Genomic DNA, 57671 nt, shown 5'->3' on the forward strand with positions numbered 1-57671 from the left:
TTAAACAAAAAATTGATATAATTTTGTCTTTACAAAGCATTGGTGAGGTTTATTGGTTCGCAAAACAAATTTACTAAACCTCTGCTTTGTTTTTTATAGGATAGAAACTAGCAACTTGAATTAATTATGAAAGACTTGTGAATAGTTTTAATGAAGCGGAACAAAATATTTATATTGGTGAAGTATCTTATTATAATGACGAAAAACCAACATATATGACTGGGAATTTTTTCTATTCATTTCTTGTAAAACATAATTACTATGAGTTTGAGTCAGAAGTGAGATGCATCCATCAACTTCCAGAAGGTAAAAATTTACCAGAGGATACTCATAGAATACCTGTGAATTTGGGAACTTTGATTGAAGAAGTCTATATTTCTCCTTTTGCATCCAAAACAGGTTTCTTAAAAATTATTGAATATTTACGTGATCAAGCTGGCCTGGATTTCAAAATATCTGTTTCAGGTGTAAATGATAGATGGATTTGATGTCATAAATATTATTCCCATACCCACCCTAAAACAAATAAAAGAACAAAAAAACCTATGAAGCAATTAACCCACATAATTTTCGGACTAGCTTTACTTCTTTTCACATCATATGGGCATGGACAAATCAAAACGCACGAAAAAGTAATGACAAAATTTGAAGAGTTTAAAAACAAAGAAAAACTCATAAAAGACGACAAACTATTTTATCCTGGAATAGGCAACACATCATTAAAACCAATATTGACTGAAAAAATCAACATTGCAACTGACGACTTCAAAAAACTTGCAAGTAAAGGACATGCAACTGATAAAGAATATCAAGATGCTATTAAAAACGGACTTGACCGTTTTGCTGAATTGTATCTTGAGCTTGACACAGCAGATAGGGAAAGAGTATGCCTCTATTTTGAAGAACTGATGGACATTGTAGGTCTTGAAAGTTCAGGAGGGCATTTGAATAATTTTATGTATGGTTTTGATCCGAATAAAAAGTAGAGCATTAATGATTAGAATCCCCGGAAAATAAAAAGGGTCGGCTATAAAACCGACCCTCTTCTTTCAACTTATAATTACTATCTAATTAATTATAATCTTTTTCCATGATTTCTCAGATGCATTCTGAAGCTCTACCAAATAAACACCTTGCGATAATCCTTCGGCATTCACTTCCACTTCCGTAGCGCCAGCGTTAACTTCAACAGTCTTTACAAAAGCCCCTGTTTGGGTATAAATATTGATCTTATCCAACGTAGTCTTAGACTTCACTGTAAAATTCCCCTTAGAAGGATTCGGGTAAACCGCCGAAGCATTCAAAGAAAAATCTTCAACACCTAGAACCGTAAAAGGAACATTTATAGAATAACCCCAGTTTGTTCCATGGGTTCCTATTACAAAACTCGCATTAGATCTTCTAGCCCATGCAAAATCTATAGAAGTATCTGCATAATTAAAAGTATAATCATTATTGCCATCTCCAGTACTAAATGGTCTTGTAAAAACAATTGTTCTCAAACCTGCTGAAGGTGAATTATTGGTACTAGAACTCAATGTCCAGTTGTTAGTATCGACTTCAGGAACCTCACCTACCCCTTGCTGCACCGCATCTACCAAAGTAGTATTGTTCCAGTACACAACATCCTGTCCAAGAGCCATTCCTTGTCCATTAGCAAACGATCCAAACTGCAATCCAAACCATCTATCGTTTGGCCCAACCATTGTAAGCTTTGCGGTTGTAGTTGTATTGTTCAATTCCAATGTAGCTTTTAAATTGGAGGATAACGTTATCTCTCCCGTTGATTTTGTCTGTGCAAAACCAGCCAAAGAGATCAATGTCATTAATAAAAGAGTAGTTTTTTTCATAGTTGTTTTATTTTAAAAGGTTAATGATTTCTTGATTGTTCGAAAAAACAGCATATTCAAAAGCCGTTTTCCCTGTTTTGTCTAATTTGGTTTTATCTGCTTTATTATCAAGGAGAAGTTTCGTTAGAGGAGCATTCTTAAATTGAATTGCATACATTAGGGCTGTAGTACCATTTGCATCTGCAATATTAACGTCTGCCTTCTTATTAATAAGTAATTCCGAAATTTCTGAATTTCCTTTTACGATCGCCGCCATCAATGGTGTTCCCATACTGCTGGTTCCATTAACGTCGCTTCCCGTTTCAATAAGAAATTTGGCCACCTCGTTATTGCCTCGGTAGCAAGCTAATATCAAAGGAGAATATCCGGCATCGTTAACCGTATTGAAAATTTTAGGATCTTGTTTATACAATGCTTTTGCCTGATCTAATGTTCCCCTTCGGGCAACATCAAAAACATTCAATGCTTCTTGAGAAAAGGCTGATTGGAAAAACAAAAAGGAAATAAACAGAATGTAGTTTTTTATCATAATTATTAAATATCTTAAAGCAAATATATTAATTTTAACATATCATTAAGCAGATGCACGGAAATAAAAAAGGTTGCGTGAAATTTTAAATTATTTCGCGCAACCTTTCAAAACTTATTTAAAAACTGTTAGAGTTTTCTTGTAGATTCCCGTTGTCTTAATTCGGTTTTTACAACTGTAGTTTTAAATCCATACTCTTCCTCCTCCTTGCTTTCAAGCTTGTCGATAAGCAATTTGGCAGCCGCTTCTCCAATTTCTGGACCATGCTGGCTAACGGTAGAGAGGCTTGGCGTTAACCTTTTTGACCAAACACCATCGGCAAACCCAATTATCGATAGATTCTCAGGTATCTTATAACCGTGCTTCAAGCCCAATTTGATTCCGGCTACAGAAGTAGGCTCGTCCAAAGCGAAGATTCCATCAAACTTATGCTTTTCAAACAAAGCCGCCACCTTGATGTCAAAATCCTCAACAGAATCCGTCAGGATAATCAAATCCTTATCAACCTCTATATCATTATGCTGTAAAGCTTTGATATATCCTTTGGCCCTCAATTTCCCAACGCTCAAATTATCAATCGTAGAAAACAACGCAATTTTTTTGCAACCTATATTAATAAGGTGCTGGGTTGCATCAATAGCCGAATCAAAATCATCCACAATCACCTTGTCGCACGAAACTTCATCCGTTATCCTGTCAAACATCACAATTGGAGTTCCGTCGTTGATGATTTCTGTAAAATGTTGAAAATAATTCTCCTTTTGAGACTCTTCAGAAATCGACAGGATAAAACCATCAATGGTTCCGTTGCTCAACATCTGCAACGTATGAATTTCCTTTTCAAGCGATTCATTCGAAATACAAGTAATCACATGATAACCTTTTTCATCGGCCACTTTCTCAATACCCGTAAAAACTTTTGCAAAAAACGAATTCAATATATTAGGTATGATCACACCAATTGTTTTCGTCTTCCTGTTTTTCAAGTTAAGAGCCGTAATATTCGGTTTATAATTCTTGAGCTTTGCAAACTCCTGAATCTTGATTTTTGTAGGCTCACTAATTTCGGGGCTGTCGTTTAGTGCTTTAGAAACCGTAGATACCGATACTCCAAGTTCCTTAGCAATTTGTTTTAGTGTCGCTTTTTCTTTCATAATACATCAATTGAAGTGTAAAAATAAGAAAACAAACCATATAAATGTTGTTATGAGAAAAAAGGTTACTGTATTTTTACACCAAAATTCATACTTCACGAGCGATTATTTAGCTTGTATCAGCTTAATTTCTAAAAAAGTAAACCCTTAAAACAAAACTCGTAAAATAATCTTTTACAGCAGTTTGTATAATAAATAAATAATTGTACTTTTGCACTCCCTTTATTGGGAATGGAATGTTTAATTAAAAATTTATTATGGACGCATTAAGCTACAAGACACAATCAGCAAGCAAAGCCACTGTTACAAAAGAGTGGATCGTTGTTGATGCTGAAGGTCACAACTTAGGACGTCTTGCTTCAAAAGTCGCAATGATTTTGAGAGGTAAGTACAAACCAAGTTACACACCACACGTGGACTGCGGAGATAACGTAATTGTTATCAACTCAGAGAAAATCAACCTTACAGGTACTAAAATGGACGACAAAATTTACATGCGTCACACAGGTTACCCAGGAGGACAAAGAACTTTGACTGCTAAAGTATTACAGGCGAAAAACCCTGCTACATTGGTAGAAAAAGCTGTAAAAGGAATGTTACCTAAAAACAAATTAGGAGCAGAACTTTTCAGAAATTTAAATGTTGTTGTAGGTTCAGAGCACAAACAAGGGGCTCAAAAACCTAAAACTGTTAACCTAAACGATCTTAAGTAATGGGAGTTATTCACAAAATCGGTAGAAGAAAAACCGCTGTTGCACGTGTTTATGTTTCGGAAGGAACAGGAAAAATCACTGTAAACAAAAAAGAATTTGCAACTTATTTCCCAACTGCTACTTTACAGTACAAAGTTATGCAACCAATGTCTATGACAGAAAATGCAACTAACTTTGACGTTAAAGTAAACGTTTATGGAGGTGGTTCAACAGGTCAAGCAGAAGCTGTGAGAATGGCTTTGGCAAGAGCAATGTGTGAAGTTGGCGAAGGAAACAGAGCCATCTTGAAACCAGAAGGTTTATTGACAAGAGATCCAAGAATGGTTGAACGTAAGAAATTCGGTCAGAAGAAAGCTCGTAAGAGATTCCAGTTCTCTAAACGTTAATATTACCGTCTTGTTCAAATGGGGCAAGACCTCGTTCATTTATTATTTAAAAACAAAATTGTTGTTCCTGTCGAGGCAGGAAATTAGTTTAGCATCTAAATGAAACCGGGATTAAACGATTAAAAGATTGAATAATTAAAAGATTACATATTAATTTTAAATCTTTGAATTTTTAAATCATTACATCCAAAACGGGACATTGCTAATTCAACAGAACGTAAACTATTATTAAAATGGCAAACAAAGTAGAAGTTAAAGAATTACTAGAAGCAGGTGTTCACTTCGGACACATGACTAGAAAATGGGATCCAAACATGGCTCCTTACATCTATATGGAACGTAATGGAATCCACATTATCAATCTATATAAAACTGCAGCTAAAATCGAAGAGGCTAACGAAGCTTTGAAGAAAATCGCTGCATCAGGTAGAAAAATTTTATTCGTAGCTACCAAAAAACAAGCAAAAGATATCGTAGCTGAAAAAGCAGCTGCAGCAAACATGCCTTACATCACTGAAAGATGGCCAGGTGGAATGTTGACTAACTTTGTAACTATCCGTAAAGCTGTTAAGAAAATGGCTTCTATTGATAGAATGAAGAAAGACGGTACTTTCATGACTTTATCTAAAAAAGAACGTTTACAGGTTGATCGTCTTCGTGCAAAATTAGAGAAGAACTTAGGTTCTATCGCTGATATGTCAAGACTTCCTGCAGCATTGTTCGTAGTAGATATTAAAGCTGAACACATCGCAATTAAAGAAGCTCAAAAATTAAACATTCCAGTTTTCGCAATGGTGGATACAAATTCTGACCCAAGAGAGGTTGATTATGTAATCCCTGCAAATGATGACGCTTCTAAATCAATCGATAAGATTTTATCTTTAGTAACTGCTGCTGTTATCGATGGTCTTTCAAACAGAACATCTGATAAAGAAACAGAACAACCAGCTGGTGAAGAAGTTGCCGCTGCCGCTCCAACAGAAGCTGTAGAAACTGCAACTCCTGCAACTGAAGAATAAATAATATTAAAATTCCAAAAATAAAATTCCAAATTCCAAAAAATCTAAACTAATGTTGATGATTTAATAAAGTTGGAATTTGGGATTTTATCCTTGGAATTTCTTTTTTTACATTAAATTTAATCTTAAAATAAAAAACAAAATGGCAACAATTACTGCTGCAGACGTAAATAAATTAAGACAACTTACAGGTGCCGGAATGATGGACTGTAAAAAAGCTTTAGTTGAAGCTGATGGAGATTTCGATAAAGCTATACAAAACCTTAGAGAAAAAGGACAAAAAGTTGCTGCAAACCGTTCTGACCGTGAGTCTTCTGAAGGGGCTGCTGTTTCTTTTGTTAATGCTGACAAAACTAAAGGAGCAATCATTACCTTGAACTGTGAAACAGATTTCGTTGGTAAAAACGAATCTTTCGTAACTTTAGCTAAAGAATTGGTTGAAAAAGCAATCAACTTCTCTTCTAAAGAAGATTTCTTAGCTTCAGATTTCAACGGAATTACTGTTGCTGAAAAATTAATTGAGCAAACTGGTGTTATCGGTGAAAAAATTGAAATCGGTGGTTTTGAAATTTTAGAAGGTGCTTTCGTTGGATCTTATGTTCACGTTAACAAAATTGCTGCATTAACAGCTATTTCTGCACCAGTTGAAAACGCTGAAACACTAACTAAAGATGTTTCTATGCAAGTTGCTTCTATGGGAGCTGACACATTATCTTACAAAGATTTTGATCCTGCTTTTGTAGAATCTGAACTTGCCGCTCGTATTGCAGTAATCGAAAAAGACAATGAAGAGGCAAAACGTTTAGGAAAAACATTGAAAAACGTTCCTAAATATATTTCTTTCTCTCAATTAACTGAAGAAGTTTTAAAACAAGCTGAAGAAGATGCTAAAGCGGAATTGAAAGCGGAAGGTAAACCAGAACAAATTTGGGATAAAATTATTCCAGGGAAAATTCAACGTTTCATCTCTGACAATACTACTTTAGACCAAGAGAAAGCTTTATTGGATCAAAACTTCATCAAAGACGACAGCAAAAAAGTTGGCGATTATGTTAAAGGATTCAATGTTGAAATTACAGGTTTCAAAAGAGTTGCTTTAGGTTAATATCATTTTAGAATAAGCATAAATTTCAAGCGTCCTCTTTTGGACGCTTTTTTTTGTTAAAAAATTTAATCACAATATATTTTCTATTTGTAATATTGTTCTATATTTGCAAACTTAAAATTTAAAAACAAACAAATGAAAAAGATTAGCATTCTATTAGTAGCTTTTGTTGCATTAACATTCAGTTCATGCGGTAGCGACGATAACGGAACAAATACAGCATCAATTATTGGAAAATGGGAGTATTCTCAAACAGGAGATGTAATTGAAGGTGTTGAATTTTTAGAAACATATGATCACACGACAGGTTGCAACAAAGATTATATAGAATTTAAATCGAATGGAACTTTTGATGACGTTTGGTATTCTAATGGAGCTTCAGGTTGCACCAGCGATAATGACTCTGGAACATGGGCACAAAACGGGGTGACAATAACGACAGCTTATGGAGAGCAAGACGCTGAAGAAGGAGAAATTTTAACACTAAATGAAACAACACTTAAAGTTAGATTCGTTGATACTTCAGAAGGAATGACCCAAACTTATGTCACTGTTCTTAAGAGACAATAAAACTACAAAACCTCATTCTTTCACAGCTTGAGGTTTTTTATTGCTTGAATGTCCAGCTAAAAGCAAGATAAAACAAGCAAAATACATTGGCAGAATGTGAGCGATGAATCGAAAAAACTGCAGAAAAAAATACTTGATATTTTAGAAGTATGGTTTTCAGAAATGCTATTTTATTTAACGATTGTTCTCCTCTCTAAAAAAAGATAAAGTACTAAATTTGACTGCCAAAAACTTTATATGTTCAAATCAAAGAAAGATTTAGTATTTATAATTCTAGCTGGGATTTTCATTACCAATGCCGTAACAGCCGAATTAATTGGAGGAAAACTCATCCAGATTGGTCCATTTGTAATGAGCATCGGCATTTTGCCTTGGCCAATTGTTTTCATCACAACCGATTTGATTAATGAATATTTCGGGAAAAAAGGTGTGAAAAAGCTTTCCTATATAACGGCTTGCTTGATTACTTATTCATTTGCAATCCTATTTCTGGCAATCAGCATTCCTGCTGCAAAAGGAATTAGTCCCGTAAACGACGAGCAGTTTACCGCTGTTTTCGGACAAAGCATGTGGATCATTGTGGGAAGTATAATTGCCTTTTTGGTTTCGCAATTGATAGATGTAACCGTTTTTTCCTTCTTTAAAAAGAAAACAGGCGACAAGATGATTTGGCTTCGAACTACAGGTTCAACCGTTATTTCGCAACTCTTTGATTCGTTTATTGTCTTGGGAATTGCCTTTTGGCTTCCCGGAAAAATAAATTCTGAAACATTTATATCTTCCGCATTAACAGGATACACCTTTAAATTAGGAACAGCGATCGCTTTGACGCCACTAATTTATTTGGGACATCACTTGATCAAAAAATATTTAGCCGAAGAAAACAAACTCTAAATCGTTATTGACGTTCAATAATTTTCATAAAATCATCCCGATAGATTTCGCGAGCTCCCAAACTTTCCAGATGGTCATTATATACTTGGCAATCCAAAAGCTTGTAGTTTTCTTCTTTTAATCTTTTTACCAAAGAGACAAAAGCAGCCTTTGAAGCATTTGAAACTTTAGAAAACATGCTTTCCCCACAAAAAACATCACCCAAATCAATTCCATACAAACCGCCAACCAAAACTTCATCCTGCCAAACCTCGATTGATTTTGCAAAACCCATTTCGTGCAATTTGCAATAGGCTTCAATCATATCATTAGAAATCCAGGTTCCGTTTTGTCCGTTTCGTTTGATGGAACTGCAATTGGAAATTACTTCCTTGAAATTTTGGTTAAATGTAATCTTGAATATATTCCGATTCAGAATATTCCGCATACTTTTTGAAACCACAAATTCCTCCGGAAAAACCACCATTCTATATTCAGGCGACCACCACAAAATAGGTTCATCTTCATCAAACCAAGGAAAAATGCCACTTCTGTAGGCCAAAAGCAAACGTTCAGGCGACAAATCTCCTCCAACGGCAAGAATTCCATCTTCGTCGGCTTCCTCAACTGGCGGAAAGAATAATGATTTTGTTACGAAATACATGTGGTTAAATTCCAATATTAAAAAAACAAATTCCAAATAAACTTCAAAAATCAAATTCAAAAATTTTCAAACAACAACAATGGTTTTGAAAATTAAGATTTGAAAAATTGAAACTTATTTGGAATTTATAATTTGTGATTTATAATTTTATTAGAAAGGCAAATCGTCGTGATCTTCTTCTTTAAAATTAGATGCTGGTTCAAAAGCTTCTGCCGTTGGAATTGGAGCTGTTTGCACTGGAGCTTCACTAGCTAATCTTTCGATTCTCCAACCTTGAATACTGTTGAAATATTTTGTCTCTCCTTGTGGATTCACCCATTCTCTACCTCTCAAATTGATTGAAACCTTTACAGCTTCTCCTTGTTTGTAGCTGTTCAGCAAATCACATTTATCTTGAGTAAACTCAATCATAATGTGTTGTGGATATTGCTCTTCGGTCGTGACAACCAATTCTCTTTTTCTAAATGTAGCACTAACTTGTTGTTCTGCATTAATTACTTTTACTTTTCCTGTAACTTCCATATCTATTTGATTTTGTGGCTTGTGGCGTATACAAACCTAATTATACTCTTTTTGCTAATAAAACTTTCCAAGCCGAAATCGCGTCTTGTTGTTCCAAATATTCCTTTGCTTTTTGGTGCACGTTTTCTTCATCTGCAGAACTCAAAACACCTTTCACGGCAAAATTCTCTTTTACAAATATATCAATTTCTTCGCTCGTTGGCAAAGATTCTACATTTCCCAACATTCCTAAATCATTTCCGTCAAAAACAGGACTTTCTCTAATGAAATTTGGAATCCTATCTACTCCAATTCCAAGTGTTGTCAATGGTTTTGGCACTTCAAACAAACCTCTATTGGCTCTCGAATACCAATTTCCACCCATTCTCGACACCAAATCAATCTTATATTGGTCAATTGCTCCACTATCATCCAAAATTTCTTCGCTGATGTGCATCTTTAAAACTTCGCAAATGATCAAATTTCCGGCTCCACCTTCATTTCCAAGACTGATAATTTCGTTTACCTTGCACTCAAATTGAACCGGAGATTCCGCCACACGATACGGCTTTACAAGATCCGACGGAACTTGTGTCAAACCCGATTTCAGAAATTCATTCACGCCATCTGCATATTCCGTGCTCGACAACGAAGCCTGTTGCACAATGTCAAAATTCACCACATTAATCACCACTTCGCGCGTTGCTTCGGCATTCAGCAAAGTATGCTTCACCGTATTGTCCCGAACCCTTCGCGAAGGCGAAAAAATCAAAATCGGCGGATTCGTACTAAACACATTAAAAAAACTAAAAGGCGACAAATTTGGGTTCCCATCCTTATCAACCGTACTTGCAAACGCTATAGGCCTTGGCCCAACAGAACTCTGCAAATAACCCTGCAATTTTACTGGCGAAACCTCTTTTGGTTCGATGCTAATCATTTGAATGTAATTTTATACAAAAATAGTGAAGTGAAAAGTACTATACTATTTATCGTTCTTAAAAAACTTCACGCTATCTAAAGAAATTTCTGGAAGAGGTGGTGGCGGAGGTAAAACCAATTCACTAGCAGATTGAAAGACCAAATGTTTTTTACTATTATGATAAATTTCAAATAAATAATTTCGAAGACTCGCTATTGGTATTTGATTCTTGCAATTAAGATAATATTGTTTTTCAGAATTTTCAGAATTTTGTAAAATGATACAAAAATCATCTTTTCTTGTAAGCCCTTCAGAATTTTTTTTACATTCTAAATCATAAACTGTTGTGATGAGCTTTTCAGTACTATCTTTTTCTTTTTTGTTCAAATTATAACTGTAAACTTTTGCAACTTCATCTCTTTTTTGAATCATAACAAATAAAGTTTTATTAGAAGGCATTGAAAATGAACATATGGAATCTAAACTTGCAATTGTTACATCAATATGGACAGAATCGTCAATTGATGTATGATGTTCTATACAACTCATACATATCATTAAAAAAGTTATCACTAATATTTTAGCTTTCATAACATATAAATTTTATTAACGTTATTATAAATCTACTGATTAAAACTATTTTGTCTTCAAATCAAAAATAATCTATTATATTTATAATTCTAAAATTTTAGCATGCAATTCTCCGACAGAAGAAATACAACCCGCTGGATCATAATTGCCATATCGTTTCTCATCATCCTCATGATTCTTTGGAACACCTATTCGTTTTTTCAAATCTTCAAAAAGGAAGAACAGCAAAAAATGGAAATCTGGGCTTCTTCCTACAACACCATCAACAAAGCCAATTTAGAAAACGACGATATAGAGTTGCCACGCGAAATAATGGACAAGAACACCACCATTCCCATCGTGCTTACGGATCAGAAAGGCAACATCATGGGAATGCGGAATATTCCCGACGAAATTGTCAACGATTCTATAAAAGCCAAGGCTTTTTTCAAGAAGTTTCAAAACCAAAACACCCCAATTATAATTGAATATTTGCCTGGCGAATTGCAATATGTCTATTACGGAAACTCCGATCTTTTAAACAAGCTGAAGTATTATCCTTTGGCTTTGGTTTCAATTATAGTTCTTTTCGGCGGATTGGTTTATAATTTCTACAAAAGCACAAAAATGGCGACCCAAAATAAGCTTTGGGCCGGAATGGCAAAGGAAACTGCTCATCAAATAGGAACTCCACTGTCTTCCCTAATTGGCTGGCTCGAAATCATGAAAGCCGATAATGTGGATGAAACCACGGTTTCGGAAATCGAAAAAGACATCGTCCGACTGCAAACCATAACCGACCGTTTCTCGAAAATCGGTTCGGAACCAATCTTGGAAAAGGTAAATATCATCAAGGAAACCGAAGAATCAATCGATTATTTAAAATCCAGATTTTCAAAACAGGTTGAATTTTCCTTTAATGCTCCAACCTATCCAATAGACATCAATTTGAATTCTGCTTTGCATAGTTGGACCATTGAAAATTTGGTTAAAAATGCCATCGATGCTATGAAAGGAAGAGGCAAACTAGATGTTGTAATTCTCGAAGATGCTCGATTCGTTAAAATTCGGGTTTCCGATACTGGAAAAGGAATTCCGAAAAATCAGTTTAGGCAAATTTTCGAACCTGGATTTACCACTAAAAAAAGAGGCTGGGGATTGGGGCTTTCGCTAACAAAAAGAATAGTCGAGGAATACCACAGCGGAAAAATCAGGGTTTTATCTTCGGAAGTTGGAAAGGGGACTTGCATTCAGGTTAGCTTTAAGAAATTGGATTAGGATTAAAAATATTTTGAAACAAAAAAGGAGTAACTTTCGCAACTCCCTTCTTTTCAAATATAAAACTGTTTAATTCTTGATTATTTTTTGACCTTTACTTATGTTATCGCCAGATACTACTAGGTTGTAAATACCGCTTGAGAGTTCGTTCAAAGAAATTACATTTTCAATCTGATTCAGACTTCCTTCTTTTAGTAACTTTCCAGTCATATCAAAAACGGTATACTCTTTAAAGCTATTTCCCTGACCTAATTTTACCCATACATCATTACTTGTTGGATTTGGAAATATGGAAACACTTTCTTTTTCAGCATTATCAAAACCAAGATCATCACATTCGTTGCTCCATTGAACCAGAATTGGCATTGTTGAATTAAAATAATCCGGACAAACCTCTGTTGCCGCAGACGCATAATATTCTCCTGGAGCAGTTATGGCATAAGTAGATTCGTTTGCACCAGGAATAGCAGATCCATCTTTAAACCATTGAATATTTTCCGAATAAGGAGGACTGTTGATTTCGTTAACAAATTGAGCTCCTTCGCAAATTTCAAAAGAAAAAGTTTCATCATTAAAAACAACTCCTTCGCTTTCGTGATGAATTACAAACATAGACATAAACATGTATCCATTAATAGAAACGGGTTCAGATTCGTATGTTTCTCCCTCGAAGGTAGCCACTACTTTCAAGCTTGCACCACCATAAGTTTCATAAGTATAACTAAAATAAGAGTTTATGGCTCCTTCAATGGGTTCATATTCATCACTTATAAACCAATAGTTAAAATACCATTGATAGCTATCATAAGCCTGATTAACTACTTCCAAAGTTCCTTCTTGTTCTGGACAAAGCATAAGCTCGCCTTCAAGAATTGGTGTTTGGGCATTCATTAGGGTTATACCTAAAAATGACAATAATAAAATGTGTAAAGTTTCAATCTTCATAAAGTATTAGTTTTTTTTGAGTTATTAAATATTTTTTGCTAAATAATAACATTAATTTAAAAAACTCAAAATCAGCTGACGACAACTTGCGACTTTCAGCGTGACATGTTGTGACTTATGGTGATGTGGGATAAATATTCAAGGAGATTTGTTTCCGCATCCAATCCTAATTTTTGAACGATACGCTCTTTTCTTTTTCTACAACTACTAGGATTTATATGTAATAAAGCGGCTATTTCTTTTGAAGTTAAATGAAGATAAACGAAAGAAAGAAACCGCACTTCGTTAGCATTTAGGTTCGGATGTTCTCTATATAAAGCTTGAATAAATTCATTGTTTACGTTTTCAAAATGAGAAAAAAACTCTTCCCACTTGGTATCTTCCTTCAAATGGTTTTTTAAATTACGAATAAAAGTGGTTAAGGTTTTGTTCTCAGCAATTGCTACATCTGAACTTATGGTCTGAATAATTTCTTCTATCAATTCATTTCTTGTTGACTGAAAAAGGATTTTATCTGAAAGTTGTTTGTTTTTTTGCTGTATTTCTCTTTGAAGCAGCTGCACTTTTTCTTTTCGCTGTTCTTTTTCCAAAAGTGTTTTTAGTTCTTTTTCTTCTAATTCTTTCGCCAGAAATTTACTATTGTTTAGAGCCTGTTCCAATTCTAAATCCTTAATTCGAAGTTCGTTTTCGGCAATTTTTTTCTTTTGAAGGGCAAATTTATTTTTCTTATAAAATACCGTAATCACAACTATTAATAGCAATAAAAGAAGAAGCGTGACCAAACCATACAACTTATTTTTATTTTCAGAAATTGTTTTGCTAAACTGTAATTCGTGTTTTGATTCTGATAGTTCAAATCGTAAAGTAGTGTTTTCTAATAATTCTTTGTTTTTGTTTTTGTTTATTGTGTTGGTTAGCTCTATGATACTGTCTTTTGCCGCTAATGCTTTTTTGGGCATCTCAAATCGTATGGCTGCCTTTGCTATTTCTCCAAAGAGCTCAACTTTGAATTCATTGTTAGCAAATTTCAATGCTTCTTCGGCTGTTGTTATGGCTTGTTCCCAATCTCGAACCGAATAATAGGCTTTTGAAAGCACCAATGAAAGACCAATTTCTTCTTCAATAAAATTATTTTTCTTGGCTAAAGCACTATATTCTTTACAGTTTTCAATAACTTTTTCAGGCTTTCCTTCTTTTAACAACAGAGTACTCTCTACAACACGTGCCGTTAAGATTTCCCTAGACTGGGGATCGAGTTTCGAAATTGCCAAGCTTACATATTCTTTTGATACTTTATAGTCTTGCATCGTTTCATAGAGAACGGCTAAATTTGTGGCATAATATCCCCTTTTGATTTCATATCCGTTATCGGTAGCTATTTGCAATGATTTCAAAAAATATTCTTTTGCCTGCTCATTTTTTTCTTCTTTCATATAAACAATTCCGATATTATTGAGAACTGTCATTTCTTTTGCCACATCATTTTCCTGTATTGCAAGCTCATAGGCTTTTAAAAAAAAAGTAACTGCCGTTCCATAATCCATCATTCTAAAATAGGTTAAACCTAAATTATTAAGAGACAAAAAATGCTCTTTTTTCCATTGGTTTTGGTCGGCAAGTTTTTCGGCTTTGGTTAGTTTTTCAATAGCAGTAGAATAATCTAGTTTTTCTCTATCCTGCATCCCGCTTTGAATTAAATTCTTGCAATCCTCCCTATTTTGGGCTTGAGCCGAAAACAAACAAAACAACAACATTATAATTAAGTGTATGTGAATAGGAACTATTTTCATTACTATCAATTTGAAAAAATTTTAGGTTTCTAAAGATAAATAAATATGTTGAGAGGATTATGAAAGTGTATTATTTAGTTGTAAATTGACCTATAAAAGCACCACCAATAGCAAAAAAAAGGAGCAACTTTCGCTACCCCCTTTACTTATAATAAAATTTAAAATCTTACAAATTATTTTTTATCGCCAAAGCCAATACCTCAAATTCCTCTTTTTCTAACTTCACTTTATTCACAAAACGCATTTCATCCATTTCATTCAACGGAATCAAATGAACGTGAGTGTGAGGCACTTCAAGACCGACAACTGCCATTCCTACTCTTTTGCAAGGAACGGTTTTCTCTAAAGCAATGGCTACTTTTCTGGAAAAAGCCATCAGCCCTAAATATAAATCTTCGTCAAGATCAAAAATCTTGTTGATTTCCTGTTTCGGGATGCAAAGCGTGTGTCCTTTAGCATTTGGATTTACATCCAAGAAAGCCAAGAAATTCTCGTCTTCGGTAATTTTATAGGCTGGAATTTCTCCGTTGATTATTTTGGTGAAAATAGAACTCATTTTTTATGTTTAAGAGTTTAATAATTTTAGAATCTTCATCCTGAAAGTGAAACTTAATCTCTGGATATTTCTAAAATTTCGAATTTCAAAACACCGTTTGGAACCGTAATTTCTGCAATTTCTCCAACAGATTTGCCCAGCAAACCTTTTCCAATTGGAGAAGTTACGGATATTTTTCCTGTTTTTAAATCGGCTTCACTTTCGGCAACTAACGTATATTTCATTTCCATTCCGTTGGATTGATTTTTGATTTTTACATTCGACAAAACCAGAACTTTAGTCAAGTCCAAATGGCTTTCGTCAATCAGTCTTGCATTAGAATAAACCTCTTCTAGCTTTGCAATTCGCATTTCCAACATTCCTTGTGCTTCCTTTGCAGCATCATATTCTGCATTTTCAGACAAGTCGCCTTTATCTCTTGCTTCTGCAATATCGGCGGATGCTTTTGGACGCATCACACTCTTTAAATGATCTAATTCTTCTTTCAGTTTTTTTAACCCTTCTGCTGTATAATACGATACGTTACTCATAATTTCCTCATTTATATAAATAGAAAAAATCCCATCAGGACGGGATTTCTTTCCACAAAGATAGTATTTTTTGTTTTAGTCTATAATTATATGTTAATCATATATCAATCAAAGTTAAATAATTTAAATTTGTTTGGACTAAAATTCTCAAAAATTTTACAAATGAAAAAATTCGTGTTTCTTTTTTCTATACTTTTCCTGATATTAGGCTGTTCAAGCGACAGGATTCGAAATGTAAATCCTTACATACCAAACTATAATTTCTCGATTACGATTGATGCTAATCTGCCACTTTACAGCGGATTGAGATCGGCTGTAAATCCGATTGCTATTCCAGATAGTGGCCCAAGTCCGAGATTAATTGTAATGAAAATTTCGGAAACCGATTACAGGGCTTGGGATGCTCATTGTCCGAATCAATATACTTCTTCTTGCACTCAAATGGTCATAAATGGGGTGAATGCAAAATGTCCTTGTGATGATATCGAATACAGCCTATTTACAGGAGTGAGTATCGACGGAAGTGGAGACTACACCATGAAACCGTATCGGGTTGAAGTCATAGGCACGAATTTGATTAGGATTTCAAACTAAAAAATCCTGACAGCAAAGCCATCAGGATTTAAAAAAACTAAATCAAACTATTAAAATTTCAAAGTCAAGCCGGCCAAGAAATTAATTCCTGCTTGAGGATAGTATCCTGCTCCTTCAATAGTGCTAACTTGTCCTGGACTACTCCAACTATCGTCATAAGTATAAAAGTATCCATTGCTTTCATATTGATAATCAAAAATATTATTCACAAGTCCGGAAAAAATGATTGATTTGAAAACAGAATTGGTTTTGATTTCATGCGAAATACTCAAATCACTCGTAGCATAACTGTCTAATTTGGACGCATTAGAATCGATATTTCCCATATATTGTTCGCCAACAAATTTGCTCAACAACGAAACTTGAAGATTTTTTATTGGCAAGAAGGTAATAGCATTTCCAACAATTACATTTGGTGAAAAGGCAATATTTGTATCGCCAAGATTTTGCAAGACACCATCCCTTTGAAAGACAAAGTCTTTGTTTTTGTTTGCACTTAAAGTCATATTCGGACGAAGAATCCATTTTTCTGAAAGATACAAAGCGGCGTCAATCTCTAAACCTAATCTATAGCTATCTCCACTGTTTTCACGAATTGGCGCTCCAACATCGTTTAACTCACCGGTTAAAACCAACTGATCTTTGTATTGCATGTAATATCCGTTGATGTTCAATCTTGCCTTCGGTGTATTGTATCTCCAGCCCAATTCAAAATCGTTCATCTTCTCTGGTCTCGGATTCCCTCCTTCGTAATCGTTTCGGTTTGGTTCGCGATTGGCTCTTGCATAGGAAAAATAAAGATCGTTTTTATTATTAATCGCATAAGTCAAACCTGCTTTTGGATTGAAGAAATCAAAACTATCGTCCACCAGTCCTGTATCATTTCCATTGGCTGTATAGTTTACATTTCTATATTGCAAATCTCCAAAAAGGCTGAATTTTTCGGTGATTTGATAATTCGCTTTAGCAAAAACATTGAAATCTGTTTTGGTTGAAAAATCATCGTAGTATTTGAAATTGTATTCCGGCAAGATGATGCTTCTGGTCCAAAGTACGTTTCCAAAATGCTTCCCTTCATATTTATTATAACCTCCACCCATAATGAAATCTAGTTTTTCATTCTTATAATTGGTAGAAAAAGTAGTTCCATAGAAATCATTGTCGAGCCATTTTTGTCGGATCAAATCGGTTTGATCAACCAGCACACCATCAATGTTTTGTGGTTCCAGAGCGTAATCTGAAACATCTTCGCCTGCTTTATAATTTTCATAAAAACCTTTTCCGATTGTATAATGAAAGGCAAGATTTGTACTCCAATTGGAATTCCATTTCTGGTTCCAATGCAATTGGTAATGGTCTTGGTCGTAATTGTCGGTTTCATTGTCGTAGAAACGTGTCACACCATTATCGTCAACATATTCTCCAGCCGTGTTGTAAGTCCTGTCGTTTATGAGTTTTTCTGGGTCTTCCAAACCATTCCATGATTGGTAAGTTTTTTCCTTTCCTCCAAAAACCAATGCCTTTATCAACGTGTTTTCGCTGGCATAAGTTCCTTGTAGAAAATAGGATCTCAAGTTGGATGAAGCCCTGTCGATATAACCATCCGATTGAATGTTCGAAACACGACCGGCCACTTCAAAATGGTCATTCATCAATCCGGTTCCGAATTTCACGGTGTGCTTTCTTGAATTGAAACTTCCGAAAGAATTTGAAATTTCTGCAGAAGATTCTTTTGAAGTTGCATCCGTTAAAAGATTTAAACTCGCTCCGAAAGCACCAGCTCCATTGGTGGAAGTCCCGACACCGCGTTGCAACTGGATACTTTCGACAGAGGAAGCAAAATCGGGCATGTTGACCCAAAAAGTTCCCTGACTTTCAGCATCATTGTATGGGATTCCGTTTATGGTCACGTTGACACGGCTTGCATCACTACCACGAACACGGATTCCTGAATAGCCGAAACCATTTCCAGCATCGGAAGTTGTAACCACAGAAGGCAGAAAATTCAGCAAAATTGGAATATCCTGACCCAGATTTCTCTTTTGAAGTTCTTCTTTAGAAATGTTGCTGAACGTTACGGGAGTTTTATCTGTAACCCTGACGGCGGAAACCAAAACTTCATCAAGTTGGTTCACTTTTGTACTGTCTTTTGGAGTTTCCTGCGAAAAAGAGCAGATTGAAGAAAAAAGTAAAGAAGAAAATAAAATCTTCTTTCGCTGTGAACCTTGAAGGTTCGGTAATTTGAATAAAGTTTTCATTCGTAAAAAATTACGAATAAAAGGGGTAATTATTCTGTTGTTAAAATTAAATTGATTGTTCTACGGCATTTTCTTGGTGTGCACTCCAAGAAAGTTGTCGTTTTTTCCCTTGGCAGCATTACCCGCCCAGGTTCTTTGGGTATAATCTCAGCTCGTTATTTTGAGCACCCCTTTGAGACGGGGCAAATATAGCAAAAGTATTAAGATGGAAGTATTAAGTATTAAGATTATTTTGTCTTGATACTTAATACTCCCATCTTAATATTAAAAATCTGGTCTTTTCCTATTCTGCTTAACTTCTGAATTGTTCTTTTTATCCTTCAATCTTTTTCTGATAACCGATTTTGGAATTTTGGTTGCCTTTCTAATTTTTGGAATGATAAGTCCTTGGGTAATTATCTGTAAGAATCTTTTCGTGACGATTTCCTTGTTTTTAAGTTGGCTCCTGTCTTCATCACAATTCAAAATAAGAATTCCTTCGTTTGTTAGTCTTGAAGAAAGTTTGCTTTCAAGAAGTGCTTTTTCTTCTTCAGAAAGCGAATCGGAGTTATTCAAATCAAAAGATAAAATCACTTTCGAAGAAACTTTATTCACGTTCTGACCACCAGCACCACTGCTTCGAACGGCCTTGAATTTTAACTCTGATATGATTTTTTCCTTATCCAAAATTATTGTGGCTGATGGGCTGGTTTTAATAAATCGTTTACTGTTTTTACGGGATTAAAGGTAATCAAAGGAACCTGAACAAAAATGGTAATCCACTTTGCCATTGCTCCATTCCATAAGCCTGGCAACTCATAGGCCTTCAAGGCACGACCGTCTTTATTCTTTTCAACAATAAACCCACTGTTATGGTCTACAAATTGAGTCAAATCGAATTTTTCTCCTTTGTAGTTTTTTATACCACAAATCAAATCAACAGGATTGAAATGTGTTGCGGTTTTTGAAATGGCAAGCTGTTCTGCATTGTTGAGATCCACTTGTGATGATTCTACGATTTGCAAAGACACATGTCCGTTATTGTGTTTGATCCAGAACGGCCCTCCTCCCGGTTCGCCTTCATTCTTTACCATTCCGCAAACACGAATCGGACGGTTTAGGATTTCCTTTATGTAGCTGATTTTATTTCCTAAAGTATATTTTTCAAAATCGGAAACAATGCCGTTATTGAGTTTATTCTTCACGAAAGAAACAATTTCTTCGATGTCATCTTCAGTTATTGTATCAGAATCTAATTTATTCGAATAACTGAAAATTTGCTGTTGTAGCGCTATTAAAACACCTGCCAAAGCTTTTTTATATAAAGCAATTTCTTCGATATGATTTTGAATGACATTGTCAATGTTTTTAATGAAAACAATATCTGCATCAAGATTATTAAGATTGTCTATCAAAGCTCCGTGACCTCCAGGACGAAAAACGAGTTCGCCATTTTGATCCCTAAACGGTTCATTGTTTACATCCACAGCAATCGTATCGGTCGCTTTGTTTTGATAGGAAAACTTAATAGTAATCTTTATTCCCGATTGCCTTTCTATTTTCTCCTTTACCTCACCAATAATTTTTTCAAAATCAATTTGATGTTCCTCGGAAATTGTAAAATGTAAAAAGGCAGTATTATTTGAACTTGAATAAAACGCACATTCCTTTAAATGCTCTTCAACGGGAGTTGTAATGTAGCCATCATCATATTTATGAAAAGGCAGAATTCCTTTTGGCTTGCCTGCAAAATTTAGATATTTAGGCGACAACAATGTCTTTATAAAATAGTAATCCTTTAGATCTTTGTTCCAATAATGGTAATTGGAATAATTCCTTTTAAGAGCGTCGTCAATTTCTTCATAAAAAGGATATTTTTCCAGTCCTGCCAAAAAAACAGTCAGAGCGTTGTCCTTTGTTCTATTTATGTAGGCATTTATAGATTCCTCATTGACTTTGAAATCATTGAGAAATTCAGATAGAAATTTAAACATTCTACTTGCCGCTCCAGATGCTGGAACAAATTTTTTGAGTTTTAATTTGTCTTTTTCAGAATCAAATAAACTTTCAAATAGCTTAAAATCCGTTTCGGACAATTTCGCAATTCCATCGCCAATAACCGCCGCTCGATCCAAAATTGTTTTGGGCATTCCTTTCTTGAAAATAGCAAGATGCTTTAATATAGTATCAGGATTCACCCCGTATTCGTATATCTTGACAAAATCCGAGGAGGAAAGTCCAATGTTTTTTGCCTTTTCTAAATCAGAAAGTATCTTCAGCCCTTTATTGAAACGTTCTTCTGGTGTTCCTGAAATGACTACAAAAGGCTTTTTGTTTTCTATTAAAGTTTTTTTAAATGTCTCGAAAGTTTTTTCTCTGTCCGAAGGCTTGTCTCTCAAGTCATCTTTTGTCCATGGGACATCAATATCTGTTAGAAAAAATAAATCGTATTTATGCTTTGTTGCTGCTTTCTCTAAAATAGGGTCGCAGAAATTATAATACAGCTCCGAAAATACTTTGGTTACCATCAAGTTAGTATCGCAAAAAAGATATTTGTTTGCCTTTTGCAACGAATCATTTTCTAATTTGACTTGTCCAATTGCAATGGGAAGCAAATCTTCGGGCTCACATACTTTTTGGGAAATATTCCATTTTTCCTGCAAATAGTCGCGTGCAAATTCTGGAGCCCAAACTGTCTGAAAGTGGTCTGCAAGTTGTTTTGCCAATGTTGTTTTGCCAGTACTTTCTGGTCCAAACATTGCAATCTTTATGATATTTGTTGGTTGTTGTTTAAAATTTTCCTCCATTCTAAATACGCTAAAATTGCCAGAATTGTAAATATTATATATTGAACCGACAAGATTCCTAATCCCCTATATCCGTAAAGTGGAATTGTTATTAAATCGCCAATGATCCACAAAGTCCAATTCTCGATTTTCTTCATTGCCATATACCACATTCCGGTAAAAAACAGTCCCGAAGTGAAAATATCGATATAATTTTCGGGCTGAATTTCTTGACCAAAAAGATGATAGACTACATAGGTAACTACAATAGTAAGGAAAAACAACACAACTCCAATGACTTTTTCACGAGTAGTAGTTCTGGATATATGAATCACGGGTTTTCCTTCTTTTTTTCTGGACCAATTGACCCAACCGTAAATGCTCATGATTGAAAAATAGAAATTAATGGTCATATCGGCAAAATATCCAGCTTTGTAGAGTAAATAAACCGTCAGAACTGTTGCAATTATTCCGGTAGGATAAACCAAGATATTTTCTTTTTTGGCGTAATAAACACTTATGATTCCGAAGAAAAACACAATTGCTTCTAATGTTATGTCAAGAGTCGATTTGTTTTTATAAGCTTCAAGAAAAAATTCAATCATTGGGTGATTTTAGGTTTAGGGAGCGGAAAACTACAACTAATATTGGTAATTGCCTTTAATGGTTATTAAAAAAATTGTTATCATTTTCGAAAGCGGTTCCAATAACCACCAAATCGGCTCCAAAAGTATAAGCTTTTTGAATTTCATTTTGAGATTTGATTCCGCCTCCAACAATCAATGGAATTTCGATGTTTTTAGAAACCAATTCGATTATTTCTGATGGAACAGAGAGATGGGCTCCACTTCCGGCTTCGAGATAGATCAATTTATTGCCCAGCATTTCCCCGGCTTGTGCCGTATGAAGCACTTCTTGAAAACGAACACGTGAAATTGGTTTTGTTTGACTGACTTTTGAAACAGCGGTTTCATTGCCTCCTTCGATTAAAATATAGCCCGTTGAAATGATTTCTAAATTTGTTCTTTTTAAGATAGGAACTGCCTTTACTTGATGCTCTATCAGATAATCCGGATTTCTTCCTGATATTAATGATAAGAACAAGATACCGTCGGCTTTATTTGAAATTTGAGTAGGATTTCCAGGAAACAATACAACAGGAAGATCACATTTTTCTTTTATCTTGAGAATCAATTCATCTATTTTATCAGAAAAAACAAGGCTTCCGCCGATAAAAATATGAGTAGCTGGCGATTGATTGATTTTTAGGATCAGATCATTCATTGCTTGCCAGATGATTTTATCGGGATCTAGCAAAATGGCGAGTAATTTCCTCTTTTGCGACTTGGCTTCTAAAATTTCTGAATAGATATTTTTCATCCTAATTTTTTTCAAAAGCATATACCAAAGTAAAATCTTCAATTTCCATAAAATGGATTTTAAACTCCTTATTCAAATTGGCAAAAGTCAAAAGGGCACTTGTTTTTTTATCTTCCAATTCAAATGGAAAGACCGAAATATGGTCCTTGAAACTGATTCCTACTTCGTTTTGGATTTTAAAGATCGATTCCTTGACACCCCAGATTACGGTGAGTTTTCGAATATAATCAGCTGCTTCTTTCTCCAGAAAATCAAATTCTGTATCGATGAATTTATCTGCAATTAGCGTAATTTTTTCCCTTTGCATCTCAATGTCGATTCCAGTATTTTGATTACTAATTATGATGGCCGAAAAACCAAAAGAATGTGTGATCGAAATGTGCTTTCCGTCTGCAAGATGTGGCTTTCCAAATTCATCATAATACAAATCATTATCCGAATAGCCGGCCGATTGAAGCAACATCCTCACACTTAGAAATCCTCTTTGATGAAGTTCAGATTTCATATTGTTGAGTCTGATTAGATTGGTGTCGTTCAGCAAAACTTGATCGAAAAGGTCCTCGAAAGTTTCGGTTATCTTCCAGATATAAATCTTCGTATTTTCTTCGTGTATTTTTGTTTCGTGTAAAGGCATTTTATGATTTGAGTTTGTGTTTGAAAATTTGAACTTGATTCTGATTACTATGGGCCTAGCCCTGATTGAAATGGAAATCCTTTTTTGTCAATGGCTATTTTTTGCCGCTGCAAAAGAGCGACCAACGGAAGCTCCTTTTGTGGCTTGCAAAAAAAGCCATTGACAAAAAAGATTGCAATGAAAAGCAGGATTAGCTTCAAATTCAAAAGATTACGGCTATTAAACAAACATTAAATATTGATTTATGACTGTTTTAATAAAAAGTAATTCCGTAAATTTGCAAAAATTTTTTAGCTAATACAAATATAAAATAGATGAGTACACAAACTTTGCCTTTTGTTGCCTATAAAGTGAAAGATATTTCGCTTGCGGCTTGGGGAAGAAAAGAAATTGAATTGGCGGAAGCTGAAATGCCAGGTTTGATGGCTTTAAGAGCAGAATATAAAGATGAGCAACCGTTGAAAGGTGCTAGAATTGCAGGTTGTCTTCACATGACGATTCAAACTGCAGTTTTGATTGAGACTTTGATTGCTCTTGGAGCTGAAGTTACTTGGTCTTCTTGTAATATTTTCTCAACACAAGATCAGGCTGCCGCTGCAATTGCCGCTGCTGGAATCCAGGTTTATGCTTGGAAAGGTCTTGATGAGGAATCTTTTGACTGGTGTATCGAGCAAACTTTGTTCTTTGGTGAAGACAGAAAACCGTTGAACATGATTTTGGATGATGGTGGAGATTTGACCAACATGGTTTTTGATCGTTTCCCTGAGTTGGTTCCTGGCATCAAAGGTCTTTCTGAAGAAACTACTACTGGGGTTCACAGATTGTATGAAAGAATGAAAAATGGTACTTTGGTAATGCCTGCTATCAATGTGAACGACTCGGTTACTAAATCGAAATTTGACAACAAATACGGTTGTAAAGAATCAGCTGTTGATGCGGTTCGTCGTGCAACTGACTTGATGTTGGCTGGAAAAAGAGTTATCGTTTGTGGATATGGTGACGTTGGAAAAGGAACTGCCGCTTCTTTTAGAGGTGCTGGATCTATTGTAACAGTTACTGAAATTGACCCGATTTGTGCTTTGCAAGCTGCAATGGATGGATTTGAGGTTAAAAAATTAGACACTGTTATTGCTAACGCTGATATTATTATCACGACTACTGGAAACAAAGACATCGTTCTAGGTTCTCACTTTGAGAAAATGAAAGATAAGACTGTTGTTTGTAATATCGGTCACTTTGATAATGAAATCGATATGGCTTGGTTGAACAAAAACCACGGCGCTTCAAAAGTTGAAATCAAACCACAGGTTGATAAATATACGATTGCTGGAAACGACATCATTATTTTAGCTGAAGGTCGTTTGGTGAACCTTGGTTGTGCTACTGGACACCCGAGTTTTGTAATGAGTAACTCCTTTACAAACCAAACTTTGGCTCAAATTGAATTATGGAAAAACAGCGCTTCTTACAAAAATGAAGTGTATATGCTTCCAAAACATTTAGATGAAAAAGTTGCTGCTTTGCACTTGGCTAAATTGGGAGTTGAATTGGAAACATTGAGAGATGACCAAGCGGCTTACATTGGAGTTGATGTTCAAGGTCCTTTTAAACCTGAATATTACAGATATTAGTATTAAGATTTTAGTATTAAGACAAAGCCCTTGCTGAAAAGTAAGGGCTATTTATTTTACATTTTAAATGGAGGTATCAATTTTATAGCTTACTGTCAATGTCATTATATATTGAATCCCAACTTCCGTTTGATTGGAGTTTACTACTTTGTCAAAACCAGCAGTTGAAACACCATCGTAATAAAAAGTCTTATTCTTTCTAGCTATCTTTTTTAAATATTGGCTTCTACTGGTTGAATTTGATTCAATTTCTGCCGATTCAAACGCCTGATAGCTTTTATATCGTGTTTTCGGAAAAACAACTGCAAATTCTTCGGTTGCATTCGGTGTTCCTAGAATTCTTTTTCCAAATGACTTAATGTATTTGACTTTTTTAGCTTCGGCCAATAGTAAAGCATCATCAAAAAGCTGATCGTGAATTGCATTTGAGTTTTCATTATAATATTCAACCTTAATAACATCATGAATTTCATGATCAGAAGCAAAAGCAATAATCTTTTCTAAATTATCCACATTTGAAGTGGTGATAATTACATTCTTTTTGATTTCAAATCCTTTTTCGATTTGCTGTGCATTGACATCGGCAACGGTGTAATCGTAAATTTTAGTTTGAGAGATAAAATCCACATATATAGCTTCCTTTTTTATGCCGAGTGTTTTCAGCTTATCCAGAAATCCAGAAATCCGTATATTGATTTTTTTACTACATCCTGAAACAGTTTGATCTTCTTCATTTAGCCCAAACGTTATTACAAATCCATCCGCTTTCTTATTCAATAAAATTTTAACTGTTACTGACAGGTTGTTGTCGTTGATTGAAACTACGTTATTAACAGGAAACGAACCTTGGTCGCCACTATAAGTCCCATTCCGGTAAACTTGATTCCCACTGATCTGAGAATGCACATTGAGAACAGTAAGCAAACACAAGACAATAATAACTTGAAATTTTTGGTCCGAAAAAAATACTTTCGTTTTCATATTTAGATATTTTAAAATTAATATGATGCAATAGTACTTTCCATTCCAATAAATACTTTAGCAAAACCACTTGCGTTTCACTGTAAAGATTTTTCGGTACTTTTACAGTAGGTTTACAGCAAATTACAACAACCTTTTTTTACTTTTGAACGACATTAATAAATGAATCCATTAGAACTTTTCCAACTCCTTAAAACCGATGTGCTTTTGGCATACAAGAAGCATCATCCCTATTTTGAAGGAACCTGGAAAACATTTAGCTCACAAGACATCCTGAATCTTATCGACTTGATCGAAAATAAAATCAACCAAAGGGTAAGCGAAAAGTGGATTTATACACATTTGAAGCCAGAAGACAATCCAAAGCTGCCACGAAAGGATATGTTGGATATTTTGTCACAATTGGTTGGCTGTTCGAGTTGGGATGAATATGTGTTTAAAAATAAAAAAGGAGTTTGCGAAGAAATTGAACCAATTAGAAAAAAGCCGAAGACAATAATTTGGATCATTAGTGGAATTATTTTAATTGGAATTGCAACATATTCCTATTGCCAATTTAATGATACTGAATCAAAAACTATTACAATCAAAGATGCTTTTACAAACAAGAAAATCAGCGGCAACGAAATAAAAGCAACAGTGGTTGAAGAAGCGACGGAGAAACCGATTGAAATAGTCAATTCTGAAATAAAAATTTCAAAAAAAAGGACTAAAATACTATTGAAAAGCCCATATTATAAAGAAAAAACAATTGTCATTAATAAGGATTCCCAATCTGAGATTACCTTACAACCGGATGATTATGCAATGATGTTGAAAGCTTTTATAAAATCTGACATCAAAGATTGGCAAACGCGAAAGGTGCAACTGCAAAAAATATTAGCAGAAGATGTGGAAGTAATTGTTGTTCTCAAGGATAATTTAGGCTTTGAATACTTTAACAAGGTAGAATTTTCAGAAAAATTAATTGTTCCGAGTGCTTCACTCAAAAAAATGCGACTGATTGACATTCAGCATAATGCTAAAAATGAGATTAATTTCGTTCGAATTATACAAGAATAGTATGATAAAAAAAATCTTTATACTGATGATGTTATTGCTTACATTTTCCTTTTATGGGCAAAATACTAATAATACTATGTCGTCAACAGCTATAAAAGCTAACTTTTCGATGAGTTCAATAAAAGCTTATCAAGAAAGTACACTATTAAAAATAGAAGATTATTACAATCACTTGGCATTACTATCGAATACTTCAACTTCTGATGCTTTAAAAACAGAAATTAAAGCAGCTCTGTTTTCTCTTTTTAAAAGTAATTACATTCAAGTATTTGATTTTACAGTGAAAGAGAAAACCCCAATTTCATTAATAGAATTGGTAGAAAAAATTAAAAATAAAAATTACAGTTTTTTTATTTCGAATTCTACAAATACTTATTTATCAAATCATTACTGGACAACTGCTTATGATTTAGAAATTCGCCAAGAAGATAATAATCGAATGCTGAAATGCTCCCAGAAAGTATATTTCAGACCAATAACAAAACGATTTGGAATGACAGAGAAAGAAGTGTGGACAATTAAATTAGGAGAAGCCGAGTAAGCTATTGCAAAAAAATCATCAACAAAAAAGCCCACTCTTTCGAATGGGCTTTCAAATATCAAAAATCTTGATTGCTTCGCCTGTTCGCTGAAGCTCGAGTCTTATGCTTCGAATGGAAGAATAGAAACGTAAGATTTGTTATCTCTTTTCTTTTGGAACTTAACAACTCCATCTACTCTAGCGTGTAGTGTGTGATCTTTACTGATGTAAACATTTTCACCTGGATTGTGTTTAGAACCTCTTTGTCTTACGATGATGTTACCAGCAATAGCAGCTTGTCCACCAAAAATCTTAACACCTAAACGTTTCGATTCTGATTCTCTACCATTCTTGGAACTACCGACACCTTTCTTATGAGCCATGACGTATTGGTTTTAAATGTTATTATTCTTGAGTTTCTTCTTTTTTAGCTTTTGCTACTTTTTTCTTAGGAGCTTCTACTTCTTCTTCAGTTGCTGGAGCAGCTTCTTTTTTAGCAGCAGTTTTTTTAGCACCTGGAAGTGTAATTCCAGAGATTTGGATTTGAGTCAAATATTGACGGTGTCCGTTTCTCTTTTTGTAACCTTTTCTTCTTTTCTTTTTGAAAACGATTACTTTATCTCCTTTTAAGTGTTGTAACACTTTGGCTTCTACTGAAGCACCTTCTACAGCCGGGGCGCCTAAAGTGATTGTTCCGTTGTCGTCTAATAAAAGAACTTTTGCAAAAGAAATTGCATCTCCTTCTTTATCCGCCAAACGGTGAACATAAACCTTTAAGTCTTTGCTTACTTTAAATTGTTGCCCTGCTATCTCTACGATTGCGTACATAACAATGATGTTTAGTTAATTTTTAAGGTTGCAAATATACAACTTATTCTCACATCTGCAATTACATTGGTGAAAAATATTTAAACTCTAAAAAACAAGCGTTTACAGTGGTATAAATCATCGGAAAAATCGCTAATCAAAACCTTATCTTTTGTTAAATGAACAAAGAAGTAAAAAAATAAATGAAAAAAAGTTAATTTTGGCGTAACAAAACATTCGTTTGATATACTTATATCAAAATCCAATAACAAATTATTAATCGTTATGAAAAAATCATTAATGGCTTTGAGTTCTGTTCTTATGCTTGGAAGTGTTGCTTCTGCCCAAAAGGTGACTTTTGAAGAATTCACTCTAGAAAATGGTCTTCATGTTATTTTGCATCAAGACAAATCGGCTCCCGTAGTTATTACATCTGTAATGTATCACGTTGGGGCAAAAGATGAAAACCCTGAAAGAACAGGTTTTGCTCACTTTTTTGAACACTTATTATTTGAGGGAACTCAAAATATCGGCCGTGGAGAATGGTTTAAAATCGTTTCTGGAAACGGTGGAACCAACAACGCAAACACTTCTGACGACAGAACCTACTATTATGAAGTGTTTCCTTCAAACGGTTTGGAGTTAGGTTTATGGATGGAATCTGAAAGATTATTGCATCCTGTAATCAACCAAATTGGTGTTGATACTCAAAACGAAGTAGTTAAGGAAGAAAAAAGACTAAGAGTTGACAATTCTCCTTACGGAAATTTATTTTCAGCTGTTAAACAAAACATCTTCAAGAAACACCCTTACCGTTGGGCTCCAATTGGTTCTATGGAACATTTAGATGCTGCAACTTTGGAAGAGTTTCAAGCTTTCAACAAAAAATTCTATGTGCCTAACAATGCCGTTTTGGTTGTTGCTGGAGATATCGAATATGATCAAACTATCAAATGGGTAAACAAATATTTTGGCTCTATTAAAAGAGGTGCTGATGTAAAAAAACAAACTTTTGTTGAAGATCCAATCACGGAAACCATCAGAGCTACTTTTGAAGATCCAAACATTCAATTGCCAATGGTTGTGGCTGCATACAGAACTCCATCGATGAAAACGCGTGATGCAAAAGTTCTAGACATGATTTCATCTGTTTTAAGCGATGGAAAAAGTTCAATGCTTTACAAGAAAATTGTAGACCAAAAGAAAATGGCTTTAGAAATTGGTTCGTTTAACTATAGCGAAGAAGATTATGGAACTTACTTCGTATATGGCCTTCCAATGGGAGAAAACACTTCTGAAAGCTTGGTTAAGGAAATTGATGAAGAAATCGTTAAGCTTCAAACGCAATTAATTTCTGAAAGAGATTTTCAAAAATTGCAAAACAAATTCGAAAACCAATACGTAAACAGCAATTCAAGTGTTGAAGGTATTGCAGAGAATTTGGCTACTTATTATATGCTTTATGGCGATATCAACCTTATCAATACTGAAATCGACATCTACCGTTCTATCACTCGTGAGGAAATTAGAGATATTGCTAAAAAATACCTGAATCCAAACCAAAGACTTCTTTTGGATTATGTTCCTGCAAAAGATAAAGCTCAAAACTAAGACATACATCATGAAAAAAACAATATTAATAGCAAGCTTGTTCTTAACAGTAATTATGCAAGCACAAGACAGACCACAGCCAAAACCGGGACCAGCTCCTGTAATCAACATCGGGAAACCGCAAACTTTTGAACTAAAAAATGGTTTGAAAGTAATGGTGGTGGAAAACAACAAACTTCCTAGAGTTTCCTATAACTTGACCATTGACAATGCTCCTTATGCTGAAGGCGATAAAAAAGGTGTTGCCGATCTAGCAAGCAGCATGATTGGTAACGGAACCAAAAAAATGTCAAAAGATGCCTTCAACGAAGAAATCGACTTTTTAGGTGCTAACATCGGATTTTCATCAAACGGTGCTTATGCAAGCGGATTGTCAAAATATTCAGGTAGAATATTAGAATTAATGGCTGATGGTGCCTTGAATTCTGTTTTCACACAGGAAGAACTAGACAAAGAAAAAGCCAAATTAGTTGAAGGCTTGAAAAACCAAGAAAAAAGCGTTGAGGCTGTTGCTGCAAGAGTCGAAGATGTTTTGGTTTTTGGAAAAAATCATCCAAACGGAGAATACATCACTGAAGAAACAATCAAAAATGTAAGCCTTGCCGATGTATTGAATGAATACAACAGTCATTTTGTACCTGCAAATGCTTACCTAGTGGTTATTGGAGACGTGAAATTCAAAGACGTTAAGAAATCAGTAGAAAAACTTTTTAGCTCTTGGAAAAAAGCCGTAGCTCCTGCAGTTTCTTACACAGATCCAAAAGATGTTCAGTACACACAAATCAATTTTGTTGATATGCCAAACGCTGTTCAATCTCAAATTTCATTGGTGAATGTAACGAACTTGAAAATGACCGATCCTGACTATTTTGCTGTTCTTTTGGCAAACCAAGTTCTAGGTGGTGATTTCAACAGCTACTTGAATATGAACTTGAGAGAAGCTCACGGTTGGACTTATGGAGCTCGCTCTGGAATCCGTGGAAACAAATATGTTGGAAAATTCACAGCAAGTACACAAGTAAGAAATGCCGTAACGGATAGTGCTGTTGTTGAATTCTTCAAAGAAATCAAAAAAATCAGAACTGAAAAAGTAGCTGATGATATGTTGAAAAACGTAAAAGCCGGATACGTTGGTAACTTTGTTATGCAAATTCAAAAACCAGGAACAGTAGCCCGTTATGCATTGTTGACACAAACTCAAGGTTTGCCAGCCGATTTCTACGAAAACTACATCAAAAACATCAATGCAGTAACTGCAGATGACATCTTGAGAGTTTCTAAAAAATACTTCCTAGAAGACAAAACAAGAGTAGTAATCACTGGAAAAGCATCGGATGTTCTTCCAGGATTAGAAAGCTTGAAAATGCCAATTTTCTACTTCGACAAATTTGGCAACCCAACAGAAAAACCAGTTGCTAAAAAATCAGTACCAGCTGGAGTAACCACTACAACCGTATTGGACAACTACATCAAAGCCGTTGGTGGAGACAAAGCCGTAAAAGCTGTAAAAACCATTTTGGTTACCTCTTCAGGAACTGTTCAAGGAATTCCAGTTGTAATGACTAAAAAAGCATCTGCTTCAAACAAATTTTTAGAAGAAGTTACAGGAATGGGACAAACACTAGCTAAAACTGTTTTCGACGGAACAAAAGGATACGAATCCGGACAAGGACAAAAACAAGATTTCGATGCAGAAAAAACAACTGCCATGAAATTCTATGCAAATGCATTTCCTGAATTAGCCTTGGCTAACACTACTGGAGCACAACTTTCAGGAATCGAATCTATCAATGGTAAAGATGCCTATGTTGTAAAAGCAGGTAAATTCAGTTTCTTCTACGATGTTGCAACAGGACTAAAAGTTGCCGAAACAGAAGACCTAGAAGTACAAGGACAAAAATTCACTAAAGGAACAACATTCGAAGACTACAAAGACGTAAAAGGAGTAAAAGTTCCATACAAAACCGTAGTGAATGTTGGAATCGAAATCGAACTAATCGCTTCCGATGTAAAAATCAACGAAGGTGTTACAGATGCAGATTTTCAATAATCAAATCTAAATTATATCATCAAAGACTGTCAGAAATGGCAGTCTTTTTTTGTTTCAAAGCATCTCAAATTTCAGGAGCAAAACGCTAGGCATTTTCAGAATCCATGTTCCCGCCTTCCTTCCAAATCTTTTTGTCTCGTTAAAGAAACGAGACAAAAAGGATTTTCCCTCCAGTCGGGGCTATGATAAAAACTTTAGGCTTCTATTAAACTTTTACACGTTTGTGTCAAATAGAATTCAATTAAATCCCAATCAAGAATTCTTTTAATAACCATCGAATTATATATTATCCTTATATTTGAGAAGTTATAATCTATACAACAACATCAAATCAATTAGAAAGAGCCCAACGACTTCAGGCATGCTTAAACTTTTAAATTTTATTTTAATAATCTTAATCTCCATTATAATTGCAGGACTCTATGGAATTCTTCACGACCAAATAACCTATACCATTTCAAATGAATATTACACCCTTTTCAAATTCGAGCAATTCGGAATCAACGAATGGGGAATTGACAATGAAAGAGTCAAAGTTGGGATAATCGGATTTCTAGCAACTTGGTGGGTAGGCTTTATACTCGGAATAATATATGCCATAGTCTCATTATTTCTCAATTCAAGAAAAATTTTAAGAATCACAATACAATCTGTTTTCTTCAATATTGGCGTGACAGTTATTTTTGGAGTTATTGGATACCTTTATGGAGCCGTTTTTTTAGAAGCAGATGAACTAAATTGGTATATTCCAGAACAAACCACAAACATTCAGGCTTTTATAAACGTTGGTTCAATTCACAACTTTGGATACCTTGGAGGGTTGGTTGGGTTGATTTTTGGGGTTTATTATCAAATTAAAAGAAATTAAATATTCTAATATTTCCAGTAATAATTATGCATTCCAATCAAATTAAACTTTTATTTATTTTACTTTTTTCAAGCATCATTACTGCACAAAACAATAAAGTAATTGATTGGGTAAATCAAAATGCGATTGCACTATCCGACAGGGATTTCAAGAACGATTTGAATATTTCAAGGGAACAATTAAGCCCGAATTTTATCAATGCCATTGTTTTTGGTTTTGGTGAGGCAACTCATCACAACAAGGAGTTTTTTGAAATGAAATCAAAATTTTTCAAATATTTGGTGCAAAATCAGGAAGTCAGAGTCTTTGTTATCGAAGAAAGTTTTGGAGCAAGCCATTTTATAAACGAATATCTGATGGGAAATGGTGGCGATTTGCTTCAGCTGATGTTGGGTCTAAAACAAGGAATATGGCAAAACCAGGAAGTTTTTGAATTGATTAGCTGGATGAAATCCTACAACGACACAAAAACAAATGCTGAAAAAATTCAATTTTATGGAAATGATTGTATGTTCAATTATGGAATTACAGCCATCATCAAGGATAAAATCCAACAGCAAAATATAGCAATAACATCCGAAGAAAAAGCACTGCTGGATTTCTTTTCAAAGCAATCTTTTCAGGATCAAGAAAAAACTATTCTTCAAGAAAAATTTAGTGCCGTAAAAGAATTGGGGACAAAAATAAGTGTAACTTCGAATGACATTAAGTTACGCGATGCTTTGAAGGCACTTGAACATTTTAGTGCTTTTCTAGTTAATCCCAATCAAGAAACAAGGGATAGGATTATGGCAGAAATCGTAGAAAAAATCCATAACCGTCAAAATGCAAAAATCTTCGTGTGGACCCACAATGACCACGTCAAGAAAACTGTTGTTTATAAAGACAAAACACCTTCAATGGGAAATTGGTTGCATCAAAAATACAAAGACCGGTATTATGCAATGGGCTTTGAGTTTGGAATTGGGAAACTCTTCGGTTTCAATGAGGGAAAGAAGGCATTTGAAAATGTGGTCTTGGAGGAACCTATAAAAAACACCAATTCAGAATTCTTCTTTAATGCAAATCACAATATCTTCTATTTTGATTTTAAAACGGCCAACCAAAATGAAGTCATGAATAAGTTTCTCTCCCAAAAAAGAGACTACATTCAAATTGGAGCTTATGGTCTTGTTTTAAAATACATAAAGTACAATTATATTTCAGAAAAATACAATGACATGTATGATGGTTTAATTTATATCAAGAAAATTAGTCCAAGAACATCGCTAAATTAAATTACTTCCTGGCCGACAAATAAACCCCAACCAAAACAATAAAAGCACCCAAAAACTGAATCCCGCTTAATGTTTCATGATCGAGAACACCCCAGAATATTGCGACAATCGGTAGCAAATAAGTTACCGAAGAAGCAAATATAGGCGACGAAATCTGAATCAATCTAAAATAAATCACATTGGCAATACATGTTCCCACAACAGCCAAAACACCAACATACAACATCGAAACCTGCACATCTGATTGATTAGCAATTTCAAAAAAATCAGTACAGCACAAGACTATTATGGCAGGAACCAGCAAAACCGCAAAATTACCTGTAGTAATGCTCAACGGATTCACATCCGAAAGGTATTTCTTAATCAAGTTGACATTCACTGCATAGCAAATGGCTCCCAAAATGGCCAAGGTTGCATACCAATAATTCTGTCCGGGATGGTTAACAGCTCCATTTAAAACCAACAAAATACATCCAATCAAACCAATAATGACTCCGAAAAGTTGTCGCTTTTGAAAACCCAGTCCAAAAACCAATGCACCAAGAACAAGTGTTCCCAAAGGCGTGAGTGAATTTAAAATGGCACTAACTGAACTGTCGATCTGGGTTTGAGCGATAGAGAAAAGATAGGCCGGGAAAAATGTTCCCATAAAAGCCGTCAAGGCAATGTATTTCCATTGATGCTGTCGGATGTTTTTCAAACTATTGAAACCAACAATCAAAAGAAAGGTTGATGCAAAAATCATCCTCAACGAACCAAGCTGAAACGGCGACAAACCTACAAGTCCGCGTTTTATAAGTATAAACGAGCTTCCCCAAATCAGCGAAAGCAAAATCAGCAAAACCCACTTGGATTGTCTGGATAGCATAATGAAAATTTTGTGTCGCAAAATTCTATTTTTTAAATGAATTTCGGCTTCTTTTTTTTACTAATTTTGTAAAACCTTTTAAACAAAGGAATTAAACCTAAACGTATTAAATTATATACATTATGAATTTCAAAAAATCATTTTTGGCTTTAGCCCTTGCGGGAATTTTATTTGCAAGTTGCAAACAAACTGCTACTGAACCAACAAAAGACGAAACTGCAACTACAGAAACCAGCACTACTGCCACACCAGGAAAAATTGAAACGGCAAGTTTCAGCATCGAAGGAATGTCGTGCGAGGTGATGTGTGCTTCAAAAATCCAAAAAGAATTGACCAAGACAGAAGGCGTTCAGAATGCAACTATAGATTTCGAAAAGAAAACGGCAACTGTAGAATATGATTCAGGGAAAACTACTCCTGAAAAATTGGTTGAAACTGTTGAAGCCGTTAATGGTGGAGATTCCTATAAAGTTTCAAACGTGAAATCTTCTGCCGATCAGGCGATGTTTTTCAAAGAAAAAGAGAAGAAAAAATCACGCAAACAGCGTAAAGCAGAAGAAAAAGCCGCTGCTGAAAAATCTTGCTCAACCGAAGAAGCTAAAAGCGACAAGCCGGGATGTTGCAAATCTAAAAAATCATGCTCTTCATCTGAAACAAAAAAAGAAAACACTTTATAATTTTAAATAGGATTGCATAAAAAAGGGAACTCAAATTTTTTGGGTTCCCTTTTTTTATGTTTTACTTCCATCTCAAACTTTCCATCAAGTTCTGCAAATCGTTCCGCACATAACTTGAAGCCGGCATGATTGAATCGAAATTGGGTTTTGTATAAAAATATACCGAACAATCAATAAAGTGTTTCGTGCTGTCGGTTACATAGAATCGGGTATTGGTTGCTGTATTTCCATTAACCTGATAGAACATGCCAAACACCTTGTCATTAGGATTTCTAAAAGGCTGTTCAATGATGTCATCGGCTTTAACCACGTGTTTGTAGGTTAACGTTTGGGCATCGGTTAAAAGGCTGTCAATATTATTCGTTACGGGTTTGTAGGTGAGATAAATCGTTGCCTTCATTTTAGGATAATCAATTGAAAGATTGCAATTTCCATTTTGCTTCACTATTCCTTCTGTATTCAAATCAAACGTAAACGGACAATTGGTTTCATAACGAACATATTCTGCAACCGGATAATCCAATCGCAACTGACTTGCTGGTTTTGGCACTGCATCATCTTTACAACTTATAACACAAATTATAATTGCCGAAAACAGAGCAACCGAAATACTATTTTTAAGCATTCTATGATTTTATTTTTTAGCTAAGTGTAACCTTAACTTGTTTTATTCTTTTTTTATCTACCGTTTCGATGGTAAAAATACAATCATCAAAAGGAACCTTTTGTCCTTTTTTAGGAAAATTGCCTAAAATTTCCAAAATCAGTCCGGCCAGTGTTTCTGCTTCGCCTTTTTGTTCTTCAAAAACTTCTTCGTTTACAGATACAATCCGGTAGAAATCCTTTAAATAAATCTTTCCTTCAAAAAGAAAATTCTTGTCGTCAATCTGCGAGAAATTAATATTTTCATCATCAAATTCATCGCTGATGTCGCCCACAATTTCTTCAATAATATCTTCTAACGAAACCAATCCTGATGTTCCTCCATATTCATCGACAACAATCGCCAAATGATTTTTCATGCCTTGAAAATCTTTCAAGAGATTGTCCAGTTTCTTGTTTTCGGGTACAAAGAAAGGTTCTCGCATCAATGTTTTCCAATCATATTCTTTTTTATCGATAAACGGAATAAGATCTTTCACAAACAAAACGCCTTCGATATGATCAATATTGTCCCGATAGACCGGAATTCTCGAAAAACCTTTATCTACAATCTTTGGGAATATTTCCTCGAAAGTCTCCTCAATTTCCAAGGCAAAAATATCTATCCTCGGACTCATGACTTGCTTGGTATCTGTATTTCCAAAGGAAACTATTCCTTCTAAAATTTTTTGTTCGTCGGATGAAGTTTCTTCAGAAGATGTTAATTCCAAGGCTTGGGATAATTTATCTACAGAAAAATTAGATTTTTCTTTGCCTAATTTTTTCTGCAAATAAATCGTCAACGATCGCATGGGTAAACTTATTGGCGAAAGAAATTTATCTAAAACAAAAATGGGATATGCGATAGTTTTTGCAAATTTCACATTGTTTCTACTTGCATAAATTTTTGGAAGTACTTCGCCAAAAAACAAGATCAGAAAAGTGATAAAAAGTATTTCAGTAAAAAATTTTAGCCAAGACGAACTGATAAAATCAAAAATAGTCCTGCCTAAAAAGGAAAACAGGACTACAATACTGATGTTTATAAAATTATTAGCAACGAGCAATGTTGCTAATAATTTTTTGGGTTTTTCTAGTAATTTGGAGATAATTTGCATCTTCCTTGGGTTTTCTTGAGAAGCATCGTCCAAATCCTTTTGGGACAAGGAAAAAAATGCGACTTCGGCACCTGAAACTATTGCTGCAAAAAACAACAGCAAAAATATGCCGATGAAACCAAGAATTAAATTAGCATCTAAAGTTTGAAAAAAATCTAAACTGGGAGGCTCGGGATCCAAATTAAAAAGAATTGGTTAAACAATTAAAACGGCATGTCGTTATCAGGCAACATACTGTCGTCATAAGAACTATTCTTTGGCGTTGGGATTGGGCTTGATTTTACACCTTCAGAATCTTTTTTCAAGCTCAAGAACGTAAATTCTGTAACTTGAATTTCTGTGGTATATTTTTGAGCTCCATCTTCTGTTTGCCATTGACGGGATTTGATTCGTCCTTCAACATATATCTTATCACCTTTAGAAAGGTATTTTTCGCAAATTTCGGCAGCTTTGTTTCTAACAACAAGATTGTGCCACTCGGTTGAATTAATTTTTTCTCCAGTGCTTTTATTGATGTAAGTCTCATTAGTTGCCAACGGAAACCTACCGATGCAATTACCTCCTTCGAAATAATGCATTTTTACTTCATCTCCTAGATGTCCAATTAGCGTAACTTTATTTATCGTTCCATTCATTTTGTGGGGGTATTTTTATTTTCAAATATAGTAATTATTTTAAAATAACAATTTAAAGTTGATATATTTCAAACCGTTGTTATTTAAATAATTACAACCTCATTTACTTAAACTTTTAAAATTTTAGTCTTTTTTCGGATTAGAAAATGTCTAGCTGAAGCATTTTTTTTGTATATTTTTTAACAACGATGACATCTAAATCATAAACCAAATTATAAAATAATGACGATTTACTATTTATTCGTCTTTCTTCCTATCCAAGAACTTTTCAATAAAGTTATAAATAACTATCGGAAAAGGAAAGGTTTTCAGAAGAGAATTATTTATTCCTTTTTCAATAAAACCATAAACCTCTATTTTCCAAAACTTTATATTTAGATTTTGATGAGAAAGTTTATGCATTTGGGCTTTGGAATTCATCTCTATGATAGAAAGAAGAGGGTTTTCTACGAACCTATTTTGCACGATTTCAATTGAAATTGTCTCAATATCAACTTCTGATTCTGTTTCAATCAATGGAAATTCATACAGATTGTGCCAAATTCCTTTATTGGTGCGTTTCTGAATAATAGTTTTTTCTTCTTCATCTTCAAAAATCAAATAATTAAAAAACCGATTCGTAACTTTTGTCTTCTTTAATTTCACTGGAAGTTGGTGAACTTTATTCAATTTCAAAGCCAAACATCCCTCGTTCATTACACAACTTCCACAATCCGGACTTTTAGGAACACATTGAAGTGCTCCAAATTCCATAATTGCCTGATTGAAAATGGCTGGAGTATCTTTTGGCATCAACTCCAAAGCCAGTTCTTGGAAAATTTTTCTTGAGGTTGGTTGCGAAATATCGGCATCAATATCAAAAACACGCGACAAAACCCTGAAAACATTTCCATCAACAACTGGAACCGCTTCATTAAAGGAAAAAGAAGCAATTGCCGAAGCCGTATAATCCCCTACTCCTTTTAATGAAAGTAGGTTTTTATAATTTTCGGGAAATTTTCCATTGAGCTCAAACGCTACATATTGTGCGGTTTTGTGAAGGTTTCTTGCCCGGGAATAATATCCGAGTCCTTGCCAAAGCTTCAAGACTTCTTGTTCTGAAGCTTTCGCCAAATCAAAAACGGTTGGAAAAGCTTCTGTGAAAGCAAAAAAATAGGGCATTCCTTGAGCCACTCGCGTCTGCTGAAGCATGATTTCGGAGAGCCAAATGAAGTAGGGGTCGCTGGTATTTCGCCAAGGCAAATCGCGTTTGTTTTGTAAATACCATTTTATTAATGAGTTAGAAAAATCCATGGGTAAATTTGAGTTAACAAAAGTAAAAGTTTATGTAATTAAAATTTAATGAATTAGGTTGATATATTGTTTTTTAAATTCATATATTTGCAACCTCAAAAAAAATAGTACATCAATATAAATTCGAAAGAAAATGACGAAAGCAGATATCGTAGCGAAAATTTCAGAAAAATTAGGTCTTGAAAAAGGAGATGTTCAAGCAACTGTTGAAACTTTTATGGAAGAAGTTAAAACTTCACTTGAAACCGGAGATAACGTTTATCTAAGAGGTTTTGGAAGTTTTATCATCAAAACAAGAGCTGAAAAAACAGGTAGAAATATCTCTAAAAACACTACAATCAAAATTCCTGCACATAATATTCCAGCCTTCAAACCTGCAAAAGTGTTTGTTGAAGGAGTAAAAACAAATAACGAAGCAAAATAAAACTAATTATTAATCACCAAAAATCGACAGATTATGCCAAGTGGTAAAAAAAGAAAAAGACATAAGGTAGCGACTCACAAACGTAAGAAAAGAGCGAGAGCTAACCGTCACAAGAAGAAAAAGTAGTTCTAAACTACTTTTTTCTTTTTAACGTTCATTGAAATATTGGATTTCAGATTTTAGATTTTAGATTTTCAGATTGCCCGAAAAACTGAATACTACAAAACTGACTTCCATTCGGGTACAAACCTGTTTAATTATTGTTTAATCCATCCTGGCTATGATTTAGGATTGTGGATTTTAGATTTAGGATTTCAAAATCCCAATTCGTAAATCCTAAATCCCAAATAACGGTTCGGATAAAAATTTACAGTGTGAATAAAGAATTAATCATCAGATCTAGTTCGGAAGCCGTAGATTTTGCCTTATTAAAAGATGGAAAATTAGTTGAATTACACAAACAGGAAGAAAAAAGCAACTTTCAGGTTGGCGATATCTTTATTGCCAAAATCAGAAAACCAGTTGCCGGGTTAAATGCCGCTTTTGTAAATGTAGGCTTCGAAAAAGATGCCTTCCTGCATTATCACGATTTAGGACCCAATTTGGCTTCCCAATTGAAATTCATCAAGCTTGTTAGCACAGGTAAAATAAAAGATTTCTCCTTAAAAAACTTTCAGTTTGAGAAAGAGATTGACAAAAATGGCGTTGTAACTGATGTTCTCAGTGCCAATCAATCAATTTTAGTACAAGTCGTAAAAGAACCTATATCTACCAAAGGCCCAAGAATCAGTTCAGAACTGTCACTTGCAGGTAGATTTATTGTTCTCGTTCCTTTTTCTGACAGAGTTTCGATATCACAAAAAATCGAATCCAAAGAAGAAAAAGAGCGTCTTAAACGATTAGTACAATCCATCAAGCCTAAAGGATTCGGTGTTATTGTTAGAACAGTAGCCGAAGGCAAAAAAGTCGCAGAATTAGAAAAAGACTTAACAACATTGCTCGACAGATGGTCGGGAATGTGTAAAAAATTACCAACTGCTCATCATCCATCAAAAATTTTAGGAGAACTCAACCGAGCTTCTTCTATCCTTAGAGATGTATTCAATGACACTTTCAGTGGCATTCACATAGATGACGAAGAGTTGTTTTATCAAACGAAGGACTATCTGCAAGAAATTGCACCTTCAAAACAATCAATCGTAAGGCATTATCAATCAAAGGATACGCCGATTTTCGAAAAATATAACATAGAGAAACAGATCAAAACTTCATTCGGGAAAACCGTCTCAATGAGCAAAGGTGCTTATTTGATAATTGAACATACAGAAGCTCTACACGTCATTGACGTAAACAGCGGAAACCGTTCCAATAAAGCAACCAATCAGGAAGACACAGCGCTTGAAGTCAATATGATTGCAGCCGCTGAAGTTGCACGCCAACTTCGCCTTAGAGATATGGGCGGTATCATAGTAGTCGATTTTATCGATATGTCTGATCCCGAAAATCGTAAAGTATTGTTTGAATTTCTTCGTGAAGAAATGAGCGATGATAAAGCCAAACACAAGATTTTGCCTCCAAGTAAATTTGGATTAGTTCAGATAACAAGGCAAAGAGTTAGACCAGAAGTCAACATCAAGACTAGAGAAGAAGACCCCAACAATGAAAATGGGGAAATTGAAGCTCCAATCCTGATCATCGACAAAATCACGTCTGACCTTGAAAGAATATTGAAAATCCATAAAAAAGTTGCACTAAATGTTCACCCTTTTGTAGCAGCCTATTTATCAAAAGGTTTTCCATCCATGCGTTCGAAATGGTTTTTTGAACACAAAAAATGGATTAAGATCATACCGCGAAATGCGTATACGTTCTTGGAATACCACTTCTTTGATAGAGATGGAAATGAAATAACAGATTAATTTAGAAACCGTCTCGTTTATTATAACGAGACGGTTTTTTTATTTGAAGCTATTCCGGCTATCCACTTCAATCTTTTCTTTTTTTAAAGAAAAAAAAGAAAAGGATTTACGCTACTATCCGGGCTAGGGCATTCGGTTTCAAAAGAAGCTATTCACTAATAATCTCAATCTTCCTTCTAATTTCGTTCCCAAAAGCATCCACAACCGTAATGTAATGAATACCCGAACTCGGTTCAATCGCCATTTCGTGAAAGGTTTTGGTTGTACCCTTGAAAAGATTATCCACATACCAATACAACTCCGTTTCCCTTTGAGAATGGGCTACTTTTAAAATTACCGGCTGAATTTCACTATTGAAATTCTTGGTCAGATAGATTTTACTGTTCATCTTTGGATAAATAAAATCCATCGACACGGTTTGTGTTGCAATACAATCTTCCCGGAAAGGCGGTAAGGTTTGGTATTCAATATGCTGACTTTTATAATACCATTCCATCACAGGAGGCAAAACAAACCATGATTTGGTTATGATGTTTTCTATATTTTCACAACTGCTGTTCACTCGAAACTGTTGTGTTTTATCCACATGAATCGTTTTATGATACGGACAAACTGTTGTCGTTTTACCTTTCAGCGAAACCATCTGCTTGATTTTTGGACAATTCTCTTGAGCCAAATGTCCGCTTAAACTGCAAACTTCCACTTCTTCCAAATCATTCAAAGGTGTAGCAAACCCTTTTTTTCTTGGTAATACATTGAAGACATCAAAAAGAATAGGTGCCGCACTCGAAACTCCTGTCAATGTTGGCCTTCCTTCGCCAGAGGCATTTCCAACCCAAACTCCAACCACATATCTTGAATTGGTTCCGATGGCCCAAGCATCACGGTTTCCGAAGCTGGTTCCCGTTTTCCATGCAATCTTTTGAGAACTGTCATAAAACCTCCAAGCCTCATCGCCCTCTGGCCTATTCACTTCTTCCATCGCATTATACGTGAGCCAAATAGCTCCAGCTCCAACAATGGTTTTCTGATAACTTTCTTTTCCGAAATCAGGTTCAAAATCACTTTGATAATTTAATTCAGTAAATTCATTTTTCCGGTATTTTCCTTGATTTTTATTGAAATAATCCACAGTTGATGACATTCCCGCATACGTCCTGCACAAATCCCACAAATTACTTTCGGCTCCACCTAAAATCAACGATAAACCATAATGATTAGGTGGTTTGGAAATATCTTTCAGCTTGAATTTCTGCAATTCTTCATAAAACTTATTGACTCCAAAATCCTGCAACATCAAAACGGCCGGAATATTCAAAGACCTCGACAAGGCCCGATGAGCCGGAACCGCTCCATCAAAAGTTAGATTGAAATTCTCCGGAGTATATCCTGATATCTGTGTGGGAACATCGGCTATCAAAGTGTTGGGCAACAAAGCACCTTCATCCAACATTGAAGCATACAACAAAGGTTTCAGAATACTTCCAGTGCTTCTTGGAGCTCCAATAATATCTACATCTTTTTGATGATTGGCATCGGTTGGAGCGTTTCCAACATAACTCATAATATTTCTATTGGAAACATCGATAACTAAAATCGCTAGATTATGCACTTCATTTTGCTTGTATTGGTTGTAATAATAGTTTGCAATTTGGTTTACACGGTTTTGCAAAGCGATTTCAACGGTCGTTTTTACTTTTTGACCTTCCTGTTTTTTTGAGATTCGTTGCAATAAATGTGGTGCAATTTGAGGCAAATCAAACGGTTTTTGTGGCAATGGTTCAGCAATTGAAAGCTCATAGGTTTGCTGGTCGATGATGCCTTCTTTTTGTAATTTCAATAAAAGTGCATCTCGCTTAATGCGTAATTTCTCCTGATTCTTTCCCGGATAAATCAAACTTGGAGCATTCGGCAAAACCGCCAAAGTCGCCGTTTGCGACCACGACAATTGATGTGATTGTACTCCGAAATAACGCCACGAAGCCATTTCTAAACCCACCACGTTTCCGCCAAATGGAGCATGTCCTGCATACAATTCTAAAATTTTTTCTTTTGAATGACGTAATTCTAGCCTTGTAGAAAGTAGTATTTCGATGACTTTTTCGAAATAAGTTCTGCCTTTTCCTTTTCTAGAAAGACGAATTACCTGTTGCGTCAATGTACTTCCACCACGAACTACTTTTCCCGCTTTCTGATTTTGACGAACAGCATTGAACATCGCCACCGGATTAAAACCGGGATGATTGTAGAAATATTGGTCTTCAAAATAAACAATACATTTCTTGAATTTATCCGGAACACTGTCGCTTGCAGGAAACCGCCATTGACCGTCACGGGCGATTTTGGCACCTAACAATTCGCCTTCTTTGCTTTCGATTACGGTTGAATAAGGTTCTTCAAATAAAGTTTTTGGCAAACAAAAATAATAACCTATCAAAAGCAGGAATGCGATTGAGGATTTTATTTTGTTGCGTTTTATCCAGTTGAGGATATGCTGAAAGAAAGATTTTATTTTCGTTTTCATTTTTAACACAAATCCCGAAACCTCGGGAACGAAGAAGGCACAAAGTTTACAAAGTAATTTTTCGAAATCCTAACAGGTTTTCAAAACCTGTTAGGTATTAATTTCATACAACTTAATAATTAATATCAGTAGGCGGTTGATTATAAAATATAGTAATCAAAAAGATACCTAACAGGTTTTGAAAACCTGTTAGGATTTACCTTTAAAATTCATCCATCTTATCAATCTCCTCCACTATATTATCATACTTAATCAAACTCTCATTATGACAATATTCAAAGTTTTGTTTTCCTCCAAAAAGTTCTAAAATATAGGCTCTGTCAATACTAGTTGGTTTATCAGAAAGGAAAGTTCCATACGAAGAATACGGATAACTTTTAAAATCATTCGTAAACTTATGCTTCACGGGATTAAGATGAACATACACAATCACTTGTTTCAAATAACCCTCATTATCTATCTTATTTCTCTGTAAATGCTCTTGAAAAAGACTTCCCGACCTTCCGTAACTGGTATTGATGCTTTTGGCATAAGCATTGAAAAAATTAGAAAAGGGCAAATGAATCTTATCTTGCAAAGCATCGGGCAAATCCTCCTTTGGCTTTATCCTAAGCACAATGTGAAAATGATTTTTTAATAAACAGTAGGCATAAACATCAGCAACTTGTAAGATGTATTTCTTTAAACGGAAAAGGAAAAAATTATAGTTTTTCTCCTCGATGAATATATCTTCTTTGTTGTTTCCTCGGTTGTAAATATGGTAATAATGACCTGCTTCGAAAGTTTCTTTGTGCATATAGTTTTGTTTTAATTTGAAATAAAACGAATTTGTTTTTAGATATAGAATACCTAACAGGTTTTGGAAACCTGTTAGGATATCACAATATTACTTCACAACCTCCACCCAAAATCCTTTGGTTCTCGCCAAGAAGGTATTATCATACATGGCTTCACATTGCAAACCTGGTAAATAATAGGTACCTAAATAAGAAGCATTCAACAGAACTCGGAATGTTTTGGTTTCATTGGATTTCATACTAAAATAGAAATTGGTTCTATCGTCTCGGATATCAATATAATCGGCAATATTGTTGGTTGCATCGCCATAATCTGTGAATCTCGTGTTGACGATTTCAAAACCTGAAGGCAGAATTTGTGTCAAGGCCACGTTTTCTACACGTTCATTTCTTTGATTTTTAACCGTTACTTCGGCAATAAATTCTGTTCCCTGATTGATTTTTGAAACATTGATGATGTTGCCTTTTCTGTCTTTGAAGACAATGTTTGCATCAACATTACTTTGAACAACTTGTTCCTGACCAACTGGCAGGATTCCGCTGTTGAGCAGTCTCACATAAAGGGCGTTGTCTTTATTGTTCTTAATCGTCACGCCATTATTTCCTGTTTTTACAGCTAAATCTCTATTTACTATTGATTTTGAGGTTTTTACAGTTTGATTTTTCCCATCATTGCTGTATTGAACATCGATACCTTTGCTTCCGTTGCTTAAGGCAAATTTCGACATGGCATACAAACAATAAGCCGTAGTTTGGGTACTCATCCATTGATTGCCTGACATTTGTTTGGCCAACTTGTTCGCCATTTCAAATGCTTTTTGTTTTTGGCCTAATAAAATTAAAGTTTCCAAAGCCATTGCACGGTTTCTATCACTCGAACCGTAATAATAGTAGTGGTATTTGCTGATTTCATCGTCAATTTTGCTTTTTGAAAGCAATGTCATTCCCGCCTGTTTCTGACCTGCGAGAACATAAGCCGATGCCAAACGAAGCTTGCTTTCATTGGAAATTCCAGTGGTTTCTCTCAATCGGTTCATCGATGATAAATCTGGAGAACCTGCCAAAGCCAAGGTATAAAGTCGGTAGGCTTGTGCCAAATCATTGCCGTATTGCGGAACGAATCGCCAGTTTTTAGCTTCTTTCTTCTGATAGGAAATCCATTTTGATTTGAAGTTTATTGGCAACACATAACCCTTTTTCTCTGCTTCCATCAAGAAATGTCCTGCATAGGAAGTTCCCCAATCGTCTGCGTTTTGATTTCCTGGCCAATACGCCAATCCCCCATTTGCCAATTGAAAGCTTCCCAAACGATTGATTCCTGCCGTTACATTTTTCTGGATACTGCTTTGTTGTGACGCACTCAAGTCAGCCACATCGCCCAAAAACAATTGAGGGAAACCAGCCGATGTGGTTTGCTCCACACAGCCATGAGGATAGGAAATCAAATACTGCAATCTTCTGTTGATGTCTATGGTTGGCATCGAGGAAACTTCAAGTTTGGCTTTGTTGCTTCCGCTTACGCCAAAGGTTTCCCACGAAATCGTCTTGGAACTGTTAGGCTCTAAAATCACATCCTGAAACACATTAGTAACTGGGTTCGGGTTTATCAAATCAATCTCAACATCGTAAGTAGATGTTTCGCTTCCTGAAGTGGCGATAATCTGTACTTTCCCGATTCCTGTTGCACTTCCAACAGCCAACTCAAAATAGGCCATCTTTTCATCAGGCTGAGTGAAATTCACGGTTTGAGTTGTAGCTCCATTAACTCGCAAGCCGTTATTCGTCTTGATTTGAACCGTTACATTTTTGACTTTATTTTCCATTGCAAAAACCGTTACCGGAATCGTTACTTTCTCGGATGGAGATATTTTTCGTGGCAACGAAGCCAATACCATCAACGGACTACGAACGGGTGTGGCTTTTTCGACGCTTCCGTAAGCACTTGTGTTGATGTCTCCAGCAACGACCATTGTTCGAACTGACCCTATATATTTTGGCAGTTGAATTTGATGCCTCTTGGTGTCTCCTTTTGGCAATACAAATGGCCCCAGATACACCACAACCGGTTTGAAACGATTGGCTTTCTTGGCTTTTCCGCCACCCAAATCCTCATCTCCACCGATGCTGAAAATCTGATTGATTTTTCCACCATAGGCACCAATAATATCATCATAAACATCCCAAGTTTTCACGCCAAGTGCTTCTCTTACATAAAAACTATTCCAAGCATTTGGTGTTTTGAAACGCGTTAAATCCAGCAAACCTTCATCTACAACTGCAATCGTATAAGTCATTGCTTTTCCTGATTTCTCCGAAACTTCCAAGCTAAATTTCTGTTCTGGCTTCAAGACATCTGGCATTGTAATTTTTGGTTCAAGAATCGTATTCTTGTCAATCACTTCAATCGGAATGATGCCATACATCCTGATTGGCGAATCGTTTTTAGTTGTGGCGTGAGGTTGCAACAACGTGATATTGAAATACACATTCGGAGCCATTCCGGCCGTAATTGGAACCTCTACTTTTGTTTCGCCTTTTGTGGTTTGTGTCCAAACGGTTTGCACTACTTTCGAACCATTTTCAACCGAAATCAGAGCCCTGCCTCCTTGACTCGATGGGAACGAAAGCTTCGCCACTTCGCCAACAGCATAGTTCTTTTTATCGGTAGAAAAAACCAACATATTTGCCGTTGTTGCATCTGTATTCTTGGTTTTACCGGACCACATTGGCCAATCGATTAAAACCGTTTGAGCCGTGGCGTGACCATCGTCTCCGTCTTGAACACGAACCAAATATCGGCCCCATTCCTCATCGGTTACAGAAAATTGGAAACTTCCCTTTCCTGAAGCATCGGTATTTACATAAAAACTCTTGAAGGAAGTAGTTGCATTCGAAGAACTATAATTCGACAAATTATCATACGAAGCATCCCACCACCAACGCCATTCGACTTTATAAACACGAACTTCTAGGTTTCTTACGGATTTCGGACGGCCGTTTTCATCTACTGTAACCACTTCGAAACGGTTGTTTTTTCTTGTTTCGAGCATTCCATATTTGTTAGGTTCTGGTGATTTTATGCCTACATAAGTATCGTATGGAGAATAAGTTGTCGCCATAACATCGGTACTGAAATCGCCTCCTTCTTCATATACTTTTGTGATGAAGGAAGCCTTCAACATTCCTGGTGCTTGTCCGTTCAATTTTGGATTGATGTTAACCGAGGCTCTTCCGTATTCGTCAATCTTACCAGAGAAAATATTGATCTCTTCGGTGCTGAATTTTCTAACCACATCATCAAAAACATAATTGTTGTAATTTTTGAATGTAGTATTTTGTTGCGAAAACTTTGCCTGCATTTCTACTTTTAAATTCTTGGCAATCGCTCCGTGAAGCCAAGTCACTTCGAGATTGCTTGTGTTTGGATAAGAAGAAGAAAGAACTGCATTTTTGAACGTATTCTTGATTTTTAGACGGTTCGGCTTGATGGTTTCAATCTTGATGTTCTTAAAGAATTTCGCACCACCAACACTTACCATCGCTTCCCAACTTCCCGTTGGAGCATCTGAACTTGTTGGTACCACAAAAGCATAATGGTTCAAATCGTTTGCTTTTTTGACCGTTTCATAGGTTACTTTTCCTCTTGGATCCGTCAAGCGGAATTTTATCGGGTGGGATTTTGGCAGTTTGTTTGCTTGGTCATTCAATATAAACGATAAATACAAATTATCGCCAGGTCGCCAAACGCCACGTTCACCATAAATATAGCCTTTTAGTCCTTTTTGCAATACTTCTCCAGCTACATCAAAATTACTGACCGACAATGAAGTACCATCGTCCAATTTCACGTAAGTGCTGTTATCGCCGTGCGTCACAATAGCAAAATAGGCAAACCCTTTCAATTGGAAATTCGCAAGTCCTTCTGAATTGGTCGTTGCCGAAGCCAATTTCTGCTGTTGGTAACTGTACACATCAACTGTTGCTCCAGAAACGGGTTCGGTGGTAACGATGTTGTTTACGGCAAAGAAATAGGATTTGTTTTCGCCTCTTTTGGCAATCACACCCAAATCCGAAGCTAAAATGTTGGTTCCAATAGTAGCGTTATAGAAATAGGAATTCGTACACGGGTCACGGCTTTCTCGCCAGTCGTAATCTTCGTAATCATAGTAGTAATAGTCGTCGTAACTACCGCTGTAATTTACGTCATTTTCATCGATTTCTTCTTGTTCAGTTCCATAATCCTGTTCCAAACTTTCGCATCTGTAAAGCGAATAAGCTTTTTTGAAGGTAAATTCTACTCGGTAAATCGCTCCTGGTTCTGGCGTTATTATTTTGGACAAATCCATTGCAAAGGTGTTCCATTTGCTGGTGTTAATCAAGGTATTTTGTTTCAGGTTGATGGTTTTTTTGGCAACTGGTTGAGCCACCCTTTTGAGGTTTCGAACCCCATTCAAATCGTTTTCCTGAAGGAATTGCAGAATGTTATTTTTATAAATCTTATATACTTTTACATCAACCGCCTTGAGGTTTACGGCTTCGAAATTAATCTTCAGGTTGTTTGAACTTGGCATGATCGTTCCGTTCTTGATGAAGCGAACATTTGGTTTAAGCTGGTCGAAAAGCACTTTCGTTGAAAAGTTTTTCTTCATCTTATAACCGTCTTCACTTTCAATTCCTTGGAAGACTTCTAGCAATAAATTCCCTTTTAAAGGTTCGTCAAAAAACACTTTCAGGATATTTCCTTGAATGGCATATTTGATATTTTCGGCCGTTTCAACCGAAACCAATCCTTGGAAATCCTGACCTTTCAACAATGGGTCAGAGAAGTTAATTAATAGTGTTTGGTTGCTGTTGTTTGCCACCTCAACATTCACGATGCTGAAATTATCCTTCCCGACAACGGTATAATTGATCTTGCCTTTTTGTTCGATATCAAAATCGCTTCCGTCGTATAAAATCTCCAAAGTCGAGTCTTCCACAAAACGCTGAATACTATCGACTACAAATTTGAATTCTGTTGGCGAACTCATGGCTTTATCAAACTTTATCTTCAGTTTCTTGCCTTTTTGTTCGGCAGAAATGATTTTCTGAGCCGTCTCCAAATCCATGTCATCGGCGGTTTTCAGGGTGGCGTTCAAGTACTGATAGTCCTTGCTGTAGGATTGCACATCATTGGTTGTGATGATGAAATCCTGCTTGATGGTTTTCACCGTAAACTTAAAATCATCAAGTCCTTTTGGGGTGCCAATCAGTTTCGAAAGATGAAACGTTACCTGATATTCGGTGTTCTGGTCGAGTTTTTTTTCGGGCACAAAAGCCAGGGTGTTGTTGGATAGTGCGATGACTTTCCCGCCTATGCTTGGGGAAATATCAAACAAATCGATGTCTAAAACCTGATTGGCCTTCCACTCCTTTTTATCAAAAGCCAAAACCACACGGATGTCGGATTTGGAAGAAACCAAACCACCGGTGAAGTTGGTAATGAACTCCTTAAACAATGAAAAATCTGAATTGAATTCGGATGCAGATTTCTTACTGCATGCTTGAAACAATAAAAACACAAAAAACACGACAACCAATCCTTTCGTTTTCATTTTGATAAAGAGTTAAGAGTTACTAACAGCCAAGCTGATTAAGCCCATAACTGTTAAAGTTTGTTTTATATTGTAGTAAATATAAGTTATTTTGTAAAATTAATTTAGAAGAATTTTCATAAGGTAAAAAAGTTAAAAAACACAAGACAAATTGTATTCTTGGCGTTGGTTTCCGACAGCGAAGCTAGCCTCGATTGCAATGGAAATCCTTTTCTTCACTTGCCTTGGGTTTGACCCCAAGGCAAGTGAAGAAAAGATTGTAATGGAAAGCGGGATTAGCTCCTAAAAAACGGAATGAAATTATCCTTTTATCTTTTTTAGTGAAGTTTTAATGCCTTTTATGAGGGAAGAACTAAAGCCTTCGTGCTCCATTTCGTTCAAACCGACAATGGTACAGCCTTGAGGTGTCGTCACCCTGTCAATCAATTGTTCGGGATGCACGTTTTCCTCCATCAGCATCTTTGCAGCACCCATTACGGTTTGTGCCGCAATGGCCAATGCGGTCTGCGAATCGAAGCCAATTTCAATTCCGGCCTGCATCGAAGCACGGATGTAACGCAAGGCATAGGCGGTTCCGCAAGCTCCGAGAACCGTGGCGGCATCCATAAGTTTTTCGTCAATTACGGGAACAGTTCCTAAATTTTGAAACAATTCAATAACATTTTTTGATTGTTCTTTGTGCCTTTCGGCAAATGAAACGCAGGTTGCCGAGGCTCCAAATTGAGCGGCAATGTTGGGCATGATTCGGATGGCGGCGTGTTGTTCGCCAATTTTTTCCTGCAAGGCTTCGATGGAAAGTCCGCTAACGGCCGAAGCGATGGTTTTGTTGGAAATGACAGGTAGGATTTCGCCTAGAACCACATCCACCTGATAGGGTTTTGTGGTGAGAATGATGACATCTGCGGAAGCGATATCGTGTTTATTATCGGACGATACTGTGATGCCTTTTTCCTGCAAATAGGAAATTGTTTCTATGTTTCTTCTGGTTACAGTGATTTGGTTTCCTTGTGCATACTTTGATAATCCGAGTGCTATAGCCACTCCAAGATTTCCTCCTCCGATGATGTGTACTTTCATTTGTTAAAGATTGAAAGATTAAACGATTTTCAGATTGAAAGATAGGGAGTTTTTCCAACAAAAAGCAGTAAGTCGGAGAAATTAATTCGCAAAAGACCTAAAATAGGGTTTTATTTAACCAAATGATTTAAAATCCAAGAATAAGCTTGGCAATGGAGAAATAAATAAGGATTCCGCAAATATCGTTGCTTGTAGTGATGAACGGACCCGTAGCAAGTGCAGGGTCAATGCCGAATTTATCCAACATCAAGGGAATAAAAGTTCCAATTAAAGAAGCGATAATAATTACCGACATCAGGGAAATGGTTACGGTAAGCCCGATTTCATAGCTAACTCCAAGAAGCAAATGGCTTCCTAATAAAAGTATGGTCCCGAGGATAAAACCGTTCAGTAAACTCAAGCTTACTTCTTTTACGAGCCTGTTCCAGAGTGAACCTGTAATAGTATTGTTGGCCAAACCTTGCACGATAATCGCGGATGATTGTACACCAACATTTCCTGCCATAGCGGCAATTAGTGGTGTGAAGAAAAATAATTCCTTGTAGATTGCCATAGCATCTTGAAAACCTTCGAGCAACGTAACGCTGATGAAACCTCCCAAAAGTGCCAAAACCAGCCAAGGCAATCGTGCTTTTGTGAGTTCGATAACGCTGTCATCGGCCTCAACGTCTTGCGAGATACCTGCCGCCAACTGGTAATCCTTGTCGGCTTCGTCCTTGATTACATCCACGATATCATCGATGGTGACCCTGCCTACTAATCGGCCCATTTCATCGACTACCGGAACGGCTTCCAAGTCATACTTTTGCATGATTCGGGCTACCTCAACATCTTCATCATCGACTTTAACGAAATTGAGCTTTCGGATATAGACTTCGCTGATAGGCGTTTTGGTTGACGTGGTCAGCAAATCTTTCAAGGAAAGTCGGCCTTTTAATCGGTCTTCATCATCCACCACATAAATAGAATGTACTCTGGAAATGTTTTCGGCTTGGATTCGCATTTCTTTCACGCAAGTGAGAACGTTCCAGTTTTCGTTTACTTTCACGAGCTCCTTGTGCATGATTCCACCTGCGGTATCTTCGTCGTAACGTAAAAGTTCAACGATATCCTTTGCGTGTTCAACGTCCTGAAGCTCGGAGATTACTTCTTCTTTCTTGCTTTGAGAAAGTTCGGCGATGATATCGGCAGCGTCATTCGTTTCGAGTTCGTCCAGCTCTTCGGCAATCTCTTTTGGCGAAAGCCTGCTTAGGATGTTTTCACGTAAATCGTCGTCGAGTTCAAGCAGAATCTCGGCGGTTTTCTCGCTATCGAGTACCTTGAAAATATAGGTTGCTTCGTCAAAATCAAGTTCATCAAGGATTTCGGCAATATCGGCATGGTGCAAATCGTTCAATAAAACTTCTAATTGCTTATCGTTTTTGCTTTGAATGAGTTGCTCAACCTCTATTATAAAATCCTTACTGACTTTAAACTGCATCTGCTTCTATTTTTTTGGTAAGTTCGATGAAGTCCTGAACGGAAAGCTGTTCCGGACGGAGGTCAAAGATAGTATCTTCTCTTAAATTATCCGATAGATTTAATGTTTTTAAACTGTTACGTAATGTTTTTCGACGTTGTTGGAAGCCTGTTTTTACTACTGTGAAAAATAATTTTTCGCTACATGGCAACGTGAAATTTTCTTTTCTGCGTAAGCGTAAAACACCCGATTTTACTTTTGGTGGGGGAATGAAAACATCTTCGTTTACTGTGAATAGATATTCTGCTTCGTAAAAAGCCTGTACTAAAACCGAGAGGATTCCGTAGGCTTTTGTTCCTTTCTTTTCACATATTCTTTGAGCAACTTCCTTCTGGAACATTCCTGCAAATTCGGGAATCTGGTTGCGGTATTCCAAAGCTCGAAATACAATCTGAGTGGAAATATTATAGGGAAAATTGCCAATGATGGCGAATTGCTTTCCTTCGAAAATCTCATTGATGTTGTATTTCAAGAAATCTTTTGAGATAATTTTGCCGTGGAGTTTAGAATAGTTTTCGTCCAAATAGGTCACTGATTCCGTATCAATTTCTATTACATAGGTATTGATAGGTTTATCTAGCAAGTATTTTGTAAGCACTCCCATTCCTGGTCCGATTTCCAGAACATCCTGATAGCCTTCAAAGTTTAGTGTATCGGCAATGTCTTTTGCAATGCTTTCGTCTTTCAAGAAGTGTTGCCCGAGATGTTTCTTGGCTTTTACTTTTTCCATTTTAAAGTTTAGATTTTAGATTTCAAATTTTAGATTGTGGCAACCTAAACTTAAAATCTTGATTAATGTTCGGAAATAAGTTCCAATTCTGTTCGGAAAGCCAGCATCTTGTCGCCAAAAAGCCTATGCCCTTCTTCTCTAAAACGAGGGGCATCTTCCTGATAATATTTCTCGAGAGTTTCCTTACTATCGGTTGTGTACTGAATGGAATATGTGGTTCCTCCCATTTCTTCTTCAATCAAAACCTTTACCATTCTAGCCGAGGAAAATTTTCCTGTTGCAAGAATTTCGTTGATGTGTTTTTGTTGCATCCAGTTCAGCCATTGGTCGTGAACACTTTCGTGGATGTTTATGGTTACGTTGTATATGATCATTTTGAATTAGGGTTTAGGATTTGGGATTTTAATATTGGAATTTATAAATTAGCATCTCCTCTTAACTGACGGAATTTCTTTCGAGCTTCGATAAAGTAGATACTATCCTGATGATTGAACAAGACGGTTTCGTATAAAGGCTTTGCTTTCTCAGGAACTTTAAGGTCGTTATTATAAATTTCGGCAGAAAAATACAAAGCTTCATCTATATAAATTCCTTCCTTGTGATTGTCAATAATATTCTGGTATTGGCTTAAAGCCGAATTATAATCGTGCATTTTTTCATACGTCTGCCCTAATCTTAAAAGGGTTACGCTTTCAATCTCGTTGCCTTTGTTTTCCTTCAATATGTTTTGAAATTGTGCCAACGCTTCTTGCGTTTTGTTTTGATATAAAAGATAATCGGCTCTTGCGAATTTCTTCAAGGCAACTTGGGTAGAATCGGCAACGGTATTGTCGTTTATCAAAAGAAAATATTCCAAAGCATCATTGGCAATCAATTGTGTCGAGGCCGATTTCAAAACCTTAAACTGACTTGTCGCATACACAAAATCGCCTTTGAAATAGCTCGTTTTTGCAGATTTCAAGCTTGCTTCATGCCCTACTGCATCATTTTTTAAATCTTCTTCAATTTGAGAATAATAAATCAAGGCCTGATTAAATTTCTCTTCGAAAAGCAAGATGTCCGCCAATTCCATCTTGATTTCCGCTTCTTGGTATTTGTTGATGGGAAGTTCCAATGCTTTCTTCAAAATAGCTCTTCCTTGTTCGGGGTTTTTCATGTTGAAGGTTATAAAATGGGCCTGAAGTGTCTGTAAAGACAAGGAATACGGACTAATTCCAAACTTTTTCAATAGAGTTTCGAGTTCGGTATTGATTGCAGGATACTCCTTTTCGGTTGCTTTTTCAATCTTGTTTTCCATCAAAAACGAATGGGCAAAAATCTGCAAATCAATATCTTGTGTGTTTTCCAAAACAAAATTTATGATTTCAGTTGCCGATTCTTCATCGCCTTCCTCAATTGCCAATTGAGCCAGGTTTACGATGTTTGAAAACGTTTCCTGCACTCTTTTATAAATGGCTTTTTCTTGAATAAAGGCTTTTCCGTATTCTTTTTGTTGCACAAAAAACCAGCTCAAATATTGGTTCCAAAAAATATCCGGATCCATTTGAGTCCTTTTGAGCAATGCTTTTCTTAATGATTCATTGAAGCCTGTATCGCCTTCATCAGTCATATATCTAGAGAGTTGATTCTGAATCATTACTGAACTTTGAGGATTTCGTTGTGCTTCTTCAAGGAACTTTTCAATCATCATGTCGGTATTTCCCTGTTGACCATAAATGACTGCCATCTGATAAGTAAATGGTTGAATGGATTTAGCCATCTGATAGGCTTTCAAAGCATAATCAAGCAAGGCTTTCTTTTCGAAATTAACAGCAATTGCATAAACATTCGATGGGTTTTCCTCTATTTTTTCCAATGCCTTGTCGTAGAATTTTTTGGCATTAACCTCATCTTTTTGCAATTGATAGTTGTAGCCCATTTCAACCCACATATTCCCTTGCTTATATTTGTCCATACGGGCTTGGATGAGCTCTTTGGCTTTATCAAAATTTGAAAGTTGTTGGTTGGCTTCCACCACTTTTTGGAAATACAGATTGTTTCCGGGTTGGTTTTTCAATAATTCCTCGTAAGCGATAAGTGCTTTTTCGAAGTCGCCTTTTTCAAAATAATTCTGTGCCAACTGTTCGTTTTGGGCGAAACTTGCTAGTGTAAAAAATAAGAATATATATAAAAAAAGGTGCTTCATTTGAGAATTAGAATTTAGTATGACTGAATCAAAACATCGGTTGGAATATTCAAAACCTCGTGAATTTTTCGAATCATTTCAAGTGATAATTTTCTTTTACGGTTTAGGATTTCGCTTGCACGGCTTTTTAGTCCGACAATGTTGGCTAAATCATTTTGGCTGTAACCTAATTGCTCCATCCTGAATTTAATGGCTTCAATCGGGTCTGGCAAACCTATCGGGAATTGCTCATTTTCATATTGGTCAATTAAAATCCCGAGTACTTCAAGTTCATCTCCTTCCGAAGAATCCTTTTTGGCATCAAAAATCAGCTCAAGTCTTTCGAGGGCTTTTTGATAATCTTGTTCTGTTTTAATGGGCTTAATTTCCATGCTTAAATTTCGTTTGCATTTATTTTGTCGTATTCCGAATGTGTGCCGATAAACCGAATCCAAATCATCTGGTATTCATAATTGATTTTGACAATCAATCTGTAATTGTTTCCTTTTATATTAAAAACAATGCGATTATCATTCAAAATACTTGCACTAGGATAATCTGTTTTTATCTCGTTCGGATTTTTCCATTCAGTATTACTAGCTTCTTGGAACCAGGCTTTTAATTGCTGTTCACAATCGGAATGCAATTCCCAAAAATCCCGTAATATTTTTTTCGCGATGACTCTCAATCGGTTGGCTTTTGACAAAGTTAAACAAAGTTCCCAAAACGGGAAGTTATTTAACGTTTATTTTCAAAGGACGAACTCTTTAATTTTTTTGCCACAGATTTAAAGAATTAAAAATGATTTTTAAAATCTGTGAATCTGTGGCTAAAAAATTTAATGCTAAAGAAAATCAAAATCGATTCTCTTTAGCATTATAAATTTAGAACTTTCTAAAAAAGGATTAATCAATAATATCAAATCCTGTATATTTTCGCAACACCTCAGGAATCACAATCCCTTCGGGTGTTTGATAGTTTTCTAAAATTCCGGCTAAAACTCTTGGCAATGCCAATGAACTTCCGTTCAAGGTGTGTGCCAATTGGTTTTTTCCGTCTTTGTCTTTGAAACGCAATTTCAATCGTTGTGACTGGAAGGTTTCGAAATTTGAAACCGAACTGATTTCCAACCAACGGTCTTGAGCTGTAGAAAACACTTCAAAATCGTAGGTCAAAGCCGATGCAAATCCCATATCGCCACCACAAAGGCGTAAAACGCGATAAGGTAATTTCAATTCGTCAAGAATTTCTTTTACGTGTTCTACCATTCCTTCTAAAGCTTCATAAGATTTTTCTG

At 35.7% G+C, this 57671-nt stretch carries 56 protein-coding genes (1 of these 56 running past the window's edge); 20 read left to right on the top strand and 36 right to left on the bottom strand.

Annotation, left to right across the window (positions count from 1 at the left end; genetic code table 11):
• Positions 1-137: 137 nt before the first annotated feature.
• Entirely contained in the window at positions 138-488 is a 351-nt protein-coding gene (locus J2X31_RS14260) for a hypothetical protein (protein WP_310027555.1), read from the top strand.
• A 57-nt stretch (positions 489-545) separates the two neighbouring features.
• Positions 546-986, top strand: a complete 441-nt coding sequence (locus J2X31_RS14265) for a DUF4844 domain-containing protein (protein ID WP_310027556.1) — start codon at positions 546-548, stop codon at positions 984-986.
• An 81-nt stretch (positions 987-1067) separates the two neighbouring features.
• On the opposite strand, the gene J2X31_RS14270 is transcribed toward J2X31_RS14265, so the two are convergent.
• The 3 genes from J2X31_RS14270 to J2X31_RS14280 all read right to left on the bottom strand — a co-directional run bounded on the left by J2X31_RS14270 (position 1068) and on the right by J2X31_RS14280 (position 3533).
• Complete coding sequence (locus J2X31_RS14270) at positions 1068-1850, bottom strand: T9SS type A sorting domain-containing protein (RefSeq protein WP_310027557.1); 783 nt, start codon at positions 1848-1850, stop codon at positions 1068-1070.
• A 7-nt stretch (positions 1851-1857) separates the two neighbouring features.
• On the bottom strand, positions 1858-2379 hold the full coding sequence (locus J2X31_RS14275; protein ID WP_310027558.1) for an ankyrin repeat domain-containing protein: 522 nt from the start codon (positions 2377-2379) through the stop codon (positions 1858-1860).
• A gap of 128 nt (positions 2380-2507) precedes the next feature.
• Positions 2508-3533, bottom strand: coding sequence for a LacI family DNA-binding transcriptional regulator (locus J2X31_RS14280; protein WP_310027559.1), 1026 nt, complete (start codon positions 3531-3533; stop codon positions 2508-2510).
• A 257-nt stretch (positions 3534-3790) separates the two neighbouring features.
• Between J2X31_RS14280 and rplM the strand changes: the two genes are divergently transcribed.
• The 6 genes from rplM (at position 3791) to J2X31_RS14310 (ending at position 8220) form a co-directional block, all read left to right on the top strand.
• Positions 3791-4246 (top strand): 50S ribosomal protein L13, encoded by a 456-nt coding sequence (gene rplM, locus J2X31_RS14285; protein ID WP_310027560.1) that lies wholly within the window; start codon positions 3791-3793, stop codon positions 4244-4246.
• Entirely contained in the window at positions 4246-4632 is a 387-nt protein-coding gene (gene rpsI, locus J2X31_RS14290; protein WP_310027562.1) for a 30S ribosomal protein S9, read from the top strand. The genes rplM and rpsI overlap by 1 nt, the downstream gene beginning before the upstream one ends.
• A gap of 233 nt (positions 4633-4865) precedes the next feature.
• Entirely contained in the window at positions 4866-5651 is a 786-nt protein-coding gene (gene rpsB / locus J2X31_RS14295; protein WP_310027563.1) for a 30S ribosomal protein S2, read from the top strand.
• Between the two features lie 142 nt (positions 5652-5793).
• Positions 5794-6756, top strand: a complete 963-nt coding sequence (gene tsf / locus J2X31_RS14300; RefSeq protein WP_310027565.1) for a translation elongation factor Ts — start codon at positions 5794-5796, stop codon at positions 6754-6756.
• A gap of 135 nt (positions 6757-6891) precedes the next feature.
• Positions 6892-7326, top strand: coding sequence for a lipocalin-like domain-containing protein (locus tag J2X31_RS14305; protein WP_310027566.1), 435 nt, complete (start codon positions 6892-6894; stop codon positions 7324-7326).
• Positions 7327-7563: 237 nt separating this feature from the next.
• Positions 7564-8220: a queuosine precursor transporter gene (locus J2X31_RS14310; RefSeq protein ID WP_310027567.1), complete on the top strand. Its 657-nt coding sequence runs from the start codon at positions 7564-7566 to the stop codon at positions 8218-8220.
• 4 nt (positions 8221-8224) lie between these two features.
• Here J2X31_RS14310 and aat read toward each other — a convergent pair whose 3' ends face one another.
• The 4 genes from aat to J2X31_RS14330 form a co-directional block, all read right to left on the bottom strand.
• Positions 8225-8863, bottom strand: a complete 639-nt coding sequence (gene aat, locus J2X31_RS14315; protein ID WP_310027569.1) for a leucyl/phenylalanyl-tRNA--protein transferase — start codon at positions 8861-8863, stop codon at positions 8225-8227.
• Between the two features lie 150 nt (positions 8864-9013).
• Complete coding sequence (locus J2X31_RS14320) at positions 9014-9385, bottom strand: DUF3127 domain-containing protein (RefSeq protein WP_310027571.1); 372 nt, start codon at positions 9383-9385, stop codon at positions 9014-9016.
• 40 nt (positions 9386-9425) lie between these two features.
• Complete coding sequence (locus J2X31_RS14325) at positions 9426-10304, bottom strand: flavin reductase family protein (protein ID WP_310027572.1); 879 nt, start codon at positions 10302-10304, stop codon at positions 9426-9428.
• Between the two features lie 45 nt (positions 10305-10349).
• Complete coding sequence (locus tag J2X31_RS14330) at positions 10350-10877, bottom strand: hypothetical protein (protein WP_310027573.1); 528 nt, start codon at positions 10875-10877, stop codon at positions 10350-10352.
• Positions 10878-10979: 102 nt separating this feature from the next.
• Between J2X31_RS14330 and J2X31_RS14335 the strand changes: the two genes are divergently transcribed.
• Complete coding sequence (locus J2X31_RS14335; protein WP_310027574.1) at positions 10980-12134, top strand: sensor histidine kinase; 1155 nt, start codon at positions 10980-10982, stop codon at positions 12132-12134.
• A 69-nt stretch (positions 12135-12203) separates the two neighbouring features.
• On the opposite strand, the gene J2X31_RS14340 is transcribed toward J2X31_RS14335, so the two are convergent.
• The 4 genes from J2X31_RS14340 to greA all read right to left on the bottom strand — a co-directional run bounded on the left by J2X31_RS14340 (position 12204) and on the right by greA (position 15955).
• The gene (locus J2X31_RS14340; RefSeq protein ID WP_310027575.1) at positions 12204-13079 is read right to left on the bottom strand and encodes a T9SS type A sorting domain-containing protein; all 876 of its coding nucleotides are present in this window, start codon (positions 13077-13079) and stop codon (positions 12204-12206) included.
• A gap of 95 nt (positions 13080-13174) precedes the next feature.
• On the bottom strand, positions 13175-14869 hold the full coding sequence (locus tag J2X31_RS14345) for a tetratricopeptide repeat protein (RefSeq protein ID WP_310027576.1): 1695 nt from the start codon (positions 14867-14869) through the stop codon (positions 13175-13177).
• Positions 14870-15035: 166 nt separating this feature from the next.
• Positions 15036-15425, bottom strand: a complete 390-nt coding sequence (locus J2X31_RS14350) for an HIT family protein (RefSeq protein WP_310027577.1) — start codon at positions 15423-15425, stop codon at positions 15036-15038.
• 53 nt (positions 15426-15478) lie between these two features.
• Positions 15479-15955: a transcription elongation factor GreA gene (greA, locus tag J2X31_RS14355; RefSeq protein WP_310027579.1), complete on the bottom strand. Its 477-nt coding sequence runs from the start codon at positions 15953-15955 to the stop codon at positions 15479-15481.
• Between the two features lie 162 nt (positions 15956-16117).
• Here greA and J2X31_RS14360 point away from each other — a divergent pair, with 162 nt between their 5' ends.
• Positions 16118-16549 (top strand): Rieske (2Fe-2S) protein, encoded by a 432-nt coding sequence (locus J2X31_RS14360; protein WP_310027580.1) that lies wholly within the window; start codon positions 16118-16120, stop codon positions 16547-16549.
• A 50-nt stretch (positions 16550-16599) separates the two neighbouring features.
• Here J2X31_RS14360 and J2X31_RS14365 read toward each other — a convergent pair whose 3' ends face one another.
• From J2X31_RS14365 to J2X31_RS14390, 6 genes are all read right to left on the bottom strand, one after another.
• Positions 16600-18807: a TonB-dependent receptor gene (locus tag J2X31_RS14365; RefSeq protein ID WP_310027582.1), complete on the bottom strand. Its 2208-nt coding sequence runs from the start codon at positions 18805-18807 to the stop codon at positions 16600-16602.
• A 264-nt stretch (positions 18808-19071) separates the two neighbouring features.
• The gene (gene arfB, locus J2X31_RS14370) at positions 19072-19473 is read right to left on the bottom strand and encodes an alternative ribosome rescue aminoacyl-tRNA hydrolase ArfB (protein WP_310027583.1); all 402 of its coding nucleotides are present in this window, start codon (positions 19471-19473) and stop codon (positions 19072-19074) included.
• A 2-nt stretch (positions 19474-19475) separates the two neighbouring features.
• The gene (locus J2X31_RS14375; RefSeq protein ID WP_310027584.1) at positions 19476-21545 is read right to left on the bottom strand and encodes a DUF4301 family protein; all 2070 of its coding nucleotides are present in this window, start codon (positions 21543-21545) and stop codon (positions 19476-19478) included.
• An 8-nt stretch (positions 21546-21553) separates the two neighbouring features.
• Positions 21554-22177, bottom strand: coding sequence for a nicotinamide riboside transporter PnuC (pnuC, locus tag J2X31_RS14380; protein WP_310027585.1), 624 nt, complete (start codon positions 22175-22177; stop codon positions 21554-21556).
• Between the two features lie 55 nt (positions 22178-22232).
• Positions 22233-22952, bottom strand: coding sequence for a phosphoglycerol geranylgeranyltransferase (locus J2X31_RS14385; protein ID WP_310027586.1), 720 nt, complete (start codon positions 22950-22952; stop codon positions 22233-22235).
• Between the two features lies 1 nt (position 22953).
• Positions 22954-23586 carry a 4'-phosphopantetheinyl transferase family protein gene (locus tag J2X31_RS14390; RefSeq protein WP_310027587.1) on the bottom strand — a complete coding sequence of 211 codons (633 nt, stop codon included), beginning with the start codon at positions 23584-23586 and terminating at the stop codon, positions 22954-22956.
• Between the two features lie 314 nt (positions 23587-23900).
• Between J2X31_RS14390 and ahcY the strand changes: the two genes are divergently transcribed.
• Complete coding sequence (gene ahcY / locus J2X31_RS14395; RefSeq protein WP_310027588.1) at positions 23901-25217, top strand: adenosylhomocysteinase; 1317 nt, start codon at positions 23901-23903, stop codon at positions 25215-25217.
• Positions 25218-25280: 63 nt separating this feature from the next.
• Here ahcY and J2X31_RS14400 read toward each other — a convergent pair whose 3' ends face one another.
• Complete coding sequence (locus tag J2X31_RS14400) at positions 25281-26198, bottom strand: SIMPL domain-containing protein (RefSeq protein WP_310027589.1); 918 nt, start codon at positions 26196-26198, stop codon at positions 25281-25283.
• Between the two features lie 162 nt (positions 26199-26360).
• Here J2X31_RS14400 and J2X31_RS14405 point away from each other — a divergent pair, with 162 nt between their 5' ends.
• On the top strand, positions 26361-27260 hold the full coding sequence (locus J2X31_RS14405) for a hypothetical protein (RefSeq protein WP_310027590.1): 900 nt from the start codon (positions 26361-26363) through the stop codon (positions 27258-27260).
• A 109-nt stretch (positions 27261-27369) separates the two neighbouring features.
• Positions 27370-27801, top strand: coding sequence for a hypothetical protein (locus tag J2X31_RS14410; RefSeq protein ID WP_310027592.1), 432 nt, complete (start codon positions 27370-27372; stop codon positions 27799-27801).
• A 101-nt stretch (positions 27802-27902) separates the two neighbouring features.
• On the opposite strand, the gene rpmA is transcribed toward J2X31_RS14410, so the two are convergent.
• Positions 27903-28163 (bottom strand): 50S ribosomal protein L27, encoded by a 261-nt coding sequence (gene rpmA, locus J2X31_RS14415; protein WP_007805051.1) that lies wholly within the window; start codon positions 28161-28163, stop codon positions 27903-27905.
• Positions 28164-28185: 22 nt separating this feature from the next.
• Positions 28186-28608, bottom strand: coding sequence for a 50S ribosomal protein L21 (gene rplU, locus J2X31_RS14420; RefSeq protein ID WP_310027596.1), 423 nt, complete (start codon positions 28606-28608; stop codon positions 28186-28188).
• A gap of 264 nt (positions 28609-28872) precedes the next feature.
• Here rplU and J2X31_RS14425 point away from each other — a divergent pair, with 264 nt between their 5' ends.
• The 4 genes from J2X31_RS14425 to J2X31_RS14440 all read left to right on the top strand — a co-directional run bounded on the left by J2X31_RS14425 (position 28873) and on the right by J2X31_RS14440 (position 34393).
• On the top strand, positions 28873-30198 hold the full coding sequence (locus tag J2X31_RS14425) for a M16 family metallopeptidase (RefSeq protein WP_310027597.1): 1326 nt from the start codon (positions 28873-28875) through the stop codon (positions 30196-30198).
• Between the two features lie 10 nt (positions 30199-30208).
• On the top strand, positions 30209-32248 hold the full coding sequence (locus J2X31_RS14430; protein WP_310027599.1) for a M16 family metallopeptidase: 2040 nt from the start codon (positions 30209-30211) through the stop codon (positions 32246-32248).
• Positions 32249-32609: 361 nt separating this feature from the next.
• Complete coding sequence (locus tag J2X31_RS14435) at positions 32610-33116, top strand: hypothetical protein (RefSeq protein WP_310027601.1); 507 nt, start codon at positions 32610-32612, stop codon at positions 33114-33116.
• Between the two features lie 26 nt (positions 33117-33142).
• Positions 33143-34393: an erythromycin esterase family protein gene (locus J2X31_RS14440; protein ID WP_310027602.1), complete on the top strand. Its 1251-nt coding sequence runs from the start codon at positions 33143-33145 to the stop codon at positions 34391-34393.
• A gap of 1 nt (position 34394) precedes the next feature.
• Here the strand turns inward: J2X31_RS14440 and J2X31_RS14445 are convergent, their stop codons facing one another.
• A complete protein-coding gene (locus J2X31_RS14445; protein ID WP_310027603.1) occupies positions 34395-35261 on the bottom strand; it encodes a DMT family transporter in 867 nt (288 codons plus the stop codon).
• Positions 35262-35383: 122 nt separating this feature from the next.
• Between J2X31_RS14445 and J2X31_RS14450 the strand changes: the two genes are divergently transcribed.
• Positions 35384-35938 (top strand): heavy-metal-associated domain-containing protein, encoded by a 555-nt coding sequence (locus tag J2X31_RS14450; RefSeq protein WP_310027604.1) that lies wholly within the window; start codon positions 35384-35386, stop codon positions 35936-35938.
• A gap of 61 nt (positions 35939-35999) precedes the next feature.
• Here the strand turns inward: J2X31_RS14450 and gldD are convergent, their stop codons facing one another.
• The 4 genes from gldD to mutY form a co-directional block, all read right to left on the bottom strand.
• A complete protein-coding gene (gene gldD / locus J2X31_RS14455; RefSeq protein WP_310027605.1) occupies positions 36000-36563 on the bottom strand; it encodes a gliding motility lipoprotein GldD in 564 nt (187 codons plus the stop codon).
• Positions 36564-36579: 16 nt separating this feature from the next.
• On the bottom strand, positions 36580-37878 hold the full coding sequence (locus J2X31_RS14460; protein WP_310027606.1) for a gliding motility-associated protein GldE: 1299 nt from the start codon (positions 37876-37878) through the stop codon (positions 36580-36582).
• 23 nt (positions 37879-37901) lie between these two features.
• Positions 37902-38333: a single-stranded DNA-binding protein gene (locus J2X31_RS14465; protein WP_310027607.1), complete on the bottom strand. Its 432-nt coding sequence runs from the start codon at positions 38331-38333 to the stop codon at positions 37902-37904.
• A gap of 237 nt (positions 38334-38570) precedes the next feature.
• Complete coding sequence (mutY, locus tag J2X31_RS14470; RefSeq protein ID WP_310027609.1) at positions 38571-39626, bottom strand: A/G-specific adenine glycosylase; 1056 nt, start codon at positions 39624-39626, stop codon at positions 38571-38573.
• Positions 39627-39759: 133 nt separating this feature from the next.
• On the opposite strand from mutY, the gene J2X31_RS14475 reads away from it, so the two are divergent.
• Together J2X31_RS14475 and J2X31_RS14480 are read left to right on the top strand one after the other, a co-directional pair.
• Complete coding sequence (locus J2X31_RS14475; RefSeq protein WP_026703531.1) at positions 39760-40050, top strand: HU family DNA-binding protein; 291 nt, start codon at positions 39760-39762, stop codon at positions 40048-40050.
• 374 nt (positions 40051-40424) lie between these two features.
• Positions 40425-41969 carry an Rne/Rng family ribonuclease gene (locus J2X31_RS14480; RefSeq protein ID WP_310027611.1) on the top strand — a complete coding sequence of 515 codons (1545 nt, stop codon included), beginning with the start codon at positions 40425-40427 and terminating at the stop codon, positions 41967-41969.
• 148 nt (positions 41970-42117) lie between these two features.
• Here J2X31_RS14480 and pbpC read toward each other — a convergent pair whose 3' ends face one another.
• The 11 genes from pbpC to serS form a co-directional block, all read right to left on the bottom strand.
• Positions 42118-44493, bottom strand: coding sequence for a penicillin-binding protein 1C (pbpC, locus tag J2X31_RS14485; protein WP_310027612.1), 2376 nt, complete (start codon positions 44491-44493; stop codon positions 42118-42120).
• A gap of 202 nt (positions 44494-44695) precedes the next feature.
• Positions 44696-45289 carry a transposase gene (locus tag J2X31_RS14490; RefSeq protein WP_310027613.1) on the bottom strand — a complete coding sequence of 198 codons (594 nt, stop codon included), beginning with the start codon at positions 45287-45289 and terminating at the stop codon, positions 44696-44698.
• A 90-nt stretch (positions 45290-45379) separates the two neighbouring features.
• Positions 45380-50884, bottom strand: coding sequence for an alpha-2-macroglobulin family protein (locus J2X31_RS14495; protein ID WP_310027615.1), 5505 nt, complete (start codon positions 50882-50884; stop codon positions 45380-45382).
• Positions 50885-51184: 300 nt separating this feature from the next.
• Positions 51185-51961: a pyrroline-5-carboxylate reductase gene (gene proC, locus J2X31_RS14500; RefSeq protein ID WP_310027616.1), complete on the bottom strand. Its 777-nt coding sequence runs from the start codon at positions 51959-51961 to the stop codon at positions 51185-51187.
• Positions 51962-52088: 127 nt separating this feature from the next.
• A complete protein-coding gene (gene mgtE, locus J2X31_RS14505) occupies positions 52089-53441 on the bottom strand; it encodes a magnesium transporter (protein WP_310027617.1) in 1353 nt (450 codons plus the stop codon).
• Entirely contained in the window at positions 53431-54210 is a 780-nt protein-coding gene (rsmA, locus tag J2X31_RS14510) for a 16S rRNA (adenine(1518)-N(6)/adenine(1519)-N(6))-dimethyltransferase RsmA (protein WP_310027618.1), read from the bottom strand. Before rsmA ends, mgtE begins: the two co-directional genes overlap by 11 nt.
• Positions 54211-54272: 62 nt before the next feature.
• Positions 54273-54584, bottom strand: coding sequence for a DUF4286 family protein (locus J2X31_RS14515; RefSeq protein ID WP_310027619.1), 312 nt, complete (start codon positions 54582-54584; stop codon positions 54273-54275).
• A gap of 41 nt (positions 54585-54625) precedes the next feature.
• Positions 54626-56395: a tetratricopeptide repeat protein gene (locus J2X31_RS14520; protein ID WP_310027620.1), complete on the bottom strand. Its 1770-nt coding sequence runs from the start codon at positions 56393-56395 to the stop codon at positions 54626-54628.
• A 14-nt stretch (positions 56396-56409) separates the two neighbouring features.
• Positions 56410-56766 (bottom strand): helix-turn-helix domain-containing protein, encoded by a 357-nt coding sequence (locus J2X31_RS14525; protein WP_310027621.1) that lies wholly within the window; start codon positions 56764-56766, stop codon positions 56410-56412.
• 2 nt (positions 56767-56768) lie between these two features.
• Positions 56769-57062 carry a type II toxin-antitoxin system HigB family toxin gene (locus J2X31_RS14530; protein WP_310027700.1) on the bottom strand — a complete coding sequence of 98 codons (294 nt, stop codon included), beginning with the start codon at positions 57060-57062 and terminating at the stop codon, positions 56769-56771.
• Positions 57063-57279: 217 nt separating this feature from the next.
• Positions 57280-57671 carry the final stretch of a serine--tRNA ligase gene (serS, locus tag J2X31_RS14535; protein WP_310027622.1) on the bottom strand. The gene runs 880 nt beyond the window's last position, so 392 of the gene's 1272 nt are visible here — the last part of the coding sequence; its start codon lies beyond the right edge, outside the window — the gene reads right to left on this strand; it ends in the stop codon at positions 57280-57282.

This window comes from Flavobacterium arsenatis, from assembly GCF_031456785.1.
Taxonomy (GTDB): domain Bacteria; phylum Bacteroidota; class Bacteroidia; order Flavobacteriales; family Flavobacteriaceae; genus Flavobacterium; species Flavobacterium arsenatis.

Excerpts from the sequence above, each read along its gene's own strand:
- rpsI (WP_310027562.1), top strand. The coding sequence starts at position 4,246 with ATGGGAGTTATTCACAAAATCGGTAGAAGAAAAACCGCTGTTGCACGT.
- gldD (WP_310027605.1), bottom strand. The coding sequence starts at position 36,563 with ATGCTTAAAAATAGTATTTCGGTTGCTCTGTTTTCGGCAATTATAATT.
- J2X31_RS14360 (WP_310027580.1), top strand. The coding sequence starts at position 16,118 with ATGAAAAAATTCGTGTTTCTTTTTTCTATACTTTTCCTGATATTAGGC.
- pbpC (WP_310027612.1), bottom strand. The coding sequence starts at position 44,493 with ATGAAAACGAAAATAAAATCTTTCTTTCAGCATATCCTCAACTGGATA.
- J2X31_RS14365 (WP_310027582.1), bottom strand. The coding sequence starts at position 18,807 with ATGAAAACTTTATTCAAATTACCGAACCTTCAAGGTTCACAGCGAAAG.
- rplU (WP_310027596.1), bottom strand. The coding sequence starts at position 28,608 with ATGTACGCAATCGTAGAGATAGCAGGGCAACAATTTAAAGTAAGCAAA.
- J2X31_RS14430 (WP_310027599.1), top strand. The coding sequence starts at position 30,209 with ATGAAAAAAACAATATTAATAGCAAGCTTGTTCTTAACAGTAATTATG.
- aat (WP_310027569.1), bottom strand. The coding sequence starts at position 8,863 with ATGTATTTCGTAACAAAATCATTATTCTTTCCGCCAGTTGAGGAAGCC.
- J2X31_RS14385 (WP_310027586.1), bottom strand. The coding sequence starts at position 22,952 with ATGAAAAATATCTATTCAGAAATTTTAGAAGCCAAGTCGCAAAAGAGG.
- J2X31_RS14335 (WP_310027574.1), top strand. The coding sequence starts at position 10,980 with ATGCAATTCTCCGACAGAAGAAATACAACCCGCTGGATCATAATTGCC.
- J2X31_RS14390 (WP_310027587.1), bottom strand. The coding sequence starts at position 23,586 with ATGCCTTTACACGAAACAAAAATACACGAAGAAAATACGAAGATTTAT.
- J2X31_RS14525 (WP_310027621.1), bottom strand. The coding sequence starts at position 56,766 with ATGGAAATTAAGCCCATTAAAACAGAACAAGATTATCAAAAAGCCCTC.
- J2X31_RS14340 (WP_310027575.1), bottom strand. The coding sequence starts at position 13,079 with ATGAAGATTGAAACTTTACACATTTTATTATTGTCATTTTTAGGTATA.
- J2X31_RS14345 (WP_310027576.1), bottom strand. The coding sequence starts at position 14,869 with ATGAAAATAGTTCCTATTCACATACACTTAATTATAATGTTGTTGTTT.
- J2X31_RS14325 (WP_310027572.1), bottom strand. The coding sequence starts at position 10,304 with ATGATTAGCATCGAACCAAAAGAGGTTTCGCCAGTAAAATTGCAGGGT.
- J2X31_RS14425 (WP_310027597.1), top strand. The coding sequence starts at position 28,873 with ATGAAAAAATCATTAATGGCTTTGAGTTCTGTTCTTATGCTTGGAAGT.
- J2X31_RS14410 (WP_310027592.1), top strand. The coding sequence starts at position 27,370 with ATGAGTTCAATAAAAGCTTATCAAGAAAGTACACTATTAAAAATAGAA.
- J2X31_RS14495 (WP_310027615.1), bottom strand. The coding sequence starts at position 50,884 with ATGAAAACGAAAGGATTGGTTGTCGTGTTTTTTGTGTTTTTATTGTTT.
- J2X31_RS14350 (WP_310027577.1), bottom strand. The coding sequence starts at position 15,425 with ATGAGTTCTATTTTCACCAAAATAATCAACGGAGAAATTCCAGCCTAT.
- mutY (WP_310027609.1), bottom strand. The coding sequence starts at position 39,626 with ATGGATTTTTCTAACTCATTAATAAAATGGTATTTACAAAACAAACGC.
- J2X31_RS14440 (WP_310027602.1), top strand. The coding sequence starts at position 33,143 with ATGCATTCCAATCAAATTAAACTTTTATTTATTTTACTTTTTTCAAGC.
- tsf (WP_310027565.1), top strand. The coding sequence starts at position 5,794 with ATGGCAACAATTACTGCTGCAGACGTAAATAAATTAAGACAACTTACA.
- rpsB (WP_310027563.1), top strand. The coding sequence starts at position 4,866 with ATGGCAAACAAAGTAGAAGTTAAAGAATTACTAGAAGCAGGTGTTCAC.
- greA (WP_310027579.1), bottom strand. The coding sequence starts at position 15,955 with ATGAGTAACGTATCGTATTATACAGCAGAAGGGTTAAAAAAACTGAAA.
- J2X31_RS14280 (WP_310027559.1), bottom strand. The coding sequence starts at position 3,533 with ATGAAAGAAAAAGCGACACTAAAACAAATTGCTAAGGAACTTGGAGTA.
- J2X31_RS14265 (WP_310027556.1), top strand. The coding sequence starts at position 546 with ATGAAGCAATTAACCCACATAATTTTCGGACTAGCTTTACTTCTTTTC.
- J2X31_RS14330 (WP_310027573.1), bottom strand. The coding sequence starts at position 10,877 with ATGAAAGCTAAAATATTAGTGATAACTTTTTTAATGATATGTATGAGT.
- J2X31_RS14305 (WP_310027566.1), top strand. The coding sequence starts at position 6,892 with ATGAAAAAGATTAGCATTCTATTAGTAGCTTTTGTTGCATTAACATTC.
- J2X31_RS14490 (WP_310027613.1), bottom strand. The coding sequence starts at position 45,289 with ATGCACAAAGAAACTTTCGAAGCAGGTCATTATTACCATATTTACAAC.
- J2X31_RS14405 (WP_310027590.1), top strand. The coding sequence starts at position 26,361 with ATGAATCCATTAGAACTTTTCCAACTCCTTAAAACCGATGTGCTTTTG.
- J2X31_RS14450 (WP_310027604.1), top strand. The coding sequence starts at position 35,384 with ATGAATTTCAAAAAATCATTTTTGGCTTTAGCCCTTGCGGGAATTTTA.
- J2X31_RS14400 (WP_310027589.1), bottom strand. The coding sequence starts at position 26,198 with ATGAAAACGAAAGTATTTTTTTCGGACCAAAAATTTCAAGTTATTATT.
- rsmA (WP_310027618.1), bottom strand. The coding sequence starts at position 54,210 with ATGGAAAAAGTAAAAGCCAAGAAACATCTCGGGCAACACTTCTTGAAA.
- J2X31_RS14445 (WP_310027603.1), bottom strand. The coding sequence starts at position 35,261 with ATGCTATCCAGACAATCCAAGTGGGTTTTGCTGATTTTGCTTTCGCTG.
- mgtE (WP_310027617.1), bottom strand. The coding sequence starts at position 53,441 with ATGCAGTTTAAAGTCAGTAAGGATTTTATAATAGAGGTTGAGCAACTC.
- J2X31_RS14520 (WP_310027620.1), bottom strand. The coding sequence starts at position 56,395 with ATGAAGCACCTTTTTTTATATATATTCTTATTTTTTACACTAGCAAGT.
- ahcY (WP_310027588.1), top strand. The coding sequence starts at position 23,901 with ATGAGTACACAAACTTTGCCTTTTGTTGCCTATAAAGTGAAAGATATT.
- J2X31_RS14465 (WP_310027607.1), bottom strand. The coding sequence starts at position 38,333 with ATGAATGGAACGATAAATAAAGTTACGCTAATTGGACATCTAGGAGAT.
- J2X31_RS14375 (WP_310027584.1), bottom strand. The coding sequence starts at position 21,545 with ATGTTTGGACCAGAAAGTACTGGCAAAACAACATTGGCAAAACAACTT.
- proC (WP_310027616.1), bottom strand. The coding sequence starts at position 51,961 with ATGAAAGTACACATCATCGGAGGAGGAAATCTTGGAGTGGCTATAGCA.
- J2X31_RS14320 (WP_310027571.1), bottom strand. The coding sequence starts at position 9,385 with ATGGAAGTTACAGGAAAAGTAAAAGTAATTAATGCAGAACAACAAGTT.
- rpmA (WP_007805051.1), bottom strand. The coding sequence starts at position 28,163 with ATGGCTCATAAGAAAGGTGTCGGTAGTTCCAAGAATGGTAGAGAATCA.
- pnuC (WP_310027585.1), bottom strand. The coding sequence starts at position 22,177 with ATGATTGAATTTTTTCTTGAAGCTTATAAAAACAAATCGACTCTTGAC.
- J2X31_RS14310 (WP_310027567.1), top strand. The coding sequence starts at position 7,564 with ATGTTCAAATCAAAGAAAGATTTAGTATTTATAATTCTAGCTGGGATT.
- rplM (WP_310027560.1), top strand. The coding sequence starts at position 3,791 with ATGGACGCATTAAGCTACAAGACACAATCAGCAAGCAAAGCCACTGTT.
- J2X31_RS14515 (WP_310027619.1), bottom strand. The coding sequence starts at position 54,584 with ATGATCATATACAACGTAACCATAAACATCCACGAAAGTGTTCACGAC.
- J2X31_RS14270 (WP_310027557.1), bottom strand. The coding sequence starts at position 1,850 with ATGAAAAAAACTACTCTTTTATTAATGACATTGATCTCTTTGGCTGGT.
- J2X31_RS14435 (WP_310027601.1), top strand. The coding sequence starts at position 32,610 with ATGCTTAAACTTTTAAATTTTATTTTAATAATCTTAATCTCCATTATA.
- J2X31_RS14475 (WP_026703531.1), top strand. The coding sequence starts at position 39,760 with ATGACGAAAGCAGATATCGTAGCGAAAATTTCAGAAAAATTAGGTCTT.
- J2X31_RS14275 (WP_310027558.1), bottom strand. The coding sequence starts at position 2,379 with ATGATAAAAAACTACATTCTGTTTATTTCCTTTTTGTTTTTCCAATCA.